At 41.0% G+C, this 57,671-nt stretch carries 62 protein-coding genes, 1 other RNA gene and 1 riboswitch (1 of these 64 only partly in view); of the genes, 5 read left to right on the forward strand and 58 right to left on the reverse strand.

Annotated features, from left to right (window positions below):
- Positions 1-227: 227 nt before the first annotated feature.
- The 26 genes from FC62_RS01880 to FC62_RS02005 all read right to left on the reverse strand — a co-directional run bounded on the left by FC62_RS01880 (position 228) and on the right by FC62_RS02005 (position 25,767).
- Positions 228-608, reverse strand: coding sequence for a DUF956 family protein (locus tag FC62_RS01880; protein WP_056946027.1), 381 nt, complete (start codon positions 606-608; stop codon positions 228-230).
- Between the two features lie 88 nt (positions 609-696).
- A complete protein-coding gene (locus FC62_RS01885) occupies positions 697-1,614 on the reverse strand; it encodes a PTS system mannose/fructose/sorbose family transporter subunit IID (protein WP_056946026.1) in 918 nt (305 codons plus the stop codon).
- A gap of 18 nt (positions 1,615-1,632) precedes the next feature.
- Positions 1,633-2,442 carry a PTS mannose/fructose/sorbose transporter subunit IIC gene (locus FC62_RS01890; protein ID WP_056946025.1) on the reverse strand — a complete coding sequence of 270 codons (810 nt, stop codon included), beginning with the start codon at positions 2,440-2,442 and terminating at the stop codon, positions 1,633-1,635.
- Positions 2,443-2,474: 32 nt separating this feature from the next.
- Positions 2,475-3,446 carry a mannose/fructose/sorbose PTS transporter subunit IIA gene (locus FC62_RS01895; RefSeq protein WP_054746410.1) on the reverse strand — a complete coding sequence of 324 codons (972 nt, stop codon included), beginning with the start codon at positions 3,444-3,446 and terminating at the stop codon, positions 2,475-2,477.
- Positions 3,447-3,791: 345 nt separating this feature from the next.
- Positions 3,792-4,292 carry a DUF4411 family protein gene (locus FC62_RS01900; RefSeq protein ID WP_056946024.1) on the reverse strand — a complete coding sequence of 167 codons (501 nt, stop codon included), beginning with the start codon at positions 4,290-4,292 and terminating at the stop codon, positions 3,792-3,794.
- A gap of 4 nt (positions 4,293-4,296) precedes the next feature.
- Positions 4,297-5,448, reverse strand: a complete 1,152-nt coding sequence (locus FC62_RS01905; RefSeq protein ID WP_054746412.1) for an ImmA/IrrE family metallo-endopeptidase — start codon at positions 5,446-5,448, stop codon at positions 4,297-4,299.
- A 110-nt stretch (positions 5,449-5,558) separates the two neighbouring features.
- Positions 5,559-6,092, reverse strand: a complete 534-nt coding sequence (locus tag FC62_RS01910; protein WP_056946023.1) for a hypothetical protein — start codon at positions 6,090-6,092, stop codon at positions 5,559-5,561.
- Between the two features lie 133 nt (positions 6,093-6,225).
- A complete protein-coding gene (locus tag FC62_RS01915; RefSeq protein WP_141322549.1) occupies positions 6,226-7,842 on the reverse strand; it encodes a hypothetical protein in 1,617 nt (538 codons plus the stop codon).
- A 49-nt stretch (positions 7,843-7,891) separates the two neighbouring features.
- On the reverse strand, positions 7,892-8,731 hold the full coding sequence (rfbD, locus tag FC62_RS01920; RefSeq protein ID WP_054746416.1) for a dTDP-4-dehydrorhamnose reductase: 840 nt from the start codon (positions 8,729-8,731) through the stop codon (positions 7,892-7,894).
- Positions 8,732-8,752: 21 nt separating this feature from the next.
- Positions 8,753-9,781 (reverse strand): dTDP-glucose 4,6-dehydratase, encoded by a 1,029-nt coding sequence (rfbB, locus tag FC62_RS01925; RefSeq protein WP_054746417.1) that lies wholly within the window; start codon positions 9,779-9,781, stop codon positions 8,753-8,755.
- A 9-nt stretch (positions 9,782-9,790) separates the two neighbouring features.
- Entirely contained in the window at positions 9,791-10,363 is a 573-nt protein-coding gene (gene rfbC, locus FC62_RS01930) for a dTDP-4-dehydrorhamnose 3,5-epimerase (RefSeq protein WP_056946021.1), read from the reverse strand.
- A 1-nt stretch (position 10,364) separates the two neighbouring features.
- Complete coding sequence (gene rfbA / locus FC62_RS01935) at positions 10,365-11,240, reverse strand: glucose-1-phosphate thymidylyltransferase RfbA (protein ID WP_056946020.1); 876 nt, start codon at positions 11,238-11,240, stop codon at positions 10,365-10,367.
- A 27-nt stretch (positions 11,241-11,267) separates the two neighbouring features.
- Positions 11,268-12,827, reverse strand: coding sequence for a lipopolysaccharide biosynthesis protein (locus FC62_RS01940; RefSeq protein ID WP_236693756.1), 1,560 nt, complete (start codon positions 12,825-12,827; stop codon positions 11,268-11,270).
- A gap of 63 nt (positions 12,828-12,890) precedes the next feature.
- Complete coding sequence (locus FC62_RS01945; protein ID WP_056946019.1) at positions 12,891-14,177, reverse strand: hypothetical protein; 1,287 nt, start codon at positions 14,175-14,177, stop codon at positions 12,891-12,893.
- A gap of 94 nt (positions 14,178-14,271) precedes the next feature.
- Positions 14,272-15,330: a glycosyltransferase family 4 protein gene (locus FC62_RS01950; RefSeq protein WP_056946018.1), complete on the reverse strand. Its 1,059-nt coding sequence runs from the start codon at positions 15,328-15,330 to the stop codon at positions 14,272-14,274.
- Positions 15,331-15,424: 94 nt separating this feature from the next.
- Positions 15,425-16,513: a glycosyltransferase family 4 protein gene (locus FC62_RS01955; protein ID WP_056946017.1), complete on the reverse strand. Its 1,089-nt coding sequence runs from the start codon at positions 16,511-16,513 to the stop codon at positions 15,425-15,427.
- Complete coding sequence (locus tag FC62_RS01960; RefSeq protein WP_056946016.1) at positions 16,503-17,516, reverse strand: glycosyltransferase; 1,014 nt, start codon at positions 17,514-17,516, stop codon at positions 16,503-16,505. The genes FC62_RS01955 and FC62_RS01960 overlap by 11 nt, the downstream gene beginning before the upstream one ends.
- Positions 17,506-18,387, reverse strand: a complete 882-nt coding sequence (locus FC62_RS01965) for a glycosyltransferase (RefSeq protein ID WP_056946015.1) — start codon at positions 18,385-18,387, stop codon at positions 17,506-17,508. The genes FC62_RS01960 and FC62_RS01965 overlap by 11 nt, the downstream gene beginning before the upstream one ends.
- A 10-nt stretch (positions 18,388-18,397) precedes the next feature.
- Positions 18,398-19,210: a LicD family protein gene (locus FC62_RS01970; protein ID WP_056946014.1), complete on the reverse strand. Its 813-nt coding sequence runs from the start codon at positions 19,208-19,210 to the stop codon at positions 18,398-18,400.
- A gap of 80 nt (positions 19,211-19,290) precedes the next feature.
- Complete coding sequence (locus FC62_RS01975; RefSeq protein ID WP_056946013.1) at positions 19,291-20,223, reverse strand: capsular polysaccharide synthesis protein; 933 nt, start codon at positions 20,221-20,223, stop codon at positions 19,291-19,293.
- A gap of 28 nt (positions 20,224-20,251) precedes the next feature.
- Positions 20,252-21,424 (reverse strand): beta 1-4 rhamnosyltransferase Cps2T, encoded by a 1,173-nt coding sequence (gene cps2T, locus FC62_RS01980; RefSeq protein ID WP_056946012.1) that lies wholly within the window; start codon positions 21,422-21,424, stop codon positions 20,252-20,254.
- Between the two features lie 18 nt (positions 21,425-21,442).
- Entirely contained in the window at positions 21,443-22,168 is a 726-nt protein-coding gene (locus FC62_RS01985) for a sugar transferase (RefSeq protein WP_083477850.1), read from the reverse strand.
- A gap of 244 nt (positions 22,169-22,412) precedes the next feature.
- Positions 22,413-23,150: a tyrosine-protein phosphatase gene (locus tag FC62_RS01990; protein ID WP_236693757.1), complete on the reverse strand. Its 738-nt coding sequence runs from the start codon at positions 23,148-23,150 to the stop codon at positions 22,413-22,415.
- The gene (locus FC62_RS01995; protein ID WP_054746012.1) at positions 23,131-23,859 is read right to left on the reverse strand and encodes a CpsD/CapB family tyrosine-protein kinase; all 729 of its coding nucleotides are present in this window, start codon (positions 23,857-23,859) and stop codon (positions 23,131-23,133) included. Before FC62_RS01995 ends, FC62_RS01990 begins: the two co-directional genes overlap by 20 nt.
- A gap of 9 nt (positions 23,860-23,868) precedes the next feature.
- Positions 23,869-24,651, reverse strand: coding sequence for a YveK family protein (locus FC62_RS02000; protein ID WP_054746011.1), 783 nt, complete (start codon positions 24,649-24,651; stop codon positions 23,869-23,871).
- A 30-nt stretch (positions 24,652-24,681) separates the two neighbouring features.
- Positions 24,682-25,767 carry an LCP family glycopolymer transferase gene (locus FC62_RS02005; RefSeq protein ID WP_054746010.1) on the reverse strand — a complete coding sequence of 362 codons (1,086 nt, stop codon included), beginning with the start codon at positions 25,765-25,767 and terminating at the stop codon, positions 24,682-24,684.
- A 157-nt stretch (positions 25,768-25,924) separates the two neighbouring features.
- Between FC62_RS02005 and FC62_RS02010 the strand changes: the two genes are divergently transcribed.
- Positions 25,925-26,614, forward strand: coding sequence for an SGNH/GDSL hydrolase family protein (locus FC62_RS02010; RefSeq protein ID WP_054746009.1), 690 nt, complete (start codon positions 25,925-25,927; stop codon positions 26,612-26,614).
- A 71-nt stretch (positions 26,615-26,685) separates the two neighbouring features.
- Here the strand turns inward: FC62_RS02010 and FC62_RS02015 are convergent, their stop codons facing one another.
- From FC62_RS02015 to FC62_RS02025, 3 genes are all read right to left on the reverse strand, one after another.
- Entirely contained in the window at positions 26,686-27,465 is a 780-nt protein-coding gene (locus FC62_RS02015) for a DUF1828 domain-containing protein (protein ID WP_056946011.1), read from the reverse strand.
- A gap of 240 nt (positions 27,466-27,705) precedes the next feature.
- On the reverse strand, positions 27,706-28,572 hold the full coding sequence (gene fba / locus FC62_RS02020) for a class II fructose-1,6-bisphosphate aldolase (protein WP_054746008.1): 867 nt from the start codon (positions 28,570-28,572) through the stop codon (positions 27,706-27,708).
- A 62-nt stretch (positions 28,573-28,634) separates the two neighbouring features.
- Positions 28,635-29,252, reverse strand: coding sequence for a VanZ family protein (locus tag FC62_RS02025; RefSeq protein WP_056946010.1), 618 nt, complete (start codon positions 29,250-29,252; stop codon positions 28,635-28,637).
- A gap of 133 nt (positions 29,253-29,385) precedes the next feature.
- On the opposite strand from FC62_RS02025, the gene FC62_RS02030 reads away from it, so the two are divergent.
- Positions 29,386-31,545: an LTA synthase family protein gene (locus FC62_RS02030; protein WP_054746007.1), complete on the forward strand. Its 2,160-nt coding sequence runs from the start codon at positions 29,386-29,388 to the stop codon at positions 31,543-31,545.
- Positions 31,546-31,755: 210 nt separating this feature from the next.
- Here FC62_RS02030 and FC62_RS02035 read toward each other — a convergent pair whose 3' ends face one another.
- From FC62_RS02035 to manA, 3 genes are all read right to left on the reverse strand, one after another.
- On the reverse strand, positions 31,756-33,225 hold the full coding sequence (locus FC62_RS02035; RefSeq protein WP_056946009.1) for a sensor histidine kinase: 1,470 nt from the start codon (positions 33,223-33,225) through the stop codon (positions 31,756-31,758).
- Between the two features lie 3 nt (positions 33,226-33,228).
- The gene (locus FC62_RS02040) at positions 33,229-33,942 is read right to left on the reverse strand and encodes a response regulator transcription factor (RefSeq protein ID WP_054746006.1); all 714 of its coding nucleotides are present in this window, start codon (positions 33,940-33,942) and stop codon (positions 33,229-33,231) included.
- 142 nt (positions 33,943-34,084) lie between these two features.
- Entirely contained in the window at positions 34,085-35,050 is a 966-nt protein-coding gene (manA, locus tag FC62_RS02045) for a mannose-6-phosphate isomerase, class I (RefSeq protein ID WP_056946008.1), read from the reverse strand.
- A gap of 126 nt (positions 35,051-35,176) precedes the next feature.
- On the opposite strand from manA, the gene FC62_RS02050 reads away from it, so the two are divergent.
- Positions 35,177-36,052: a GRP family sugar transporter gene (locus FC62_RS02050; protein WP_056946007.1), complete on the forward strand. Its 876-nt coding sequence runs from the start codon at positions 35,177-35,179 to the stop codon at positions 36,050-36,052.
- Between the two features lie 176 nt (positions 36,053-36,228).
- Here FC62_RS02050 and FC62_RS02055 read toward each other — a convergent pair whose 3' ends face one another.
- The 16 genes from FC62_RS02055 to FC62_RS02125 form a co-directional block, all read right to left on the reverse strand.
- Positions 36,229-36,630 carry a type II toxin-antitoxin system HicB family antitoxin gene (locus FC62_RS02055; RefSeq protein WP_075362850.1) on the reverse strand — a complete coding sequence of 134 codons (402 nt, stop codon included), beginning with the start codon at positions 36,628-36,630 and terminating at the stop codon, positions 36,229-36,231.
- A 46-nt stretch (positions 36,631-36,676) separates the two neighbouring features.
- Positions 36,677-36,868 (reverse strand): type II toxin-antitoxin system HicA family toxin, encoded by a 192-nt coding sequence (locus tag FC62_RS02060; RefSeq protein WP_054746001.1) that lies wholly within the window; start codon positions 36,866-36,868, stop codon positions 36,677-36,679.
- A 194-nt stretch (positions 36,869-37,062) separates the two neighbouring features.
- Positions 37,063-37,428: a transfer-messenger RNA gene (gene ssrA / locus FC62_RS07920) on the reverse strand.
- Between the two features lie 48 nt (positions 37,429-37,476).
- Complete coding sequence (locus FC62_RS02065; protein ID WP_056946006.1) at positions 37,477-37,926, reverse strand: hypothetical protein; 450 nt, start codon at positions 37,924-37,926, stop codon at positions 37,477-37,479.
- A gap of 23 nt (positions 37,927-37,949) precedes the next feature.
- Complete coding sequence (locus tag FC62_RS02070; protein ID WP_056946005.1) at positions 37,950-38,654, reverse strand: hypothetical protein; 705 nt, start codon at positions 38,652-38,654, stop codon at positions 37,950-37,952.
- Positions 38,647-39,351 carry an ATP-binding cassette domain-containing protein gene (locus FC62_RS02075; RefSeq protein WP_056946004.1) on the reverse strand — a complete coding sequence of 235 codons (705 nt, stop codon included), beginning with the start codon at positions 39,349-39,351 and terminating at the stop codon, positions 38,647-38,649. The genes FC62_RS02070 and FC62_RS02075 overlap by 8 nt, the downstream gene beginning before the upstream one ends.
- Positions 39,352-39,491: 140 nt before the next feature.
- Positions 39,492-40,673 carry an acetate/propionate family kinase gene (locus FC62_RS02080; RefSeq protein WP_056946003.1) on the reverse strand — a complete coding sequence of 394 codons (1,182 nt, stop codon included), beginning with the start codon at positions 40,671-40,673 and terminating at the stop codon, positions 39,492-39,494.
- A gap of 13 nt (positions 40,674-40,686) precedes the next feature.
- Positions 40,687-41,688, reverse strand: a complete 1,002-nt coding sequence (locus FC62_RS02085; RefSeq protein ID WP_054745995.1) for a class I SAM-dependent methyltransferase — start codon at positions 41,686-41,688, stop codon at positions 40,687-40,689.
- Between the two features lie 196 nt (positions 41,689-41,884).
- The gene (locus tag FC62_RS02090; RefSeq protein WP_056946002.1) at positions 41,885-42,346 is read right to left on the reverse strand and encodes a prepilin-type N-terminal cleavage/methylation domain-containing protein; all 462 of its coding nucleotides are present in this window, start codon (positions 42,344-42,346) and stop codon (positions 41,885-41,887) included.
- 4 nt (positions 42,347-42,350) lie between these two features.
- The gene (locus tag FC62_RS02095; RefSeq protein ID WP_141322550.1) at positions 42,351-42,602 is read right to left on the reverse strand and encodes a type IV pilus modification PilV family protein; all 252 of its coding nucleotides are present in this window, start codon (positions 42,600-42,602) and stop codon (positions 42,351-42,353) included.
- Complete coding sequence (locus FC62_RS02100) at positions 42,592-43,017, reverse strand: type II secretion system protein (protein ID WP_056946000.1); 426 nt, start codon at positions 43,015-43,017, stop codon at positions 42,592-42,594. Before FC62_RS02100 ends, FC62_RS02095 begins: the two co-directional genes overlap by 11 nt.
- Complete coding sequence (locus FC62_RS02105) at positions 42,995-43,330, reverse strand: competence type IV pilus major pilin ComGC (RefSeq protein WP_056945999.1); 336 nt, start codon at positions 43,328-43,330, stop codon at positions 42,995-42,997. The genes FC62_RS02100 and FC62_RS02105 overlap by 23 nt, the downstream gene beginning before the upstream one ends.
- Before the next feature lie 31 nt (positions 43,331-43,361).
- Positions 43,362-44,369: a type II secretion system F family protein gene (locus tag FC62_RS02110; RefSeq protein ID WP_056945998.1), complete on the reverse strand. Its 1,008-nt coding sequence runs from the start codon at positions 44,367-44,369 to the stop codon at positions 43,362-43,364.
- A complete protein-coding gene (comGA, locus tag FC62_RS02115; RefSeq protein WP_054745988.1) occupies positions 44,335-45,303 on the reverse strand; it encodes a competence type IV pilus ATPase ComGA in 969 nt (322 codons plus the stop codon). The genes FC62_RS02110 and comGA overlap by 35 nt, the downstream gene beginning before the upstream one ends.
- A 129-nt stretch (positions 45,304-45,432) precedes the next feature.
- Positions 45,433-46,164 (reverse strand): YebC/PmpR family DNA-binding transcriptional regulator, encoded by a 732-nt coding sequence (locus FC62_RS02120; RefSeq protein WP_054746019.1) that lies wholly within the window; start codon positions 46,162-46,164, stop codon positions 45,433-45,435.
- 79 nt (positions 46,165-46,243) lie between these two features.
- The gene (locus tag FC62_RS02125; RefSeq protein ID WP_056945997.1) at positions 46,244-46,753 is read right to left on the reverse strand and encodes a VanZ family protein; all 510 of its coding nucleotides are present in this window, start codon (positions 46,751-46,753) and stop codon (positions 46,244-46,246) included.
- 168 nt (positions 46,754-46,921) lie between these two features.
- Between FC62_RS02125 and FC62_RS02130 the strand changes: the two genes are divergently transcribed.
- Positions 46,922-48,139, forward strand: coding sequence for a DUF4097 family beta strand repeat-containing protein (locus FC62_RS02130; RefSeq protein WP_056945996.1), 1,218 nt, complete (start codon positions 46,922-46,924; stop codon positions 48,137-48,139).
- Between the two features lie 18 nt (positions 48,140-48,157).
- Here the strand turns inward: FC62_RS02130 and yidA are convergent, their stop codons facing one another.
- The gene (gene yidA, locus FC62_RS02135) at positions 48,158-48,973 is read right to left on the reverse strand and encodes a sugar-phosphatase (protein ID WP_054745985.1); all 816 of its coding nucleotides are present in this window, start codon (positions 48,971-48,973) and stop codon (positions 48,158-48,160) included.
- 115 nt (positions 48,974-49,088) lie between these two features.
- Positions 49,089-49,133: riboswitch (PreQ1 riboswitch) on the forward strand.
- Between the two features lie 7 nt (positions 49,134-49,140).
- Between yidA and FC62_RS02140 the strand changes: the two genes are divergently transcribed.
- Entirely contained in the window at positions 49,141-49,641 is a 501-nt protein-coding gene (locus FC62_RS02140; RefSeq protein ID WP_056945995.1) for a QueT transporter family protein, read from the forward strand.
- A 64-nt stretch (positions 49,642-49,705) separates the two neighbouring features.
- Here the strand turns inward: FC62_RS02140 and FC62_RS02145 are convergent, their stop codons facing one another.
- The 9 genes from FC62_RS02145 to FC62_RS02185 form a co-directional block, all read right to left on the reverse strand.
- Positions 49,706-50,257: a GNAT family N-acetyltransferase gene (locus tag FC62_RS02145; RefSeq protein ID WP_056945994.1), complete on the reverse strand. Its 552-nt coding sequence runs from the start codon at positions 50,255-50,257 to the stop codon at positions 49,706-49,708.
- Positions 50,250-51,611 carry a phosphoglucosamine mutase gene (gene glmM, locus FC62_RS02150; RefSeq protein ID WP_056945993.1) on the reverse strand — a complete coding sequence of 454 codons (1,362 nt, stop codon included), beginning with the start codon at positions 51,609-51,611 and terminating at the stop codon, positions 50,250-50,252. Before glmM ends, FC62_RS02145 begins: the two co-directional genes overlap by 8 nt.
- 144 nt (positions 51,612-51,755) lie before the next feature.
- Positions 51,756-52,583: a CdaR family protein gene (locus FC62_RS02155; RefSeq protein WP_236693759.1), complete on the reverse strand. Its 828-nt coding sequence runs from the start codon at positions 52,581-52,583 to the stop codon at positions 51,756-51,758.
- Complete coding sequence (gene cdaA / locus FC62_RS02160) at positions 52,580-53,422, reverse strand: diadenylate cyclase CdaA (protein ID WP_056945992.1); 843 nt, start codon at positions 53,420-53,422, stop codon at positions 52,580-52,582. The genes FC62_RS02155 and cdaA overlap by 4 nt, the downstream gene beginning before the upstream one ends.
- A 58-nt stretch (positions 53,423-53,480) precedes the next feature.
- Complete coding sequence (locus FC62_RS02165) at positions 53,481-54,554, reverse strand: ABC transporter substrate-binding protein (RefSeq protein ID WP_054745976.1); 1,074 nt, start codon at positions 54,552-54,554, stop codon at positions 53,481-53,483.
- On the reverse strand, positions 54,551-55,369 hold the full coding sequence (locus FC62_RS02170; RefSeq protein WP_054745974.1) for an ABC transporter permease: 819 nt from the start codon (positions 55,367-55,369) through the stop codon (positions 54,551-54,553). The genes FC62_RS02165 and FC62_RS02170 overlap by 4 nt, the downstream gene beginning before the upstream one ends.
- On the reverse strand, positions 55,369-56,184 hold the full coding sequence (locus FC62_RS02175) for an ABC transporter permease (RefSeq protein WP_056946406.1): 816 nt from the start codon (positions 56,182-56,184) through the stop codon (positions 55,369-55,371). Before FC62_RS02175 ends, FC62_RS02170 begins: the two co-directional genes overlap by 1 nt.
- On the reverse strand, positions 56,177-57,271 hold the full coding sequence (locus tag FC62_RS02180) for an ABC transporter ATP-binding protein (RefSeq protein WP_141322551.1): 1,095 nt from the start codon (positions 57,269-57,271) through the stop codon (positions 56,177-56,179). The genes FC62_RS02175 and FC62_RS02180 overlap by 8 nt, the downstream gene beginning before the upstream one ends.
- Positions 57,272-57,283: 12 nt before the next feature.
- Positions 57,284-57,671 carry the 3' portion of a Na+/H+ antiporter gene (locus FC62_RS02185; protein ID WP_056945991.1) on the reverse strand. 1,730 nt of this gene lie beyond the right edge of the window, so 388 of the gene's 2,118 nt are visible here — the last part of the coding sequence; its start codon lies off the right edge, out of view — the gene reads right to left on this strand; it ends in the stop codon at positions 57,284-57,286.

A 57,671-nucleotide genomic window follows, 5' to 3' on the forward strand; every position in this document is an offset into this window, starting at 1 on the left:
CCACTACTTTCTTAACTGTGTTTCAAAAGATAACTTCCTCCGCCTTACTTGCCACTTCAAGCGTTCCACGCTTTAGTGTCATCGTAAGTGCTCAGAAGCTAACCATCTTTTGTCACTACTTTCTTAACTGTGTTTCAAAAGATAACTTCCTCCGCCTTACTTGCCACTTCAAGCGTTCCACGCTTTAGTGTCATCGTAAGTGCTCAGAAGCTAACCATCTTTTGTCACTACTTTCTTTTTCCCATGAAAATATTCTTCAAACCGCGCTTCAGCACCTGAAAGAAGCTGAGTGAACGAACGATTCGGTCTGCTGGAATGTACTCGCGAATTGCACGCAGCACTTTCTTTGGGTCCTTTGAAGAGAAATTGTATGTACCACTACTCTTCGTCTTCAATGCGTATCTAGGAATGTATTTACCCTTGAACAGAATCGAAGCGATGACTAGATCAACTTCATCCCACGGAATCTGAATGTATTTCTGGACGTTCTTATCGTTGAAGAACTCGAATCCCTTATCACCAATCATAATCTTGCCATATTCAGCAATTGCCGTATGGGATGTCGCCTTTTCAACTAAATCTACTTTGGTGTTTATTGATTGAACCATTGTCTATCCTTTTCAAAAAAAGAAGATTGCCTACGTGCTAATGTTATCGCACCAAAAGGCAATCTTCAAGTTGTTGATTAATCTAGAATTACATTACGTGCAATACGTGAAGAACGATACCGACTACGAATAGTCCAAGAATGATCACGATAGGTGAAACATTCTTCTTCAGTAACCACATGCAGAATAAAGTTAAAAGTAATCCTGCGAAACCTGGAATCAATGAGTTCAAGTTTTCTTGCAAGGTTGTAACTTTATCTGAACCGAGTGAAAGGCCTGCAGCTTGTTGCTCTAAGGCTTGTTTAATACCAGCTGCACCCTTTGGAAGTTTATCCCACTCGATGTAAGCTCCCTTTGCCAAAGGCGAAGTTGAGATAACTGGAGTGAAGTTAACTGAAACCCAACGGTTAACCAGTGAACCAAGGATAAACATACCAAGGATTGAAGCTCCCTTAGTAACGTTTTGGAGTAAGTTACCAGATAAATCTTCTGAGATACGTGAACCGGCTTTGTAGCCAAATTCTTGTGTGTACCACATGAAACCTAAACGAATAACGTTCCAAAGAACGAAGTACAAGATAGGTCCTAAGATGTTACCACTCATAGCCATTGTTGCTGCAAGAGCACCAATGATTGGCTTTACAGTGAACCAGAATACGGGATCACCAATACCAGCAAGAGGTCCCATCATACCAACCTTAACACCTTGGATAGTAACATCATCGATAGGTGCACCATTAGCACGATCTTCTTCAAGGGCAAGTGTAACACCGATGATAGGTGATGCTAAGTATGGGTGAGTATTGAAGAACTCAAGGTGACGCTTCAAAGCAGCGGCACGGTCTTCTTTAGTCTTGTACAGCTTTTTAAGTGCTGGGATCATTGAGTATGCCCAACCACCGTTTTGCATTCTTTCATAGTTCCAAGAACCTTGAATGAAATTCGAACGCAACCAAACTGAAATTCTGTCTTTTTTGGTTAAAGTAATTCTTTTGTTATCAGCCATTGTTATTCTCCTTTCATCCTAGTAATTGTCTATGATATCGCCAACTGGGTCACCTGTGTTAGCAGCTGCGCTGTTGTCTGATGAACCGCCTCTGCCTTGCAATGCCAAGTAAATCAAGGCAAGAGACACACCGATTGCACCAAGAGCGATAAGAGTAAGATCTGTAACTGTTGCTAAAGCGAAACCAATGATAAAGAATGGCCATACTTCACGGTTAGCCATCATGTTGATAACCATTGCGTAACCTACGGCAACAACCATACCACCACCAACGGCAAGACCGTCAGTCAACCATGCAGGCATTGCGTTCAATGCTGAGCTAACAGGGCCAGCACCGATTGCAAGAATCAAACCTGCAGGAATAGCAATACGGATACCTTGCATAGCAATCGCGATTAATTGCCAAATTTCGATTTTCCGGAAACTACCTTCTTCAGCAGCCTTATCCATGATGTGCACAACACCAGTGGTTAAAGTACGGACGATAGTAGTAAGTAATAGTCCAGCAACAGCCAAAGGAATAGCGATACCAATAGCAGTTTGGACACCCTTCTCACCTTGACCACCAAGGACCAAGATAATAGCAGATGCAACTGATGCTAAAGCAGCATCGGGAGCAACGGCAGCACCAATGTTTGCCCAGCCAAGAGCGATCATTTGTAAGCTACCACCCAAGATTAAACAAGGGATTAATTGACCTGTTACTAAGCCGATTAACGTACACGCAATTACTGGTTGGTGGAAGTGGAATTCATCAAGAATACCTTCCATACCAGCAAGAAACGCAACGAGAATGACTAAGATAATTTGAATTGCGTTTAAATCCATAATTATTTATCCTCCAATTGTCTCCTGACAAATTATTTTTGCTTGTCGAGTTCAGCTTGTGCCTTCTTCAAGATATCATCCATATTAGCGGCTGAATCACTTGGCACCTTTCTGACATCAAGCTTGACACCCATCTCTTCCATCTTGCGGAATGTGTCAACGTCTGTTTGGTCAAAAGCAAGCACTGTGTTTGGTTGAACTTTACCAACTGAGTGCGCCATCGAACCAACGTTAACGGACTTCAAGTCCACGCCACCCTCGATTGCAGTCAATGCATCCTCTGGGTTCTCGAACAAGAGCAGAACACGTTCGCCACCGAAGTGTTTGTCATCTTGTGCAAGTTTCAGCATTTGTGCCATAGGCACAACGTGCGCTGTTACACCCATTGGAGCAGCCTGCTTGATCAAGTTCTTTCTTAACTCGTCCTTAGCAACGGCATCTGAAACAACGATAATCCGTGTTGCACCAGTCGTTTTAGTCCAAGTTGTGGCAACTTGTCCATGCAAGAGACGTGAGTCAATTCTGGCAAGTGCATAACTCATCTTACCAGGCTTACCACCGGTAGCGGCCTTCTTGGTAGCAGCAGGTGCTGCAGCCTTAGGCTCGAGGTCTTCAGGCTTAACCTTCACACCGTTTCTACCCTCCACTGTGACGTGAGCAGCAATCTCCTTCGCTGTGTTCATCGTCATTCTCGCTGAATATGTTTCAATCAGCATTGGCAAGTTTAATCCGGTCACGATGGCCATCTTATCCTTGTGTTGTTCAAAGATCCCATTACTTTGGTTGAATGGAGATCCACCCCATAAATCCACGAGAAAAAGTACTTCATCATCCGGTTCAAAGCTAGCAATAGCCGCTTCGAGGTGTGCTTTCAGATCATCAGGGCCTTCATTAGGCATAAAAGTAACGGCTTGTACTTTTTCCTGTTCACCGAAAATCATGGAGCCAGACTGCAAGATGCCTTTGGCAAACTCACCGTGGCTCGCTAAAATGATTCCGACCATTTTTTCTCCTCCTTTTATAAACTGTGTACGCTTTCACTCTGCGTCTACCCCATTATAATTTAGTTTTTTGCGATGTGCAATTAAAAGTGCGGCTTATAAAAGCAAGTATAACTTCGTTTTTTAATAACGTTTAATTGTTATAATAAATAATGATTAATTAACTAGTGATGTAAGCGCTTATCTTCGGTATTGGTCTGGTTAGATAAATAATTAGTATATTAAGTATAATATGGAGTATTATATAAAAATAACGTCCTCATCGCGGACGAGAACGTTAATTATTGGTGGATTATGGGGTGCTCGTGGTTAGTAATTGATGTGGATCAAGGAAAGTGGATGGTTAACCTATGCGGAATAGTGTAATACCTCAAGAAGATCATATATTGCAATTGTCTTCACGTTAAAATGCTGAGCTACTGCAACTATCTTCGGTTCTTTTTTCACCTTCATACCAACTTGTGGCAACAAAGATCTACCTATCCCATCCAAAGTAACTATTGTGAGGTTTTTCGCCATTGCAGTAGCAATTAGCCAAGGATCTGCTTTTTCGACTATCTCCCATTCAGCAATCCCGCTTGTAGCCCAATAGCCACTCTGTTTTATCCAATCCATTACTTTGTTGTATTCATTGACAACTGAAGCATCGGGTATAAGTAATCTTGTTTTAAACGAATTCTTAGTCCAGTTAACTAAATCTTCAGGATACTGAACCTCTTCAAATACAAACTGTCCCATCTTAATACAGTCTTTACTGCCAATAAAATCCCATAGTGAATTAAATACTTGTGGTTGATACCATTTCTCATGAGCATCAAAAAGGGAATTTGAATCTAGTAAATATTCCATCCGATTACTCCAATCCTAAAATTTTATCCGCAGTCAGCTTATACGTTTTTAGTGATGTCCCAATCAACTCTGCTGCCTCACTCAATCCCAATCGTCCACTAGATTCTTCACTGATTACAGCATTTGCAAAGTACGGATCCACTTTGGATGCTACATTATTGTAGAAATTTCCTCTTTTAGGTTTATTTTTGATTACCATATTATTTTCTTGTAGTTCCTTTGCCCAACCAATCAACGAATCTCCATAAATATGAAGTTCTCTTGCTCTAATTGCAGTTGCTAAAAGGCTAGTATTAAATTTTCTAGAAAGTCCTACAAGATTATCCTCGGCAGATTCCTCGTCATTCAGACTTGCCAAAAATTCTTTTCTAGGTAGTAAGATATTTGCAGTCACAGAATTAATCCAACGTTCTTGAGCGATATCAACATCGAGTCCGACATTGAGTACTTCATTTTCTCCCAGTAACACATGCACAAGTTCGTGTATTAGACTAAATATCTTAGCTGTCTTGCTGTCCGCGCCATTTAGGAATATCAATGGTACTGTATCATCAATCAGTGCAAATGCTCTGAATTCCTCAACCTCTAACACTCTGTGGGTATTTAATCCTACTATGCCATTCTGCATTACCATAATATCAAGTTTGCTGATACTATTTCGTAGCAAATTAAAGTATCGCCCAGAATCCAATGAGTATCGTTTCTTACCCTCTGGTAAACCTAAAATCTTGGTTATCTTATCTGCTACCTCTTCTGGATCTGTACCCAGCTTAATAAAATGTAAGTATTTAAAAGACGCAGTGAGCGTTTCACTTTGAAGATAGTCTTTCATCCAAGTTTGTCTAATTTGCATTGCATAGATTGTATCAATGAGTTTACGACTAGGCTTTACAGATGAATTATCAATTGTACGGTATTTGACAAATTCATGTTCCTCGACTGGAACTTTATCTTTAAAAAGGTAGCTAAATGGAGTTCTAGTATCTTTGCTAAATTCCTGCAACTGTTTGAAGGTTGGATAATCACGATCAGACTTCGGCGACATCCAAGAATCTAACCTGAACTTGTTTTTCAACTCCGTGTAGCTCTTCTCACCATTTTCGATTGCCCATTTAACAACATCCCAATTAACTGGGACTCTATATGTCTCTGCCATGATTATTCACCTCCTACCATTCCTAATTAAGGTAAGTATATGCTTCGCAAAGGCTGATTACTATCAATATATTCAGAACACGCGAAATATGCTAATTTTAAAAATTTTGTTTATAAATTATCAATAAATTTCAAAGATTCCAGATATTTATCAAGTTTCTTATTTAGATTTTTTTTTGCACCACACAGTGCAGTTGCCGATTCATCTACGATTTTTTTCGACTCCACAGGATCTTTAATTGACTTAGATCTGTTGACAGAATTAAAGTATTTTTCACAAGAACTCATAAATTTAGAAATATATTGATTTCTAAATTCGAGCCATGATTCCTGTTGGCCTTCGAAGGAAAAATTAGAAATAATTAGTTCATCTGCAAAAGTATTATTGGAAGATTCAATTTCATTGAATTTTGACTGCATATCCTTCACTAATATTCCTATTTTTGGAGCATTAACAATAAAATGAGCCGGACTTAAGTCGGTATCACTCATTACATAAATACTTCTACTTATTTCATTCTTTAATCGTTTTAACTTCTCCTTTTGTTGATTGTTTCTTGATTTCTTCTCTGAAATAGTACCTAAGTAGAACGCAAGTCCCGTTCCTAGTAAGGCTCCCAACAAATTACCTAAAAAGTCCCACATATTACTCACTCTCCTATTCGATATATACTTGACTACTTTTAAAAAAACGTAATAATTAAATTACAATGTAATTATAACGTTATTTATGTAGATGGATATAACTTTTCGAATTATATAGGATAATAGTCTAAGCTTACTTTTTAATCTTTTCAGTAGTCTCAAACGATAAATTGAGTATCTTAAGCCAATCATCCCGTCTCTGTCGGATGAATTCCTTCTCATTTTCATCATCAATCTGCTCAAGATTCAGCTTTTCTAGTAATTGTATTAATTTACTAGTCTTTTCTGGTCTATCTGAAAATAAATTCTGGTCATTAATATATAGATTAATGATTTTAAAGCTTTCCTCTCTTCTCAATATACGATTGTTTATCATATTAGTTTTTAATTGTCTTTCAGAAATCGGCTTCATTACCCCATCATCAAACTGACTGACACCAAAAATTCTACGTTTCATCAACAAATCAAGTATTTCTTTATTAGTACTTACTTCATAGTTATAAACACACATGAATATTTCAAACAAATATCCGAAATAAATGGAATCTATTCCTCTAAAAATTTCAAATGATAAGTAATTTAGACTAGCAAGAACCTGTGATTGATTTTTGTCATCACGAACTAGCGTAATATAAGTCTTTTCAAAAAAATTTTGAAGAAACACTCTTTGTACAAAACCATCTCTAGAATTATTGAGGAGGGTTTCAGATGATATTTTCCAGTTGTTTGGAAAATAAACAAAACCGATATTATCTGAATAATGCCTATACAACAATTTGAATAATATACCAGTTATCTCCTCTAGCCCTTTTTGTTGAGGAGAATTTTTTATTTGATCAACTAATGCTCGAGAATAATCATCTAACAAAAATTGCTTATTTGAAAAATTTCCATATTCTTCCTTCAAAAATTTTAGCCAAATTGAACCACTTTTGTTAATCCCGGTTGAGTTCAAGTCGTAAAGATATATTTGAATAGCCATTGATATGAAGTCGTATTCGAAACGAAATTGCAACTTATTTCTATTCTTATTCCAGAATCCAATGGTGATGTCAGATACCTGGTATCTATCGATCTTTTCATCTTTATAAAGTGAATCAAAATGTTGAAGCCAAACTCTACTCAATTGATTAAGTTCCTTCCTGACGATTTCAAAAAGGTAACTTTGCCAAAGTACAATTCTTTTGGTTGAACTTAATTTTGACATTTCCAATACTTCATCACGCCAAATGGTTCTTATTCCATCGTTTGGATTTTCATCCCAATCATTGTTCCATTTATACGCACGAATTATGATATTTAAAAAGTAGCAGCATCCTACTAAATATAAAGTGAATAAGAACAATCTAGCTATAGTAATCTTCCAAAATATGAATGGTAAACCAATAATCAGTAGACCGGTATAAAGAAATTGTATGTTAAACAGTTTAATACCAATAATTGTACGATTAAATTCATCGTCATTAACCGATTCATAAACTGCTGTAACTACCGGAAACAACATAGCCAATATCAAACCTGCAAATATACCCATACCACTGAAAGAGACGTACTCACTAATAAGCAGATTAAGTATTTTATAAAACCGCACAGTCACAAAACACAATAATAGTATGCAAATACACCATAAGCATTTGGGATTTAGCTTAGCAAAATGATTTGTTTTATTTTTAACTCTGATCAACAATTTTAAAAAATTATTCTTCAAATTTCGATACTTACCAAACCACATATAAACTTTGTTCTTCATAATCCTAACCTTACTAAAAAACACACTATCCTCTAGTGTGTTTTTATCTCTATATCTTCTTTTTAAACTTTTCCAAAGCCTCTTGCCAGCTGATTATCTCAAAACCTGTTGCCTTTGCTTTGCTTAAATCCATGATGGAGTGTCTTGGGCGATAAGCCTTCTGTGGGTACTCCTCTGAGGTAACAGGCGCTATCTCAACGTTGGTATCCTTCAGGATTTCCTTCGCAAATTCATACCAACTACATGAATCATCATTTGAAAGCTGATAAACACCATAGTCTGAATGCTTATCGACAACGTGGGTCATAAACTCAGCCAGAGTTCTTGTCCATGTGGGGCGACCAATTTGATCATTCACAACTGTCAGATAATCATGTGTCTTAGCGAGATTAAGCATGGTGTAAACGAAATTTTTACCATATTCTCCGAACACCCATGATGTTCGAATAATGTAGTATTTTGAGACATACTTTTGTACTGCTAACTCACCTTCATACTTCGTACGACCATATTCATTTCTAGGATTAGGTGTGTCATCCACTGAGTACAATTCTGAGCGAGTACCATCAAAAACATAATCAGTACTGATGTAAACAAGAGTTGCTCCAACAGATTCTGCAGCCTTGGCAATGTTTATTGTGCCATCAACGTTAACCTTCTCGTCGAGTGTTTTACCAGGCTCTTCCTCCGCCGCATCAACAGCAGTGTAAGCAGCACAATGGTAAACAATCTTTGGCTCGTTTGCCGCGAAAAACTCATTAACTGCAGTAGCATCTGTAATATCTAACTCCTTTGAACCCGCAGACGTGTATCCTACATTACGTTCATCGAGTAGATGTCTCAGTTCCGTTCCAAGCTGGCCATTAGCGCCAGTAATCAATATTTCCATTAATAGGCCATCCCTTGTATCTTATTGTCCGTTCTTAGCGTACTTAGCCTCAACTGCAGCTTTCTCGTCCTGCCACCAGTCTTCGTGTTGAGTGTACCAATCGATTGTGTGTTGTAATCCTGTTTCGAAATCGGTAAATTCAGGTTTCCAACCAAGTTCAGTGCGAAGTTTGGTTGAGTCAATTGCATACCGTAAGTCGTGCCCCGGACGATCTTTAACTTGGTCAAAAGCATCTTTAGGTTGACCCATTGCCACAAGAATTGCTTCAAGTACTTCTTTGTTATTCTTCTCGCCATCAGCTCCGATAAGATATGTCTCACCAATCTTACCTTCAGTAAGAATAAGCCAAACAGCACTAGAGTGATCGTTGGTATGAATCCAATCGCGCACGTTTTTACCGTCACCATACAACTTAGGACGAATACCACTTAAAATATTGGTTACTTGGCGTGGAATAAACTTCTCGATATGTTGATAAGGACCATAGTTATTAGAGCAGTTTGAAATAGTCGCTCTAAGTCCGAAAGAACGTCCCCATGCACGTACTAACAAATCAGAGCTAGCTTTAGATGATGAGTATGGGCTGCTTGGGTTATAACGTGATTCAGGAGTAAACTTCTCCCCTTCACCTTCACCGTGACCAGGTAAGTCCTCTCTAAGTGGAAGATCTCCATACACTTCATCAGTTGAAACGTGATGATAACGTACATCGTACTTACGACAAGCTTCAAGTAAGGTATAAGTACCAACGATATTCGTCTGGATAAATGGTGATGGATCAACAAGTGAATTGTCATTGTGGCTTTCTGCGGCATAATGAACAACTGCATCTGCCTTACTTACAAGTTTATCTACCAGGTCGGCATCACAGATATCACCCACAACAAGTTCTACTCTATCTTCTGGAAGACCAGCAAGGTTAGCGCGATTACCTGCGTATGTTAATTTATCTAAAACTGTCACATGAACTTCTGGATGATTGTTTACAACATAGTGAACAAAGTTACTACCAATAAAGCCTGCTCCACCAGTAACAATAATATTCTTCATGAAATCCTCCTAGTAATTGCCGCCATAAACGAAATGAACGTCTGCATCCTTCAGATTAGGATGTTTTTTATCCTTATCTGATAGAACTAAATGTTCGAGAGGCATTGGCCAATCAATTGCTAAATCAGGATCATCGAAGGCAATACCACCATCGGCATTAGGTACATAATAACCGTCGCACTTGTAGGCAACATTACAGTTAGGTGTTAAGGTAACAAATCCGTGGGCAAAACCCTTTGGTACAAGTAATTGACGGTGGTTAAATTCACTTAGGATAAATCCTTCCCATTTACCATAGGTTGGTGATCCTTCACGAATATCCACAATAACATCGTAGATTACACCAGTAATCGCTCTCAATAACTTAGTTTGAGCATGTGGGGCTTGTTGAAAGTGAAGTCCTCTTAAGACACCTGGTTCAACAGATAATGATTGATTGTCTTGAATAAAATCAATATCGATTCCAGCTTCATGGAACTTATCAGCCGTGTATGATTCTGTAAAGAATCCACGGTGATCACCGAAAACATCTGTTTCAATAATCTTTGCGTCTTGTAATGTTGTATCAATAACTTTAACCAATTTATTTACCTTCTCGTTCTGCTAGTTTTAATAAGTACTGACCGTATTCAGTTTTCTTAAGTGGTTGAGCCAACTCAACCATCTTTTCGAGTGTGATGTAGCCCATTCTGTAGGCAATCTCTTCTAGACATGAAATCTGTAGATTCTGACGGTGTTGGATAGCTTCTATAAAGCTTGATGCCGACTGCAAGGATTCATGAGTGCCAGTATCTAACCAAGCAAAACCACGTCCAAGTAATTGAACGTCTAATTGTCCTCGACGTAAATACTCTTGGTTAATATCAGTAATTTCAAGTTCACCACGTGGAGATGGTTGAATATTCTTCGCGATATCAACCACGTCGTTATCATAGAAGTATAAACCAGTAACAGCATAGTTACTTGCAGGATTTTCTGGCTTCTCAACAATTGACTTAGCGTGCATATTTTCATCGAAATCGACCACGCCGAATCTTTCGGGATCATTAACATGATAACCAAATACGGTTGCACCAGTCTCTTTAGCAGCAGAATCTTGCAGCATTTTAGAGAGTCCACCACCGTAAAAAATATTGTCACCAAGAATTAAACAGACTGAATCGTTGCCAATAAAATCAGCACCTAGGACAAAAGCTTCAGCAAGACCGTTTGGCTTTTCTTGCACTTTGTACGAAATATTAAGACCCCAGTCTGAACCGTCATCAAAGAGTTCTTCAAATCTTGGAAGATCCTTAGGCGTTGAGATAATTAGAATATCTTGAATACCTGCCAACATCAATGTTGAAAGTGGATAGTAAATCATTGGTTTATCATAAATTGGAATCAATTGCTTAGAAATTGCTCGTGTAATTGGATAAAGCCGTGTTCCTGAACCACCTGCTAAAATAATACCTTTCACGATTAAAATACCTCCGTTATTATAATCTTAAAAATGTTTAAAAGTGTTACAAAAAATTCGTTTGAAATCAATTTTTTCAATTGCTTTCGGATAGAAAAAAATAGTGACTAATGTATATGCAACAACGGCAAAAATCTCAGCACAAATAGTAACAAGAATACTACGCCATAAGTATGGCCCAGCAAAATAATTAATGATACTCGTTGTTCCCACAATTATTATAGATCCAACAGATATAAAACCAGCATAAAGTCTCAAAAAACGCCCTTCCTCAGTATGAAGTCCATATTTCAAAACAATATGTGATTCCCAAATATAATTTACAATTAAATTACTAGCAATTGTACCAAGTAAAACTCCAGATATACCTAAGTTTGTATTTCTAATCAAATACCATGAAATTATTAAATTAACGCCGGCTTCAAAAAGCGTTTTCCAACGTTCGTACCAGTAAAGTCCGTACGCATTTGTATAATTAATAATACTTTGACGTAACATCTGTAAATAGAAATTCAATGAAATAATAGTAAGCGGCAAAAAAGAATATACCATTTTATCAGAAATCCAAAGTTTGACAAATGCAGATGCAAATCCTGAAAAACCAGTACTAGCTAATAAAGCAATAAGACTGGTTATCATAAAATACTGATAAAAAATTCTCTCTTGGTGCTCCTTACTTGCTCTTGAAACACCTAGGTTTCCAATTGAAGCTGATACCGCTGAAACAAGTTGATTAATTAACATCGTCAAACCATTAATAATCATGACATAGTTCGAGTACATACCCACAGCAATCAATCCTACATAATACGATAACAAAATATTATCTGTACCAGTAACAAGAATGCCACCAAGCTTGGCAGAAAACATTCCAACAATATTTTTTTTCAAATACTGAATTACTTTAGGATCAACCTTTTCAGTTGAATTAAAATCAATTGTTGGATAAAAATGATCAACAACATACGAAATTCGTATATTAGAAGCTAGCATCATTAAGACCTGAATAAAAAGATAGGCATAGAAATTATTCCAAATAAGTAATTGTATAATTTGAATACATTGACCCGCCACATTAAATCCCACAGTGTTAATAGTATTTACATAACTTTTTTGATCAGCAATAAGGAGTGTCCTCTTATATGTAGTAAAATATGATAGTACAGTATTAGATAATGCCAGAAGGAAAGCTTTTGAGATACTGACATTAATTCCATTCGTGCTACCACCAATTAATCGAGGAACAAAAGGTGTGATTACTAACCCAGCTACAAGTACAACAAGTGCAATATAATGGTATATTTTCCTAAACAGATGTAAAACGGCCGATACTTGAACATCATCGTGGTTATTTAATGGACGATACAACGAAAATGTGATTGCGCTACCAATTCCTAATTCAGCAAAGTTCAAATATCCCAGTACATTAAGAAATAAGCCGTTTAAACCTAAATATTTAGAACCTAATGTATAAATAAAAACTGAGCGCGCAATAAATTGAAAAATCAACTGAATTATTTGTGCAATAGTTGCGACTGACGAGTTAACAACCGAGGCCTTCGTCCTTGATAAATTGTTCAATTTCACGCCAATAATACTCCTTCAAGATAATTATTATAGACAAATAATTTTATTTTATAAACGATTATTTTAAGGAAAATCAATAGTTGGTTTCCTAAAATCTTTATTAAATTGAATTTTTTCTCTTTCTATTGAATCTGCATCGTACTTACTACTCATCACTAGCAATACTAATAGTCCAGAAAAGAAAACTAAATGATTATTTGCAAGTCCAAAAAAAGGGAAGATCATGATCATTGAATACATTGCACTATTAATTTTTGTTACTGACGCATGAGCCAATAGTGTATAGAATATATAGTAGACTAAAATTGTACCAAATAATCCTATATCAAGATACAACGCAAGACCTTGGTTATCAACAACATATGCCGTAATCAATTTAAATGAATTATCGAATTGATAACCATTTCCAAACAAAATTCTGATTGTTGAGGAAGGATAAAAATTTTCAAAGAAAAGAATACCATCTAGTCTTGATTTTAGTGTTCCAAAAAAAGAGCTTTGTAGAAAGCTGAATGTGTTGAATGAATTTACATACACTATCGGTAATATCTGTACGAATAGTCCAAATAAAAAAACTAATTTACCATTTTTAATAACAAACTTACTTAGTAACATTAATAAGAACAGAAAATATACATTTCGCGTGAGCGTCGCGACAATCGCGAATACGTATATACACTCTAAAAAAAATTTCAAATGTTTATTAGCCGGTATACCGTCATAGTATAATATACCAAATGCTGTTACTAATAATACTCCTAGAATCATTCCCGAATCTAAAAATCCAAAAGCACGTTGGCCACCATTCCATGCTAAAATTCCTAATATCTGTACGTTATCTAATTGTGAACTAGAGACATTTGAAATACCAGAGTCATTAATAACTGAGATAATACTGCTTCCTGTCAAATATTGTGCAATTCCTAGTAATCCATTGATTAACGCATAGCAAATAATAGTAGTATTCATTACGGTAGGCGAAAAAAAGAATGTTGAGTCCTTGAGTGAAAAGCATAATATTATTAAAGCTATTACGAATAAGAAATAACCTGTTATACGAATCCAAAGTCCTTGACCACTTATTCCTCCAACAATTTGAAAAATTAAGAGAAGTAAAAATAATACGTTAATAAATCGAAGATTTAGATTTTTTTTTTGTTGTTTTCCAAATTTTGACCAAACTGAGAAAAAAAGAATTGTCATCAAACATAAAATTAATAGGTATCTAACACCATTTATAATTAGGGTACTATTATTAATGCCCACTTGAAAACATAAACGCTTAATGGTTCCTGGTACCATTAATAATAAGGTCAAAAATGTTACTAAAAAGCTAAATAATGATTTCAAATTAAGTATTCCTTTACTAATACAGTTTTTCTAATTATATTGAATGATTTTCGGCTAAGAAATGTTTCAAATTCCGTACCTACAATAAAGTTTTTTAAATATATGCTAATATCTTTAGAAATTTATTAGCTGATGTTTCGATTGAAAAATTAGAAGTGATTTGCACAGCGTTGTCTGATAATCTAGATAGCCTTGTGGGATCTTGTAACAAATCTATTATTGTTTTAACGAATGATTGTTCATTATCTTTTTCTACTAAAACTGCATTTATATCGTCTGCCATAAAATCTAGCATCCCCCCATATTTAGATGCTACCGGAACAGCACCACAGGCCATAGCTTCCATACCAGTCAATCCCCATCCTTCAAGTACAGAAGGCATCAAATATATCTTGGAGGATCCATACACATTATTTCTTAAAATATCAATCGACGGCTGATGATAATATGTAACCCAACTAGGAACCTCTTTAGGTGCCATATAAGCTCCAAAAAGCCTAACTTGCAAATCTGGGATTTCTTTTTTTACCTGACTTAAAATTTTTAACCCAAACGCAGTACGCTTCGTTTCCTGTGGATGGTTCAATATAGAAATAATATTTTCTCGCATTTTTGTTTTAGATATATAGAAATCTTTCGCGGAAATAAAGTTAGGAATAAGATAAGGTCGATCACCAGTCGCTTGTTCAACGAAGTCCGCCAACCAGTTTGAAATTACTATTTTTTTCATAGGTAATCGATAGCTAGCATCAACCATTTCATTTGTATATCCACCCCAATTTTCGTAATTTTGAATGAAATAATACTTACTTCCGGCTTTTGCAGGGAGACTACTAACAAATTCTGCTGTTGAGACTGCTGTTGCAATAATAACATCCGCATCCCTAATATGTTCATCTTTATAGACACCAGGAATCAACCTCACATTAGAGTTGAAGAAAAACCAATCAACTTTATGTTCATTCTTTGCAAAGTCAATTTTTCTTTTCAAGGACCTTATAGAATTAGGTATTGGTTTATTAGAATTACTTAATTTGTGGTAAATAACAACATCATGCCCCAAATTGGCAAAAAAATCTGAATATTGATAAACCAATTTATATCCACCAATTGGATATTGTTGTATCTCAGGCAAAACAAAATTAATTTTCAAAGTTTAAATCCCTTCTACAAAAAAATTACAAACACCGTTTTATCGTAACGACCTTCTAATTAAAAACTTCAAAAAAGTATATTAAAAAACTAAGCTAATGACTATGATTAATTTCGTAAAGTACATTTTCAAAAAGTTGAGCACTATCCAAAAAATTCATTGATTTCACCATTTCTAAACCATTGTTAGCTATTTTCACTCTAAAAGAAGAATCATTTAACAAACTAATGATTTTTTTTGATATATCTTTAGTATTGTTTACATCGCACAAAAGTGCACTATAGTTATCAACACCAAAATCTTCTACACCACCATTCTTAGTGGATACAAGTGCACAGCCACAGGACATTGCCTCAGTTGCCGTGAGTCCCCATCCCTCTAATACACTTGGCAATAAATAAACTGATGACTGATTATATACTTTTTCCCTCAATATGCTTTCGTTAGCCATTTGATAATACTCATAATAATCTGGAAGATCGGTAGGTGAAGGCTGCGTACCAAACATAATTACTCTTAACTCCGGTACCTGTTCTTTAACGAGGCTTAAAGCCTCTCGTCCAACCTTCGTTCCTTTATAGGGATTAGGGTGCGAAATCAAACTTACCGTCTTCATTCGTTGTTCAATCGGTTTCGTTAAATAAAATGTATCTAGATCAACATAATTTTTTACTAAAATAACATTACCCGGATCTACTGAATTAACTAGTTTATACAACCATGTGCTTATAACAATTTTTTTCATTGGAAGACGCCAAGCTTGTCTGATGACATTCTTGTCATAATAAACACGTTCGTCATGTTGAATCATGTAAACACAATTTCTAATGTTTGTAAGATGGTCATATATACTAAGTGCAATTCCGTAGTCAAATGCAAAAATAATTTGATTATCGGTATCAGCTATACTACTATCAATAGAGAATCTAGTTTCAATTTTAATTTTTGAATTTAATTTGAACCAATCTATTTGAGATTGACCCTTTTTTCTTTTCAAATAATCTAAATAATACTTAATATAAAGTAAATGATTATATTTTCGAGTTTTAAAAGAGGTATTTGCTACAAAGCATAAACTGATGTTATTTCCTTTATTAACTAAATAATTCATGTATTCATAGACAATCTTTCTCCCCCCCGATGGTGTATTATCATGAAATCTCATTATGAATTTAATGTTCATTTTGTGCTTCCCTTATATTTTCAATCCAAGTAGACTTTCCTAAAATTGATTTTTTCCCGTCTGCCATTGCTCGTCTCAATAGCATAAATTTTTTAACACCAGTTCGGTTTTTGGGCATATAAGATATTAACATCCACAATTGCAGTAGATAATAATTCAAAGATAGTAAAAACTTATTTCTCTTTAAGATGTAATAACTTATATATACTTCGTTTCGATATGTATATAATGGGCGGAATATTTCCGAAGTTATATAAAAAGATTTTCTACTTTTACTATTATCTTCTTCTAAAGTTTGCCAAGCTACGCTTTGGTCATATGCACAAGCATACTGGTATTGAAGAATCAAATGTCCAAATCGTTGTATACGCAACGTAAATTCAATATCATCCGAGTAAAGATAAAAGTTTTTATTTGGTAAATCGATACTTTTCAGTAATTCTTGAGGAAAAAAAAGTCCTGAATATGGAGAAGTAATTAAGCAATTCACATCTTTATATTTTCGCGGTTCATTTCCCTTATTCTTATTAAATAGATGTTCAATTGTAAAACCGTTAATTGTATCAGTCAGCGAATCATACGTTCTTTCTGAGGTTTTATTAAACTGTTTTTTACTTTGTACGTTAGGCCTAAAAAGTGACCAAATATGTGCTGGATAATCGTGGAGTGATTCAGCTTTTTCCAGCTCATTTATTGCTTCTGAGTCAAGAATATTATCATCATCTAAAACTAAGACGTTCATATTCTTAAACTCTACATTAGAAACATATTTGAATCCTAACCAGAATCCACCTGCTGATCCTTGATTGTCAGAATTTTGTATGACAGACACGGAAGAGTATTTATTCAATAAGGATGGTAAATCATACTGAACCCCATTTTGAACGATAATAACTTTACTAATTTTTTCTTGTTGTACAAGCGATTTCACTGTTTTAACTAAATAATTAAAACGGTTATTATAAGTTACAACAACAGCAACTATTTCTCTATTAAAGTCCATCTTTATCCTCCTTTCCGAATAACTCAAGAAATACTTCGGTTGACCTAATCATGTTTTTAACCTGAAACCTTAATTGTTGAGCCTCACTTGAAAAAGACTTCTTTGTTGAAGAACTCTTATGGTGTAAGACCTTGATAGTAGGATCGTACTTTGAAATAAGTTTTTTTTCACGTATTAAACGATCAAGAATTTCAGTTTCAAAATAAAAGAAAGTTCGAGAAGAAAAAGGTACATTGAATTTATCAATAAATTCTCTAGAAAAAATCAAAATTGATCCATGTAAAACCACATTTGTCATTATCGATTTTCTTTGATCATCGTTTTTAATTTTTATCTTTAAATAAATTTTTGTTAAAATTTTTGAATTTTTCAATCTAGCTCGTAACTTGAATAAATAGTCGGGTAAATCCCATATTTTTTGATTTTTATCATGTATATTTTGTACTTCCGCAAGACTATACTCAGTAGTTTTTTTTGGATTTTGATGCTGATGAGTCTCAGGGACAACTACATCAGGTCCAAGAACAGCAAATGGTTGTCTGGCATAAGACTCTTTAACTAGACTAATAAAATTTTCCTGTATAAACTCAATATCATTATTTAACAAAATAATATTTTCCGCATCATATTTCTTTGCACGTTGGTATCCAATATTCATACCCTTTGCAAATCCGAGATTTACTGAACTAATTATAACCTCAATAAAGTCGTTTTTGCGATACTTTTCTTCTAGTACTTCACCAGAACCATTAGGTGATCCGTTATCAACAATGATAATTCTTTTTTCTCCGGAAAGATCGAACATAATATGGTCAATCTCAGAAATTGTATTTTCAAGTGTTAAGTAATGAAGAATAACAAATACAACCAAATTAATACTCCTATATTCTTTTATCTGTGAGGTGTGACTTTTTTACTTCAGGTTCCTCATTTGCGTAATTTTCACCATACATATGTTTTAGATAATTATCGAAATCATAGGGAATTCTAACTTTGATGTTTTCAAATTCTTTAATAACTCCATTTCCAAACATTTTATGTGGAAAAATTTCTTTAGAGAAGGACGAACCAGTAATAGTAGTAATCCATGTAGAGCTGAATGGGTATTTTGTATATACTTTTTCTAGCTTTTTATAAACATCATTTTGTGTAAATAACTTTTGTAAACCAAAATTTTTAATTATTTTTAAGATGCGTTGCCTTCTTGGTTTATGCATGACCACAGTATCCTTGACATCCATTGTCCAAATTGCACCAAGAGCACGTAAAATAGCAACATGTAATATATAAAATCTTCGTCCAATCGCGTTGCTAGGAAGCCCATCAATTGGCAAAACATCAATAATCGAGAAACCTAAATGATTATTTTTTGGTAGATTATTGTCTAATCGATATTCTTCTTTAACAAGAACCCTTGGAAAATAGCAAAAAATATCGTCACCATTTCGGTAACTGGCAAGCCAAAATTTTTCAGACCAATTCTTTGAGAAGATAGAGATAAATTTTTCATAATCACTTCTTGGAAGAGATATATCCATGTCATCATCCCAAGGAATAAAACCGGAATATTTGACAGCACCCATAACCGATCCTCCCCGTAAAAAATAAGTTAAATTGTTTTCTTCTAATATATTTATGATAGTAGTCAACGCTTCTAATTCGATTCTTTGTATTTTTTCAAGATCAGATTTCATTCTTCAACCCTTCAATGTTTAACCGACTCATATGTATTTTTTTAATTCATCTAAAAGTATATATGTTAATCTATAATTTTCTAATCCTCTATAAATCTGTGGTATGCCGCATTTGAGTCATCTGAAAGTTGCTTATATGTTAATTTTTGCATTGGAAAATCATCAAATATTTGTTTAAATTCAGAATCAGATATATCTTTATTCAATAAATACATCATCTGTAGTGGCAATGAATTAGATATCTTAACAACTTTATCCAATTCATCAGGGTGGGCCTGAAAAATTAGATGCCAAAAAATATGAAATAAATAATAATCTTTCAAAACACCGTAATCATTCCAATATTCATACAAAAGTTCCCTTAATCGTATTAAACTTGGTTCATTAGGAACAGACACTATAAACCAACTTGAAAGAAAGATAGCATTTCCCGTAGATCCAGGTCTCATATTCTGAAAAAAGAAAAGCGAACAATTATTTATTTTTTTTTCAAACCACTCACATTTGTTGTTTACATATACTGTAGAATCAATCCAAGTACCGCCATATTTTATTAGTAATTCAGTTCTAATGATATCCGAAAAATGAGTATCTGATATTACATTAGATTTCCATTTTGAGACTATACTATTTGGAATATTCACAAAATCATTAAAGTTTTGTCGAGTAATTACAGTAACATTGTCATAATTTTTTTTAATACTCCTTAACGATGACTTTACAATCGCAGGGGCAGACTCCTCACCCTGAAGCCACATGGTCCAAACTGGCAAAGTATCCAACGGAACTTTTTTAACTTCGATTTCGAGTGGTTTCAAAATTACTTTACGATATTTTTTTTTAAGTTTTCGAGATATTCTATTTATCTCACCCAGCCTAATAAGCTCAAGCGAGGTCTTATCGGTACCATTCAAAAGAGTACTACCAATATCATAAAGGAAATTTCCACTTTTAATTTTTTCACCGAGAACACTTTTTATACCATGCTTTTTTAATGCAGCAATTAATACCATTATGCAACTCCTAATTTAATTTGAATATTTAGTCCAAAAATTCCTTTTCATATTCATTAATAATAAATGACCAGCTATAAGCTTCTTTAATGCGTCTAATCGAACGTTGATCAAACGCAGCTAACTCATCACCGGAAAGTCTATCAGAAGTATCAATTAGCTTTGCCAAATTACCGGCTTTCTTATTCCAATATAACGCACTATCTTCACCAACTTCACGATTAAAGCCGACGTCATAGAGTAGATTCAACTTAGTACTAGCTAAGGCTTCAAGTAGCGATGGGTTAGTTCCCCCTACCGAATGGCCGTGTAGATAACCATATGCCACTTCACGAATCTTGCTTAACAAGTCCTGATCGTAAACCGTACCAACGAACTTGATGCGCTGATCCTGTTCAAAGTGGGTCTTAGCTTTTAACGCATCGTAGAACTGATTATGTTCGACATTAGTAATGATCACCAAGTCCTTTTGTGATTTTGAAGTCATAAATTCCCGAATCATGGTTTCATAATTATTTTCTGGGACAAAGCGACCAACAATCAAATAATACTCGTTAGCGCGAATATTGAATTTATGGAACCAATCAGTAATTTTAGCATCATCGTCGGCTAAAGTTGACCGCTGTATTTCTGCTCCATATGCAATAAATGTTGTTTTTGGCTGGTACTGCGGATATGTATCCTGTATGTACTTTTCAATATTTTTGCTATCACAGATGATTAAGTCTGCGTGTTTTACCATATGTTTCTCTGAATATTTCCAATATGCACGAACTGGCTTACTCCATTTAGCACGCATCCATTCATGTCCATCTGGATTAAGAAAAACTTCGCCACCTATTGAATGAATTTGTTGAACTACTGTACCCATAAATGGGCCAATTCTCGCAGCAAGAATATAAAATATTGGTTTTTTTATTTTATACTTTTTAGCGTACTCAAGTGAATACTTGAGCGCTTTCAAGTCATAATAAATAGCCTGCGCCGGACCAATATTGGGCACATAGACTTTGAAACAATCTGCGCCATTGTGCTCGAAGTGTTCTGGTATCATGCTGTTCTTATCGGTAACTTTACAGGCTACATGATACTTAATACTCTTATCAACTTGTTTATCTGTTAAATATTCGACAAATGTTTCATATCCACCATAATTAGCCGGGATACCCTTTGATCCGACTATAAATACATGTTTTTCCACAAAATCAACTTTCTTTTACTAGTATGCCCCATTTGGGTGAACCATTATTTTCACTGTGTCTAAAATAATCTTTAGATCAGTCTTAACACTACGACTACGAATATACTTAATGTCCAAATCAACCATCTCGTTGAACCCAACATCATTTCGACCACTAACTTGCCATAATCCAGTACAACCCGGTTGAACTAATAGACGTTGTAAATCATAATCAGTATATTCTTCAACCTCACGTGCCAACGGTGGTCTAGGACCCACAAGACTCATATCTCCGTGAAGTACATTCCACAGTTGTGGTAATTCGTCAATACTTGTTTTACGGATAAATTCACCGATCTTTGTAATTCTCGGATCCTCTTTCATCTTAAACATCGGACCATCAACTTCGTTCTTATCCAAAAGCAACTTGAGCTTCTGGTCAGCATCAACAATCATTGAACGAAATTTATACATCCGAAATTTCTGTTGATTCTTACCCAATCGAATTTGAGAATAAAAAACTGGACCTTTTGGATCATCCACTTTAATGATGATGGCAATAATTAAGAATAAGGGCAAGAGTAAAATAAGTGCCAGTAAGCTAGCAATAAAATCAAAGCATCGTTTTACAATTAAATAAATTGACTGCGACTCTAACTTAGCTGTATTCAGCCAATATAAGTTATCATTGTCACGATACACTTGTGAATCTGTATCTTGGCGTTTCAAATATTCATCTGTTGCTAGACCGCCACGTTGTTCCATTACAAATCCTCCAATATTTTGATTTTTATTCAACCTAGAATAATCTACATACTCATATTCTAACTTTATAATTCCTTACGATTATTTACAATATATTAAATAATAGTATTAATGAAGAAAATGCTTACACGACCGTATTTCAAGCCAATAAATTAAATTAATAATATGACCGAGCAAATTGTACACTAGATAAATTTCGATAAGACTAAATTAGGTATTCCATAATTGACTTTTTAGACTACATTTAATTCAGTAATTCTTCACCGTTAACAATCTGCTTCGCATTTTGCTCTAACTGCAGTGCAAGTTCTGAATCCCACTTAGCGACTTCTTCAAACGCTTCACGTAAGACAAACTTACGACCCTTTAAGGAGTGTGCGTCTGATGCGATGATATGCACCAAGCCAGCTTCAAGAAGTTCCCGACTAAATTTCTTGACCTTACGACCGAAATCACCAACAACACTGGTCGCTGTTACTTGGCCCAGTGCCCCATTATTGATGAATCCCTGTAGTAACTCAGGATTTGCCTGAATCCTAGCATTACGCTCGGGGTGTGCAATGACAGGTGTGATGCCCAATAACTTGAGTCTAAAGAAGAGGTTTTCAGTATAATCAGGTACGTCTTCGTGTGGTAACTCAACTAAGAGATACTTACCAGTTGCATCTAAACCAAGTAAATCTGGCACTATCTCGTCCAAATTACCATTAAGATGAATCTCTTGTCCTGCAAAAATTGTCAATTCAAGTCCCCTTTGATCTAGTTCAGCTTGAAAAGTATCTACCGCTTCCTGCACATCACCTGCGTGATTAATATAATGGCGGTCCAAATGATGCGGGGTCGCTACAATGTAGCGTACACCATCATCAATTGCCTCTTGGGCCAGCCTTAATGACGCCTCTAATCCTTTCGAGCCGTCGTCAATACCAGGTAGTATGTGACAGTGCAAGTCAATCAGATTATTACTGTTCATTGTTGTCATAATGCCCTTCACCGTAGTAGCCACTATCGTTGCTACTCTCGACATCGTTGAAGACTACACCAAGAATATTAGCCTTGGCATTCTCCAGTGTCTGCTTAGCTTCCTTTACACCAGCCTTCAAGGTATGGTTCTGCCGTACTACCAGAACAACTCCGTCAACCATGTTAGACATAATTTGTCCATCTGTTACTGGTAACAATGGTGGTGCGTCAACAATGACTAGGTCAAATGACTCCTTGAGCTGGGTGAGTACGTCCTTCATGCCCTGGCTAGCAATCAACTCAGCAGGATTTGGCGGAATCGGACCACTTGGAATCACCGAAAGATTCTCCACCTCAGTCTCGTGAATGACATCTGTCAATTCTTCGAACCTGTGTACCAGATAGCTCGTTAAGCCCTTTGTAGTTCCATGCATACCAAAAGTTCGGTCGACAGTCGAACGTCTCAAATCCGTATCAATCAATAAAGTATTCTTACCAGCATGTGCAAATTCTACCGCCAGGTTAGCAGCAATTGTTGATTTACCTTCACTAGCCACAGTCGAGGTGATCATGATGGTCTGCAAATTCTGAGCCTCTTGCGAGAAGCTAATGTTAGTTCTAATTGTCTTTATTTGTTCCGTAGCCACCGCACTCGGATTGTTTAAGGTGAATAAATTTGCGGCTGCAACAGGTTGAAGACCATTTGATTTCTTCTTAAATATTGCCATCGTATCCTCCTACTTTACCCTCTGAACTGGCTTATTGTCTGAACGTCTCAATTGTCTGGTACTTATATTATTATGCTGTAATACAGGTTGTTTCACTGAATGGCGACTAGTCTTTCTAGTATGACCAACAATTCCTAGCTTCGTCAAACCAAGTTCATCAGTTAAGAAGTCCAAGTCTTTGACCTTCTTGTCGGTAACAGTCCTTAGTAATGCGATTCCTAGACCAATAAATAGTCCAAGCGCTACTCCAATTGCCATGTTAATCTTCTTATTGGGTGAGCTTGGTTCCTTTGGCTGACGTGCCTTAGCAATAATTGAAACATTGTTAATGTCCAGAATTGTCTTTACCTTGCTCTTGAAGACGTTAGCAATTGTATTAACAACGGTCTTTGCCCGAGCAGCATCAGTATCAGTGTATGTAATCGAAAAGACTTGCGAATTCTGTTGGTTGGTCACAGCTGTGTTATCCATCAACTTTGCCACTTTAATTGAGTAACCTAGCTTATCCTTAAGTTCTTTCTGAACGGGTACAAGCGTTACTTCCTTAGTAATGATATCCTTGTAAGTATTAATCATGTTGACATCGGCCTGTTGATCACTTAACTGGTTGGTTATTGCCTTATCTTGTTTCCGGTTAACCAGCACATCCACATTCGCATCATACTTCGGTGTCATCACGAAGTAGCTCACAAATGCTGCCAATAGCAGGCCAATTGCAGTTGTGATTACTATTAATCCAATATTCTTCTTAACAATCTTCCATAAATCCTCAAAGCCAATTACTTGGTTCATTCTCTTCTCCCCGGTGTAAAGTAGTTTATGTTAACGCTCAAAGACCTTAAAGTCCTGTTGATTGCTTGAACTACCAAAGACGAAGCCATTCTTTTCGACGTTCATCTTGTTCTGGTAGGTTGTTTCATTATTTAACGTTGCTTTATCCAGCCCTGACTCAGTGCGTAAATTATCAGAGACCCGCTGGAGTTCTTTCGTGGATGCAATCTGCACCATTGCGTCGCCCCAAAGTGCGCCTGCTCCCTGAACATAATCGTTCTTGATTGTCTTACCATACTGCCGATAATCGGTAAATACAGCAACCATATCGTCAAAGCTCAGGTTCGTCACCATGTTCTTCGAAATAGAACCTAGGATATCCTGGAAGTTAGTTAACGAGCGTGTTGTAACTGCAGATTTGATTACTGCCGCAATAACATCTCTTTGCCTATCTTGTCGACCGTAATCACCACGTGGATCCTCGTAACGCATTCGGGCATACTTCAATGCTTGTTCACCATTCAAGTGCATTGGGCCTTTAACAAATTCCTGTCCGCGACTAGTAAAAGTAAATGGCACATTAACATCAACTCCACCAACGGATTCGACAATCTTCTCCATCCCGCCCATATTGATGGTCACGTAATACTCAAGCGGAACGTTCAATAATTCGGAAATGGATTTCAACGCCATCGGTGCCCCACCGCGCTGATAGGCAGCATTGATACGTTCGAAGTCATAAGTCTTGGTCCCTACGAGTTCAGCCATCGTATCACGAGGGATACTAGTTAATGTGGTTCTCTTCTTTGCAGGATTAACGGTTGCAATGATCATCGTGTCACTTCTACCCTGGTAGTTACGACCGAAGGCACCCGTGTCGACGCCTAGCAGTAAGACATTCAACGGCTTCTTATCGCTGACGATTGAGCGAGCGGCCTGTTTCTCGCCAGCTGACTTGTATGAATCATCCAGCTTATTCTTAGCCGTGTTGAAGACCCAGAAGCCATAGCCACCAACTGCCACAAGTAAGACTAGAAAGATTGTAATCACAGTCCGTCTAATCACCTTATTCCGATGCTTCTTACTATGATGTTTATGGTGCTTATGATGTTCGTGTTTCAGCTGTTCTTGATCCATCAATTATTCCTCCCAAAAATTGGTAACAATCTTTTACTATTCTATCATATTTCGTGGAACTAAGAATTATAATTGTAAAATTTATCGCTGGATATGTTATAATGCTGGTTAGTTTCAAGTTTTACTTTATTTTTGTTACACAATAGAAAGCCCTTTTATGAAAGCACATAAACACATCTCAACCTGGTTCTTCGTCGGCGCCATCATAGTTCTAGTTGGAGTTGGTCTCGGACTCTTCGAATACCAGCAGCAGCTGACGCGGACCCAGGCCCAGTCAACACAAGTAGATAAGCAGAAACAAGCAGAGATTAAATTCAAACAACAGACTGCACTCAACTACACAAACTTCACCCAGTCTGAGCACAAGAAGGCCAAGAAACTTGAAATTTCTATTATCGGTGATTCCATCACGAAGGGTGCCGAGAAAGCCTACCAGCAAATCTTTCCTCAAGCGATTATTAGAGCAAAGGTTAACCGCCAGGTAGCAGCCGCACCCGCAATTATTGATGATCTTAAATCAAGTAACCAGCTTGCCAACACCGTCTTAATTGGCCTGGGCACAAATGGTCCGATCACCGATTCAATGATGGCTGGTATCATGGAGCAGCTTGGAGATAAACGCCAGGTATACTGGGTCAATACCCACGTGCCATCGAAGAACTGGGAAACGAGCGTTAATCAGGAGCTCACGACAGCAGCACAGCAATATCCTAACCTGACGATCATCGATTGGCATAATTATTGTGAGGGCCAAACAAATTGGTTCTACGACGATAACATTCACCCTAACAAGTTAGGGAGATCAAATTTAGTTCAACTGGTTGCCAAGACCATCCTGGCAGAATAAAAGAGTCGCGAAAAATCGCGGCTCTTTCTTTGTACTTAGTCTATATTTTGGGGAATTTGGGCCAAAAAATTCTAAAGAAATTTGCTAGTAACATCACTTCTGATTTCTACTATATTATTTTTTGAAAGTAATTTCATACCAGATTTCTTTGAGATATTTAGGGAATTATCGTCTGGCTTTCTTTCTTCTTCGTTATAAACTATATACCAATAAATTTCTTTTTTACCAATTTCAGGTGACTGACGAATATCCTCAAACTGAATGAGATTTATGGCAACCTTGGAAAAGTCAATTGAATTATAAATATTAATTAATTGTAGTGGCCGCTTACTAGTACCAGGAATTGCATAATTAACCTTATAACTATTACCTGTTTCACCGATTAATGGGTGACCAGCAAAGCCACCATAATCATTACTATCAAAGTAGTTAATAATATCATCAAGAAAAAAAATCTTTAGATTCTCATGTCTTGTGCTGTACAGGTCATCTATTTTAAGTATCGCTTGAAGAATGTTTTGTTTAATTATTGGAAACCTATCTTTTGACACCGTAACTTTAATAACCTCTTCAAACATGTCAACACCATATTGCTGTAAGACAGAATCAATATAATGACTGCGAGTCTTGGTTGTTAAATCCACGCCCAACATAGCCAAGTCGTTAATCGTATTACCATCGTCAGAGATAGTTATTTTTTCTTTATTTTCCTTAATGTAAAGACGAAAGTTATCACCGATTGAATTCGTGAATGGAGTCGTAATTTCCGTAATATCAGATATTTCAGAACGTTTATACTGTGAATATAGCCAATTAGTGTATTCTTTAATCCAATCCGTATTTGAATTCATTTTGACACACCTCCTGACTTACTCTGTCATCCTACACTATAGACTAGTTGTCTCTTAATTAGTATCTATGTTGTTCAAATTAAAAAAGCATCCACAATCGTGGATGCTTCCGTATAATTTAGTGTAATCGTGTTCACTACAACAATGAGATCACCTTGACTTGTCGCTTTCTGTGCTACGCACATCGACGACATCGTTAACTGCTCGTTCATTCCCGGTGTAGTTCACAACTAATAGTTATTAACCGTTGATCTTCTTAGTACCGAACCAGTCGATTCTCTCTTCAACAGTATCTTGGATAGCTTGTGTACCACCAGCAAGCATCTTACGAGGGTCAAAGCCCTTACCTTCAAGATCTTTACCAGCTTCAACGTATGCACGAACAGCCTTTGCCCAAGCAATTTGTTGTTCAGTGTTAACGTTAACCTTAGCAATACCCATGCTGATAGCCTTTTGGATTTGTTCCTTAGGGATACCTGAACCACCGTGCAATACAAGTGGTGTGTCAACAGCTGCAGCGATTTCGCCAAGTCTTTCGAAGTTCAAGCCCTTCCAGCCTTCTGGATATACACCATGGATGTTACCAATACCAACAGCCAAGAAGTCAGGACCAGCAGCGTTCAAAGTCTTAACTTCTTCAACGTCTGCTAATTCACCGGCACCAATGATACCGTCTTCTTCACCACCGATTGAACCAACTTCAGCTTCAACGCTGATGCCGTGTTCATGGGCAAGTGCAACGATTTCCTTAGTCTTCTCTAGGTTCTCTTCAAATGGTAAGTCATGGCCATCGAACATAACTGATGAGTAACCAGCAGCGATAGCTTCCTTAGCAGCTTCGTAGTTACCGTGGTCCAAGTGCATTACAACAGGCACTGTGATGCCCATTGAATCGATTGTATCAGCAACAAGATTGCGTACTAACTTGTAGCCACCCATGTACTTAGCAGCACCCATTGATGTTTGAATCAAGATAGGTGTGTTTGTGTTCTGACCTGCAGCAAGAATTGCGCGAGTCCATTCGAGGTTATTAGTGTTGAACGCACCGACAGCATAACCACCCTTACGAGCAGCTTGAAACATTTCTGTACCGTGTATAAATGACATTTAAATGTCCTCCTATATTAAATAATATACCTCTGGTATTGTAACACATTAAAAAGTCTTTTCTAGCTTAAGTTACTGCGCTTTTTCACTGTAAGCGCAAACAAGACGTATCCTATCAATGTTCCAATTAAATTAAAAAACACGTCGTCTAAATCACTCACACCCGTGTAGAGGACAAGTTGGAGACTCTCAATCAATAGTGAGAATAATCCGCCTGCCAGAATCGTTCGCCACGCCCGGTTGAACCACCTGAATACCTGTGGGAACAAAAAGCCAAATGGTACAAACCAGAAGATGTTCCCAAATAAGTTGTAAATGAAGTCGAGCAGCGAGGCTCCCCTTGTTAGTTTCAGCGTCTCACTCAAGAAGTTAAAGTTAATCTGTGTCAGCGGCCGGTCGAAGTAGAAGCGCAATTGCCACGGGAAATACGTTCCCCGAAAGACGGTGAGCGCAAGGAGCAGCATTATATAGAACACAAATAGCCAAACGGCAAGTTCCGACCAAATCTTTCTGCGTTCCTTAACCGCCAGCAGCCAGATGAGGCGAATCACGGCGAATATCAAGAAGTAGAACAGTGTCTTGTCCACACTAAAGAAGACCAGCTTCACCAACGGGAAATGGTTGATAGAGTTGCTATAGTGTGTCACCACGAATTGGTAAAATGGTTGTAAGAAAATCATCCTGCCGTACTCCCTCTTTTTCTTCTACTAGTGTAAGCTAAATTATCGCAAATGAACACACCTCAGAATCTTAATTATTGGTCAAATTTCACCACAAAATTGCCACGGACCCGAATAACCTTTAAAATGATTCATGATTGAGGAGAAAAACGTGAAACGAAAAATAATTAATTTCATTAATACGCGCCCCGGTTTCCTGACGCTTCTGTTGGCAGCCTACTGGGCCAAGACCATCTTTGTCGGCTACGTCGACTTTAATCTCAAATTTTCAGACCCATACCAACATTTCATCATGTGGCTCAGCCCCATTGGCATGACGCTCATTATCCTGAGCCTCGGGCTTTATTTGGCGCGGCCCATCCTGTCCTACATCATCATCCTGGTACTGGATATTGTGAGCACCATCCTGCTGTATAGCAACGTGATTTACAACCGCCAATTTAGTGACTTCGTGACTTTCAACACGATGCTCAGTTCAAGCAAGGTCTCAAAGGGGCTCGGCATGAGTGCCCTCTCCCTCGTGCACATCACGGACGTCCTAATTTGGCTCGATATCATCGTAATTATCGTCCTACTCTTCATGAAGAAAATTAAGATTGATCAGAAATCGTACGGCATCATGAAACCCTTTGCCATCACGAGTCTTGGCTTTCTCATCCTCGCAGTGAACATCACTCTAGCCGAGACGGCGCGCCCCCGGATTTTCGTCAATACCTATGACAGAACTTACGGCGTGAAGTACCTTGGGGTCAACACCTTTTTGCTCTCAGACGCGGTGAAAACAATGAACACCAACAACGCCAAAACATCGGCCAATTCTAGCGACATCAACGACATTCTTGCTTTCACGAAGAACAACTATGCTAAGCCAAATCCCACCTACTTTGGCGCTGCTAAAGGGAAGAACATCATCGTGATTCACCTCGAGAGTTTCCAACAGTTCTTATTAAACTTCAAGCTAAACGGACGAGAGGTGACGCCGTTCCTCAATTCACTAGTGAAGGATAACAACACCCTCAGTTTCAGCAACTTCTTCCATCAGGTCGGCTTGGGCCGGACAAGCGACGCCGAAACAATGCTTGAAACCGGGGCCTTTGGCCTCTCAGATGGGTCAGTACTCACCACACTCGGGAGCGATAACACGTTCCAAGCTGCTCCAGCCATCCTCCGCCAAAACGGCGGCTATACCTCCGCGGTTTTCCACGGGAATGCGGGTACCTTCTGGAACAGAAACGTCGTCTATAAGAACTTTGGCTACAACTACTTCTTCGACTCCAGCTACTTCTCCGCCGATACGGATAACACCATCGGCTATGGACTGAAGGATAAGTTACTCTTCTCCGAGAGCGTGAAGTACTTGGAACAGATGCAACAACCGTTCTACACCAAGTTCTTGACCGTGACCAACCACACCCCGTATCCCCTAGATGAACAGAATTCAGACTTCCAGACATCTGATACCAAGAGTGAGACGGTCAACAAGTACTTTGTGACCGCCCACTACCTGGACGAGGCACTGCGCGAGTTCTTCGACTACTTGAAGAAGAGTGGCCTGTATGATAACTCATTAGTTCTCCTTTACGGGGACCATTACGGCCTCTCGAACCCGGACAACCTGGTGGTAGCGCCATTGCTTGGCAAGGATCCGACCACGTGGACCGACTTCGATACAGCCCAGATGCAGCGTGTACCCCTAATCATGCATATGCCTGGTTTGAAGGGTGGAACGAACACCACCTACGGCGGTGAAATTGATGTGCTGCCCACTCTGTTGCACCTCGTTGGTGTCGACTCCAAGAAGTTTGCTTTGTTTGGCACGGACCTCTTGTCTACTGCGCATAACGAAACCGTCGCCTTTCGTAACCAGGACTTCGTCACACCGAAATACACCGTGGTCCGTGGCACCGGCGCTAGCGGTGAGGTGTTCGAGAACAGCACCGGCAGCAAGCTGACAAGCTTGACGCAGGAACAAAGAACCGAGATTAACGCCAAACAGAAGTACGTTCAGCAAACACTTGGTTATTCGGATATGCTGAATAACAAGAACTTACTGAAGCTGTATACGCCGGCTGGATTCATCCCGACCGACCCCACAGCTTTCGACTACCGGAATCAATATCAGCAGATGGTCAAGATTCGGAAGGAGTTAGGCAGCCTCTCGACTAGTATTTATTCGAAGAAAAAGGGCTCAACCACGGGCGACTACAAGACCGATGCGCCTGAGTTAAAGGATCATCAGGATTATATCGACACACTGCCAGAGACGGCGACCACGAAGGTCGAGGACAAGTAGAGTGTGACAAAAGACGCATTGAGAACGAGGATTAACAAATACCAGTTACAAATCTTGGTTTTTAGGATTTCAACTGGTAGAAGTTAAACGGAATTCTCAGTCTTTTGGCACACGTTTTTGATTAACTATCTTAACCATATAAAGATAGCCCGGCACAGGACCAAATTGGTTCTTGTACCGGGCTATTTACTTGTCTTTCAGAAATGAGGACTACTTTTGTTGGTTACCCGTCGTTGCGTCAACATATTGTTGAAAGCCGTCGTCGTAGAGGGTGACCGTGAAGGTTGTGCCCTCACCTACTTTGCTCTGGACATCAATCTTACCGCCATGCTGTTGTACGAGCGAGGAAACGATCGACAAGCCAAGGCCAGACTCTCCCGTACCAGCCTTCTTCCTGCTCGGATCCGCCTTATAGAACCGGTCGAAGATAAAGTGCATCTGAGATTTATCCATCCCAATGCCGTTGTCAGCCACGGTGAAAATCGTCGCATGCTGCTCCTCAGCTCGTTTTACACCCACACGTACCTGCCCGTTTTGCGTGAACTGGAGGCCATTTTGAATCAAATTAAACATGATCTGTGTGAAGCGATCTTTGTCAGCGAACACATTAGCTGATTCACTACCCTCATAAACCAATTCATTGCCGGTTTCCTGCGCCTTTTGCCGCAATTGGGTGAGAATATCGTGGGTCACCGGTACACTGTCGAACTCCGTCTTGAACAGCAGAATCTGGTTGTTGCGAATCTTTTCGTAGTCCAGATTCTCATTCACGAGTCGAATCAACCGATTGGTCTCGTTACGCATCAGTTCAATGCTTTTGCCCTTAGATTCCTCGGGAATAGCATCATACTGCAGGCCTTCCAGAATGCCATTCAACGTCGTCAATGGCGTCCGCATCTCGTGGGCAGCATCCGCCATAAACTGGTTGCGCCGCTCCTCCTGGCGTGCAATCTCCTCGTTCGACTTACGCAGCGACTGCACCATTGAGTTAAAGTCCGTCGCCAACTCGTCAATCTCATCGCGATCCTTATGAGCCAACTGGACATCAAAGTCCCCGCTCGCAACCTTCTTCGTTGCCCTACTCAAGCGATTAATCCGGTTGACCGTGAAGTAGGCCAGGAAGTAGCTCAAAATAAGCCCAACAATCATTGTAATCAATAGCGCCGTAGCCAGATTATTCTTCGCCATGTTGACCGGTGCCTCGATGTTCGTTACCTTCGCACCAAGCCAAACGACGCCAATCAACGAGTCACCGTGACGCCAAGGAACCATCACACCAGAATAGGCCTCCTTGTTTGAGACCCGGAGGCTGTGCTCGTTCTGGTGGTCGTTCTTGATGTGGATGCTGCGGCCAGATTGCAGTGTATTCCAGATGTTCTTCGGTAACTGCCAATTCGTTTTTGAGGCCGGATAGATTTGGTTATTATCACCATCGAAGACACGCAGACTAACATCGTCGTTCTTCATCACGATTTGCAGCTCATCTAAGAAGTGCGCATCAAGCTGACCGTCACTCGCTAAAGCGAGCTCACCGAGTGAATCGGCGTAACCCTCGAGTCTGGCAAAAGTCGAATCATACGCCTGCTCACTGGCGAAACTCAGGACCGAATAGCCAATGATCGCCGCACTGGTGATGATAATAAAGAAAAAAGCCAGCATCTGTTGATAGATTAATTTCATCTACTAAACTTCCGTATCGTCAAATTTATAACCGATTCCCCACACCGTCTGAATGACCTGGGGCCCAACCTTCTCGAGCTTCTGCCGGAGCTTCTTAATATGGGCGTCAACCGTGCGCTCCTCGCCAAAGTATTGGTAACCCCAGACTAGCTCTAAGAGCTTATCGCGCGAGAAGACTTGCTTTGGCTTTTGGGACATCGTTAGCAGCAGATCGAACTCCTTTGGCGTCAGTCCTTCAACGACCTGGTCGTCGAACAAGACTTCCCGGAGTCTTTGGCTAATCTTCAGGTGGTTTGTCTGCACATCGTATTCACCACTCGTTTCTTGTTCTTGTGTCTCGGTTTCGGTCAATTCTGCGCGCCGGTGCAAAGCCTTGATGCGGGCAATCAAGGTCATCGGACTGAAGGGCTTTGTGACGTAGTCGTCTGCACCAAGCTCTAGGCCAAGTACCTGATCCGACTCCGAGTCTCTGGCCGTAAGCATGATGATGGGAATGGCCTTAGAGACGGCTCTAATCTCCCGCGCCACCTGCATCCCATCCTTCCCGGGCAAATTGAGGTCGAGCGTAATCATGTCGTATTCGTCCTGCTTCGTCTTGAACATGTCGATTGCCTGTTGGCCATCTGCTGCTACATCTAACTGCCACTGCTCCTTCTGAAAGAACATCTCCATCATTGTGGCCACCGAATTGTCGTCTTCAACCATTAATATTCTCATTACTCGTTCCTATCTAGCTCAAAGCATTAATCGCGCCAACAAAAAAAGTACACTGATGCACTAAAGAATTGTGTTCCGGCATCGCAAGTCGGTCCTTGTTCTCTTTAAATCAGTATACTTGATTAGTAAATTTTTACCAAAATTAATTCTCCACTGGGGCAGAAAGAATGGCGGCCATCTGACCAGTGAGCGTGTAATCGTGCACTTGGTTAGGAATGATGAAGTTCGTTCCCTTCTTGAGCCCAAACTGCTGGCCGTCGACCACTAATTGGCCGGCGCCATCAATAATCGAAACGAGCACATAAGGGTGTTCTCCTCGGCTCAGCTGCAGCTCATCGACCACGTCCAGCTTATCAACATAGAAGAATGGTGAGACGGGGGGCTGCAGATATTCGGTCACCTTAGATTCACCTTGAGTAGTAGTCACGATGTTTAGCTTCGGATCCGTCGCTGGTACAGTCGTTGTATCAATCGATTGCTGTAAGTGCAGTTCCCGCTTCTCACCGGTGACGGCGTCAACCCGGTCATAGTCATATAGCCGATAAGTCGTGTCGCTTGATTGTTGACTCTCGAGCACAACGATTCCCTTAGTTAAGGCGTGAATGGTGCCACTTGGAACGTAGAAAAAGTCACCTTTCTTCACGGGAACTTTTCTTAACAAATGGTCCCAATCACCAGATTCAATCATCTCCTTGAGCTCTGCTTTAGTCTTCGCATGATGGCCGTAGATTAGGTATGAGCCCGGCTCTGCACTCAACACGTACCAGCATTCGGTCTTGCCGAGCTCGCCCTCATGAATTCGGGCATACTCGTTGTCAGGATGTACCTGAACCGATAAGCTGTCGTTCGCGTCTAGAATCTTCGTTAATAGCGGGAATACTGGCTCCTTCGGGTTACCGAAATACTCAGGATTCTCCTTGTAGGCTACATCTAGGGTCTTCCCTTTCAATGCACCATTTAAAATCGTGCTTGGGCCATGGGGATGTGCCGAGATTACCCACGCCTCACCGATATCACCAGCAGGAATATCATAGTTAAATTGGGTTTCAAGCTTGCGCCCACCCCAAATCTTCTTCTGAAAATATGGTGCTAAAAAAATTGGTTCCATCTATTATTCACCTCGTTTTTCATTATATCGGTTTCAGCTTTTAAATGGTACCTCGAAATGATTTTCTTGCGGAGCGTTTTCATTTAGTGTACAATCTTTTCTATCGGAAATTTTTTGAGGTGAAAAATGAATATATTAATTGCTTTTATCCCTGCTATTTTCTGGGGAATCATGCCTATCACAAATGTGAAAGCAGGCGGTAAGCCAATCAACCAAATCCTTGGAACGACAATGGGTGCATTCCTTGTTTCAATTGTGATTTTCTTCATTACGAGCCCAGGCCTATCGAGCCACGCCTTGTTATATGGAATTCTCAGTGGTGCTTCTTGGGCCTTCGCCCAGATGTTACAATTCGAGGCCTTCACGGAAATCGGCGTCTCAGGTGCAATGCCCATCTCGACCGGTCTCCAAATTATCGGTACTTCGTTAGCTGGGATCGTGTTGTTCGGCGAATGGCCAAAGACTCAGACCAAGTTGATCGGCTTCTTAGCAATTCTCATCATCATTGTCGGCGTTTATTTGACGACCATCTCTGATAAGAAGATTGTGCACACTGACAAAAAAGTCGATGTGAAGAAGGTTGTCTTAATCTTTGTATTCCAAATTTTCGGCTACGTGGGCTACTCAGTCTTCCCTACTCTTGGCGATCTAAATGGTAAGGAAGCATTCCTACCACAGACCATCGGGATGGTTGGGGCAGCATTATTATTCAGCCTGTTACCAAGTAATCTAAAGTTAAAACCTCTCTTTGATAAGAACACATATTCAAACGTGCTTAGTGGGATTCTGTTCGGCATTGCCGCCTTTGGTTACCTGCTCTCTGCCAAAGCAAACGGCATCGCCACTGGCTTCACAATTTCACAAATGAATGTTGTGCTTGCAACATTGCTCGGCGTTTACGTTCTGAAGGAAGAAAAGTCGAAGCGAGAGCTTATCTTCACACTGGTGGGACTCGTACTCGTCGTCGCCGGCGGAATTATCACGACCATCATGCCCCAGTAACAACCTAATCTTAAGTTTGAACCAGCTGCCAGTAAATGGTGGCTGGTTTTTTATTATGGTGGCGGCGATTGCAAAAAAATTCCCCACACCAACAATGATGTGGGAAATAGCCAAAAAGTCTTTTCATAGAACTTGTGCAGTCGATGTTAACTATTACTTATTGACCCTGATCAACACTAGATTAACTCTTTTTCCAACGCCTTTCTCACAAGTCCAGAAACGTTTACTTTTCTTTCCCTAGCTAAATTATCTAGATACTCGGGTATTGTGATAGTTCTTTTGACCGTCTTTGTCTTTAACCGTTTTTCTTTTTCTAAGTACCATTGCTTCATATCTACTGAAATATAAACAATCGACTCATTAGATTTAAGTCGCCAAGATGAGGGATCCATCGGTTTAGGATAATCCTCTCCATCAATCATTGTTGCAATTGCATCAACTGCCTCAATGACTGCATCTTCTCTAGTATCGCCTTGTGTAATCATTCCCTCAATATTAGGGCTGGTTACTGTAAAATAGTCTCCATCATCATGAAATTCAGCAAAAATAGTTGGATAAACCAATATTTTATTTTTCATTGTATATTTTATGTCCTTTCTAACAAACATATACCCAAACACGATGTTATTTAAGCCCAATCTGCTTAAATATCTTATCTTGTGTACCTTTCTTAATCTCCCTTGAATGGAAATTTATTTCGGTTGTACGTCCGTCAGGATGCTTATATCTTCTGTGACTTCCTTTCCCCTTCCCCGGAACTAATTTAAAACCTTGTCTTAAGACAATTTTCTCGAGCTTGTCGGGTTTCATCGGCATTAATAAATTTCTCTTTTCTATACCTATAGTATATATATAACATACCAATTTGTAAATACTTTATACTTATTATTGTCGCTGCTAAAACGCTGACAGTAGTGGTAAAACATCGGAAGTAATCTAACAACATGATGCGCGTCTTTCACAAACAAAAAAGAGTGTAGACATTGATTCAACAACATCTACACTCTCGATAATGGAGGTGAGGGGGTTCGAACCCCTGTCCAAACGCATTTTGTCGCTAACTTCTACACTCATAGTTATACTATTTAGAATTTCGCACGAGCAGTCCGCCGTATAACAGGGCTCCCCTGCTCGCACTAACCTGATGATCTCTGTTCGTTCTTGCAGGTGGAAAGAGACGACCGTAGCCCGTATTTTTGAGACCCAATTCTAGCGCCGGGCAAGCCAGATTGGATCACGCTAACTGGTTATTAAGCAGCTAATGCGTATGAATTATCATTGTTTGCAGTTATGATTAACTGAGCGTTTTAACGTAGACGCGACCTACGAAGCGCGATTAGCGCAAATCTACGCCTGTCGAATTCCAAAACACCCCCGGGAGATTTGCTAATAAAGTATAGCATAAACCGCTAGGGATTACTAATTTATCGTTCTGCAGTCGGCTTGATTTTACGGCTAAGAAACCGCGCTACAATCTCCACCTTACCCTTGATTTTGAGGGCGGTAATTAACACATCCCCACGGAAAAGTTGGACCTCCGTTAAACCGGGGCTCAGTTCTTTCAGCTCATACTTCGTGAACGCCTGGTACGACTGAATTTGACGGAGCGAGGTTAAAACTCCCCACTCGCCTAAACCAGGATACCAAAGAAATAGGGTCAATAAGAAGACGGTGATGAAGATTCCTCCAACAATTGTGTCGCTGTTGCGCCCATTGAGGAGAACAACTGCTGCCATGACAAGTGCTAAAGTCAGCCAAATTAGGCGCACTACTAGACTTCTCCTCGCCGGATACTTGATTGTCCTCCTCTGCCAAATCGTAAAGATAACCAGCAGGAGGCTGATTAATAAATAAATATAACTTGGTGCTGACATGATTTCTCCTCTAAATTTCAGATTTACTTTGCCTCAACCCGGCGCAAGAACAGCCACGATAACAGAAGCACGCAGACTGCCAAGCTAGTGAACATGCCCGCTGCTAGAAACGGATTTGGTGCTAGCTGTCCTGTCCTCGAAAAGCCCAGTAATAACAGTCCAAATCTGGCTAATGCCGCATTCAGCCCGGTGAAAGCGTAGTTCAACAGATAAATTGCCGGCCCTAACAATACGGCCACCGTCAACACGATGTACTTCGCCCTTTTGCTCAACCGGTAGACAACGAGTGCGGTAAAGTGCAGCAGTGTGATTAGCACAAACATCGCCGCCACACACCAGATAAACAAACCCAGAATATTCTCGCCGTAAAGCAGAGTGTACAGAATTAGATTGTTGGCAAATTTAATTGAGAGCCAGGTGGTTGCAGCTGTGACGACTCCCAGAATCACACTTAAAATCACAGTAGAGATGATGTTAGCGAGATAATAGGTCTTCCGCGAAATACCGTTGATCAGCGCAAATGAGAACGCCTCACCAAATAGTTCATATCCTACGAAAAGAGCGAAGCCAAACGCCGCAATCTCAATCGAGCCTACCGGATTTTGCACATTTTTGAAGATGAGGCCAAGTGCCAAATTGATCCCCATAATCAGTGCCAGAATTGCCAAAAGGTACTTAGCCGAATTCACATGATAGAGGATGAGATACTTCAACCGTTTCTTATCCATGACGCACCCCTTTCAGAATATTCACATAAGCCTGATTTAAACTCTCGTTTTCAGCGATTTCCTGGAGTGTACCTTGCTTGATAATCCGTCCCCGATCGATAATCACAACCTCCTGAAGAACGGGTTCCACCTCTTCAATCAAGTGCGTCGAAATGATGATCAGGTTTTGGTACTGCCGGTGGTGCGTTAATAGCACTTCGTAAAATAACTCACGGTAGAGTGAATCAATTCCCAGCACGGGCTCATCCAGAATCATAATTTTGGCTTTGCTAGCTAGGGCCACAACCACTTTTAGTATCGTGTAGTAGCCCGTCGAAAGACTGTTCGTCTTCTTATTCAAATCCAGATCGAACTTTTGCGCCAAGTCTTTCGCATAATCCAAGTCAAAATCAGGAAAGAAACGGGATTCCCAGACCAACAGATTTTTTAATTTGATATCCTTCGGGTACTTATCATTCTCTGTCACACAAAAGATATTCTGCTGTACCCGTTCATTCTCCAGCACGGGTTGACCCTGGACCGTCACCGTACCAGCCGTTTGGAACAGTCTGTTCGCGATAATCTTCATCAGCGTTGTCTTACCGGCACCGTTTGAGCCCAGCAAACCGTATATCTTGTTGTCGCTAAAGGTCAAATAAACATTAGCCAGCGCTGCTTTTTCGCCATAATGCTTACTAAGGTTTGTAATTTCTATCATCGTGTCTCCTCTGTTGTGGGGATTATGGCAGTAGATTCCTAATGCTTGACCCAATTATACCAATAAAGTTACTCATACTCCTCAATTGTGCGCTATTAATATAAAAAAGGATCGTTCAACTGAACAATCCTCTCAATAATCTATTTAGTTAGTGCGATCACGTCTCGAACAATCATTAACTCTTCATCCGTTGGCACAACCAGTAGTTTCACGGTTGATTCGGGTGTGTTAATAAACCGTTCGCCCGATGCGATGTTCGCATCCCAGTCCATCCGGGCACCATAGAAGTCTAGTCCCCGTACGATGTGGTCCCGAATGTCGATACTATGTTCTCCAATCCCGGCGGTGAAAATCAAACCGTCGAGACCGCCCATTTCAAAGACATACTGGCCGATATAGCGTACAATCCGGTTGATGAAGATATCGTGTGCTAAACGAGAACGAGGTTGATCAAATGTAGCTTCAACGTCACGCATATCAGGTGAAACACCGGAAATACCCAGGAGACCAGATTTATTGTTGAAAATATCAATCAATTCTTGTGCACTGGATAGATTTAGTTTCTTCATCAGAAACGGAATCAGCGAGGCATCGATGTCGCCAGTTCTGGTGCCCATCGTCACACCCGCTAGCGGTGTGAAACCCATTGATGTATCGAGCGACTTACCACCCTGAACTGCGGTCACCGAGGCACCGGAACCGAGGTGACAAACGATGAGTTTCAACTCACTGATATCTCTTCCCATCAATTCAGCTGCACGATGTGCTACGTAACGTACGCTCGTGCCGTGTGCACCATACTTTCTTGCACCATATTTTTCATAATATTCATATGGTAGGGAATAAAGATAATTAATCATTGGCATCGAGGTATGAAATGACGTGTCGAACACACCAACCTGAGGCACCCCAGGCAACATCTTCATAAATGCCTCAATACCGCGTGCCTCTGCAGGATTATGCAGTGGTGCATATTGGGCTAAGTCGTAAATTTTCTGCAAATTTGTCTCATCGATAATGGTACTCTCTTTGAAGTCCTCACCGCCGGCCACAATCCGGTGCCCCACACCTTTAATTTCAGCAAGATCAGCCACAATCTTCATTTCAGTTAAATGGTGTAATAACAGGTTCACGGCTGCTTCTTGGTCGGGAATGGCTACGTCAAAATGTTGTTTCTGGCCCTGATACTTAATCTCAAAGAATGAACCATCGATTCCCACGCGTTCGGCAATTCCTGATGTGATAACCTCTTCACTAGGTATTTCAAATAACTTGAATTTGAATGAAGAGCTCCCGGAATTAATTGCTAATATTTTTTGCATAATCATGTACCTGCTATCCTAAGTTATTTTTGTACCACTCATTTAGCTCATAATTGAATTCAACCAGAGATTCTGGCTTACGTAAAGAACCTATTTTAGCTAAAAGAATATTCTTTGGCTGGTGTGCGTCATCCCCGTGGTTTTGCAAGACCATAATCGCCCGACGTTTATTCCGTTCCGTAAACAAATCATCTGGTAAATCAATAATTGCTTGAAGATAAACATTTTTGGCTAACCAGCCAATGAAGTTGGTAGCGTTTTCTCCTTTTAATAATAACTCAGGAATTACCAAAAAGGCAAACCCGTTTTGGTTGAGATGCAGGACAATCTGTTCAATTAGTAATTCATGTGCCATAGAGTGGCCGGTTGGCCGCGCATTAACAAATTTCTTCGCCCGTTCATCAAGCGGATAATAGCCCACTGGCAAGTCAGAAATAACAACGTCAGGTGCATCCCCCAGCCACGGTTCAAGCGCATCTTGATGATAGAGATCGATTGGCTGTTTTGCAACCAATGCCCTGACATCCGCCAGGTCAAGTAAATCAGCGTTGTTGTCAATCCCACTAACTCTAAGTTCCTGTCGCTTATTAGCTTTGTATTCATTAAGGACATCTAATAAAAGGGTCCCTGTCCCAACTGCTGGATCCAGAATACTCTTGCCGGTTAAATCGGGCACAAACTTCTCGGCTAACATCGCGATTACCATCGCTAAATATTTCGGTGTAATTTGCTGGTTCTCATCATAACCATCATGGCTAACCGCGGTCAGCGTTAGTAAATAAAGCAGTGTTTCCTTATTCGCTACAGAGAGCGTATCATAATTTAACTTAGCATACGCATCCGTCAGTTGTTTTACACCTTCGACTGACGGCGCTCCCTCGTCAACCTTAACGGTTTGGTGCTCCAGGTTATCAAACGTCTCAACGAGTGCCGTGGTAAAGTCCGAGTTCAACTCGGTCCGTAGCAGTTTCACGGCCTGCTCAAATTCAGGGTAGATTGTTTCAATTGCTTTCATTTAATTACCTCACTATGCTCAATTGTACAAATTAGACATAAGAGACGCAAGAAATGACTTTAATCATTTGTGGAGATTGGTAATTAATAACTGATTTTCATGCAATATAGCAACAAAGTTCTGGTAATACATCTGCCAGAGGACCAGGCTCAAAATAAGCACCAGGACCGCGCTAACCATGACACTTCCCCGAACCTTAAGTTGTCTGTTCAAGTAAACTCGCTTTAAAATATAACTCACTAACTTGTCCATTTCGTTCCCTCAAACTAATTTGAAAACCATCATCGCAAATTCTGAAAGTAGCACTAGAAATTTTAACAATTAACGGCATATGACCACTCGAATTGCCACGAACACGAATCATCGACTGGTAAAATTCCACCACATAAGAAACAGTGATTCCTGGTTCCTTTTGTCGGCTCTTTTGAATAACCATTTTCTTACTGGTCGAATTCTCGGTATCGATCGAGAATCCACCATCTTTTTGGAGAAAATTATCAAGTTTAACATAAGCATACGCCACATCGTTACTCTGCGGGAGGAACTCGTTTGCGTGCTTAATAAGCTGTAGGTTACTAGCGAGCAGTAGCACGACCAGGGTCAGGCAGAAAAGGGCAATCACACTCTCAATCAGCGTAAATCCACGTAATTTCTTCATCAGCTTACTCACTACTTTTCGTTAGAATCGCTTGTACGTCCCATTCAGTGTATTCTCGGTCGTGCACCGTGACTGACTCAAGCCTACCTAGCCTCATCATTCTAGCCGCCAGATAAACATCTACCCGTTGATTCTGTGCCAGCAAAATTTGTTTCGTTTGGGCAATATTTAACTCTAAAAAACCGATTCCAATGGTTAGGACGACTAGGGCGGTCATCGTCTCAACCAGAATCATTCCCTCTAATCTACGCCACAATCAGCTCACCCCACATCATCTGAATCGTGATTTTTCTACTCCAGGAGCCATCTGTAAAGGTAATGGTGGTTGGTGCGACGTAACCATCATTGCCAATATTCAGTGCGCTCGTTAGGCCAAAGACCTGCATTTGATCTGGTATTCTCACCAGCAGCTTCGTTGTGCCAGCTTGAGCAACCACTATTTTCCGACTAGTTGGGTAGTAGCGAATTAATGCGCTGCTATTGCTTATTTCAGCAATCTTCTTCGCCTGTTCAAATTGGGTCACAAATGTCGTTACGGTCTGCTGGCGTTCTACACTTCTCTTCATCCCGGTGAGCTCCACGGCTGGTACCAGTATTAAAAGAGTCACGATAAAAAGAGTGACCATGCTTTCAATCAGTGTAAAACCCTTAGCTGTCTCCTTTTTTAGCAACTGTTCCATCCGCATTTAGTACGTACCCATCCTGCAATTTGTTATATTGCTCATTTGTGATATGTTTATTCTCTTTCAATGCTGCAAAAGAAATTCTTTCGGATTCCGTATCTACAATGTCAATCTGTGATTGAATTGTCTGAATAAAAGCGGTATCCGTTTTCTGTTCGGCGATTCCTTTTTGCTTCGCGGCATTTGGGAGAATCAATACCGTTAACATCGCGATGATCAGGACCACGATCACCATTTCGATGAGCGTAAAGCCGCCAACTCGTTTACTCTTACCTAAATTGTTCCACTCTATTTTTCTCACTTAGATACTCCTCTTTCGTTAACTGATTTAATTAAAATCCCTGCATCATACTATAGACCGGCATCAACAACTTTAAATACATTGTTAAGATACCGATGCCAATCACGATGAAACTTAGTGGTTGAATCTTCAAGCTGAGTCTTTGAAGACCAGCAGATAGCTCTTCATAGGCAATTACTTCAAGTATTTTTATCTGTCGCGCCACCACTATTCGCTCACTCCCGGTATTGACGACAAATAATAGCTCATCGCTCAGAAATGGTTCCGCAGTGATAATCTCCTGTAGTGTACGCCCCGCAACCAGCTTTTGCTTGACGTTTAATCCCAATTGATACTGCAAGGAGCCCGCGGGCTGTTTCAGGGCGAAACCACAGATATCCTGCAACGAAAAACCATTGCTGAGGAGAATATTTAAATTAAACAAGATGAGGTATTGGGCGTACCTTAAGACCATCTTGCCAATAACAGGCCAACTTCTAAGCACTAGCAATTGGGCATAGCTCTGTTCGTTAATCGACTTTATTGCGTAGTAGACACAATAGATAATCACTAAAATACCCACACCCAGTAATAGCCACAGAATTTTTTGCCAATCAGCTGTGGGACTCTTCGGGAGGTAGTTCCCCATAAAAACGCGCATAAAGATCATTAAAAAACTCATCATCACAATAATCACAACAGGATAAGCCATCTCTTGCTTAATCTTCTTCATCTGCTCTCGTCTCAGAACCAGCACGCCCGTTAGTTGACGGAGACACTGTCTCAATGTACCTTCCTCAAGTGCCATTCCAATCTGGGTCGTCGTGGTCAAAGAGAAACCAATTTCGGCAAGAATCAGCGCAAAATGCCTGTTTTGGCGCATCAATTCGTTTATTCGGAACAATTCATGCTCACGCTGATGCCAAATTCCCGGCAAGGCCTGCAAGCCCTCATTTAAGGAGAACCCGTTGTCTAGGAGCAGAGTGATATTCTCTAATAGCTTGATGCGGTCAGTAGTGTTCCATTTACCCAAACTCAAAGCTTGCGGCGTTTTGTTCACTTAATTTCCCTTCTTCCATCAGTTGGGTTAATCTCGCAGACCAAGTAAAGAATCCCTGCTCTGGTTGCTCAATCACCTGCATTAGGTCCGGTCCACTACCCACATCAATGAGACAATTAAGTTCGTCATCCGTTGACTTAATTAAACGCTGATACGTGAGACCACGAAGCGCATTAATTAACTCCAACTCACTGACGCCTAGTTCCAAAAGACGCATTACCGTGCCCTTCGTACTCATTGCATGAATGGTAGCCAATACTAAATGGCCACTTAAACTTGCTCGCACAGCTAATTGAGCCGTTACACTATCGCGAATCTCACCAATAATCAGAATATCTGGTCGGTGACGCAATGCCGCCTTTAAAAGCTCGGGATATGTAATTCCTGCGCCCAAGTTAATCTGCGTTTGGAAAAAGCTGGGCTCCTCTATCTCAACAGGATCCTCCATACACATCACCATTTTGTCCTGCCCGACCTCTCTCGCCAACTGGTACATCAGCGTTGTTTTGCCCGATCCTGTTGGTCCGCTGGTCAGTACCAAACCACGTCCCTGACAGACTTCTACCAGACGCGTAAAATCTGTTGGAAAGAAATATTTTGAAGCTCGCATCCGATAGATTATCCGGACGACCAAAGACTCACGGCCGTGAAAGTCACCAACGGAAGACAACCGTAAGTAACAGGACTTCTCTGGCAATTGAAACGACCCGACCTGCGGGCGCCTGTGCTCCGTAATATCCATGCGGGCGTGATATTTCAGGTAATTAATCAACTCACCACCTAAATCTAACTGCATGCGGCGGTATGTGCTTAAGCCAGCAATCTCTTTAAATTTCACGACGTATTCTTCACCATCGACGAGAAAGTAGATATCGCTGACCTCCTGGGCCTGTGCTGCACTAACCAGCTGTTTGAATAATTCTTGTACCTTCATTTGTCCCTCCTTTTTTCTAGTCACATTAATAAATACGCAGAAAAATGCGTAAAACTTTTGCCAGCGCAAAAAAAGATCAGATGATTACTCATCTGATCTAATTCTGTGTCTAAATGTAATATGTAATTCTTATTCCTCTAAGTTTGATGCTGAAGTATAAACATCTTGCACATCATCACTATCTTCGAGCGCGTCAACAAGGTGTTGTAGCTTCTCAAGCTCGTCTGCTGGTACTTCCAAGCTGTTCTGTGGAATCATTGTTAGTTCTGAGACGGCAAGCTGATAGCCGGCTTGCTCGAGTGCATCACGGACAGCCGTGAAATCTTTGGCATCGGTATATATTTCAAATGCTTCATCACTTGTCTGCAAATCATCCGCACCAGCATCCATGATGTCCATCAAGACGGTGTCCTCATCTGCATCCGTTGTTGTCCGATCAATCACGATGTAACCCTTGCGGTCAAACATGTAAGAGACGGAACCGGTTGCGCCGAGACTACCACCGTTTCTAGTGAAAGCAACCCGCACGTCTGAGGCGGTTCTGTTCTTATTATCTGTCAACGCCTGGACAAAGATTGCAACACCTGCTGGGCCATATCCTTCGTACGTAATCTCGTCGTAGTGAGTGGCATCGCCACCCTCTGCCTTCTTGATTGCCCGTTGGATATTGTCCTTTGGCATGTTCGCTGAACGGGCCTTATCTAATACTAAACGAAGAGAAGGATTACCTGAAGGGTCAGGACCACCACTCTTTGCAGCCATGTAAATTTCACGAGATAATTTCTGGAAAATTTTACCTCTTTTTGCGTCTTGAGCATTTTTGCGGCCCTGTATATTGTGCCATTTTGAATGTCCTGACATTTGGTCTCCTTCTTTCATTTCAATTTTTTGTTAACCTTAATAATAATAGCAAAACAGATTCGTACATTCAATGACTCTGCTAGTTTTCAGCCAGTTTTTTTCGTTCGTGATGACGCCACACCACGAAAATAATTAGGCCAACAAGCAGAATGCCTACTACTGCACCGAAACTGTCAAGCATCACGTCGTGGACGCTCGGAGTTCTACCACCGGTAATCGCCTGGTGGTATTCATCAAATGCGGCTAAGCCGGTCATCGCGAGCCAGATGATGAGTGCCGGGAAGAAATTGTGTTTAATGAGGCGTCGTAACCCATAGTAGAAGAAGGCACCCATCAGAAAATATGAGGCGAAGTGGGCCAATTTACGCAAGATAAACTCCAGATATCCGGCATAGCCATCGAGAGCAAGCGAATGTTTCTCACCTGCATAGACAAAGCTGAATGAGTTGAGGAACCGGGTGAATGGTGGCCAGAATGGTTGCAAGTCACTTTGGATATTTTGCTGTTGGTATGTCATAGATGAACTGATGAAGATTAACACCAGTACCACTAATCCGAGGGATAATGCGATCTTTTCTTTCTTACTCAAATGAATCTACCTCACCGATCTAATTTTCTGCCGTTCACGTGCATTTGACGCAATAATAACGTAATTTCACGCATTTTTTCAGCCATCTTACGTCATTTCACTAGTAAAAAAATAAATTTACAGTATTCTAGGTATAAGAGATTTAGTGGAATTTTGCAAGGAGATAATATGAATATTAATGATTTTTTAGATAACAAATTCGGGCAATACCCGAAAACTGATGAATTGGCTGACCTGCGTGAATCGATTGAGGAAGATATGAATAACTTCGTGCAGCAGAAGGTGGCTTCAGGCCACACCGAGGAAGAGGCAGTGGCGATTGCCATCGAGAACGCGAGTGATCTTGACCAATTACTCAAGTTTATTGGTGAGCAAGAGGTCGACTACTCGAAGAGCTTCAACCTCTATTCACAGATCAATCGGCGCTTGAACAGCCTAGAACTAGTTAATTCCTATAGCGTCGAGCTCCAGAATATTTCGGAGCTGCACCTGAATTTCCACCTCGGGAACATCCTAATTTTACCAACTACCGATAATAAGTTGACGGTCCGGGAATTCATGTCGCGAGAAATCAAGGGATTGTTCTCAACTCCGAGCAAGGTTGGTAATGTACTCCAAATCGAGCAGGGGCCACGTAAAATCGTGGGCATCCTGCGGAACAGAATTGAAATTTCACTTCCCCAGAGTTTTGCCGGCTTCTTCTCACTAACCTCAAGTACGGGTAACGTGATCGTCACCAAGTTACACTCCGATATACTATTCGATCTCACGATTAATTCGGGCAACATCAGACTAACCGACCTGGATGTGAAACGAATTCAGGTCGATGCGAAGAGCGGTAATTTAAAAGCACAGCACATTAAGACGACGGATTTCCACATTAACGGCAAGAGTGGCAACGTGCGCTTACAAGACGTGCACGTTCAAGGAACGGCCAATCAATTCGTCATCACCATGAAGAGCGGTAATCTGAAACTGACAGACATCATAGCCGAAACCTTGGTCACCAACTGCACCAGCGGCAACATTCGTCTAGAGGATGTCACGGCAAAGTTCTTCGACCTGAAAACCCAGAGTGGTTATATTCGTGCCTTAAATATCGCAGGAGCAGGGAAGATTTTGTGCCGTTCCGGAAACGTACGGCTAGATTTCAATCAGCTTACTGGTGATTTGCGGGTTGAAGAAAAAAGCGGCCAGATTAAGGTCGCTTTCCCAACAGAAACTGCTTATCAATTCGACGTAACCTCGAAGACGGGGCGCGTGCTTCTACCCAAAAATGCCAAGATCACGGACTACAACAAAGGTCAGACGCTTGGCCAAGTCGGACAATTACCGGCTAACAACGTCACTCTGAGTACAGTTAACGGTAACATCAAGCTGCAGTAATGCTGCTTTTTTTAGTGGTTATTCGCCCAGCGCAAATTTACGCACAGCTTTAGCAAACCCATCATCCTCGTTCGTCGCCGTCACATATGTCGCATGCTCCTTGATCATTGGAATGGCGTTACCCATGGCTACCTTTAAGAAGTCGGGTTGTTTAAACATCGAGAGGTCGTTTCCTTGATCGCCAAGAATCATCACCTCATCTGGGGCAATTCCTAGTTTTTGAGCTAATTCTAGTACGCCGGTTCCCTTTGATGCGTCCTTGCTGTTTATCTCAAAGAAGAAATCCTCGCTCTGTGTAAGTTGATAATCCTCATACATGCTAGCTGGAACCTGCTTAATGAATTGCGTGAGCTTACTAGGCTCATCTGTGATCATGATCTTACTAATCTCAATGCCAGTGGGAATCTGTTCCGGGCGCCGATATCTAATTGGCATGTGAGTCAGGAAACTTTCCATCGAAATGTAGAGGTTCATGTCGGCATTTGGCGTGTAGAAGTGGTTGAGCGTCTCGAAGTGTAGGTATGTCTGATTCTGCACCGCTAGTTCATTCCAACGACTGAAGTCCTGATAGCCCAGCGGATGCTCGATTACGGGATTACCCGCGAGGTTCTGGACGAACGCGCCGTTGTAAGTCAAGACGTATTCATCCTCACCGCTCAATCCTAATTGCTGTACATAGCGCGCTACACCAGGTAATGGCCGACCAGTCGCGAGCACTACCTTAACACCCTTTGCGCGTGCGGCGGCGATTGCCGCGAGTGCTGCAGGTGAAATTTCCTTTTGGTCTGTCAGTAGTGTGCCATCCATATCTGTGGCGATTAATTTAATTGTCATTATTAACTCCTATCAATTCAATTAGTACTAGTATAACGGAAAAAGCGGTTTCTTGTAGGATGATTCTGTGAGAACTTGCAGTTTTGTTAAATTTCTGTAAAATAGGTCAAGTTATCACACTGTGGTTCGTAACCACCCCACAATAAAAAACTAAGGAGAATTTTGTGATGAAAGAAAAAACGTTAGAACTAACCAAGATGGGTCTGGTCGCAGCCCTCTATGTTGCCCTCGGACTCTTATTCCTGCCCCTGAGCTTTGGACCGCTCCAATTCCGCTTCGCCGAGATGACCAACGCAATTGCCGTCTTCAACAAGCGTTATGTTTGGTCTGTGACCATCGGCTGCTTCATCGTCAACATGTTCAGCAGCCTCGCCGCGGTTGACCTGATTGTCGGTACAGCAAATACACTAGTTATCACGGGCGGTAGCTACTTAATTAGCCGCCTGATCAAGAATTACTGGGCCCGCTTAGCTGTCGTGCCAGTCGTTGGCGCCCTCAGCATGTTCATGATTGCGCTCGAGCTGAAGTACATTGCCGGCGCACCATTTTGGATTACGTATGCCGGACTGATGCTCACCGAGTTTGTGATGTGTGCAGCTGGTGCCATCATCTTCGGCTTAATCGAACGAAGCAAGAGTATTCCTACGAAATATAAATTTAGTAACTAAACTAAATATTGCTAGCACCAAAAAAAGTTTCTCATTCTCTGATTAGAGAGTCGAGAAACTTTTTTTATGCGAAAATACTGTAATAATTGACGTCATGATAACCTGACTTAAGGAGAATTTGCTCCCTCAGTGTCGCCTCGAGCGTCATACCGACCCGCTTAGCCACGGCATTGCTGGGCTGGTTTTCAACTGCAGCCACTAACGTAATTTTATGGAGCTTGAGTTGGCCAAAGCCAAACTTAATCAACTTGGCTACACTCTTGGTCATAATTCCCCGTCCCTTTAGGTCCGCACTCAGCCAATATCCAATATCGGCCTGGTGATTGAGGTGTGATATCTCGTTGAAACTTAGGCTGCCAGCCACTTGTCCCTTGTAGAAAATTAAAGTCTCGTAAGCCTCACCTTTCATGGTGGCATTGTAAAATTGCCTGAGCGATAATTCCTGCGCAGCGGGCGAAGTGACGTGCTCGACCCAGGGCAACCATTCCAGTAAGTAGTCTCTTTGCACCTGAATTAGTGTAAAGAGCTCCAGCGCAAATTCCGGTTTTTTTACTCTAAGAATAATATCGTCATCAACAACCAGTTCGAGTGGTAACTCCTCTTGTAAGTTATTCATTAATACCAATCTCGGCCCGGACGACGTCACAAATTCGGTTTACATATTGCTCAACCAACTCTTTGGTTGCTGCCTCGGCCATCACACGCAGCAAAGACTCGGTTCCTGAAGGACGAACTAACACGCGACCTTCACCGTTCATTTCCTTTTCCACCGTGTCAATCACGGCTTGAATCGCCTCATTATTCTCCCAAGCATTCTTATCTGTCACCTTAATGTTGACCAATTTCTGTGGGTAGGTCTTCACGGGTGCAGCTAACTCACTGAGTTTCTTACCAGTTTCTTTCATCACGTAGAGCAGATGTAAACCAGTTAGCATGCCATCACCAGTATTGTGATAATCGAATAAGACGATATGACCGGATTGCTCACCACCGATGTTGTAGCCATCTTTTCTCATCTCTTCGACAACGTAGCGGTCTCCGACCTGTGTCTGGACTGAGTTAAGACCAGCCGCGTCAATAGCCTTATACAGGCCCAGATTACTCATGACGGTTGTCACAATCGTATCTTGTTTCAAACGCCCCTTCTCGCTCATGAACTTACCGAGAATATACATGATTTTGTCACCATCGACAATCGCACCATTCTCATCCACAGCGATACACCGGTCACCGTCACCATCGAAGGCCAACCCAATCTGTACCCCCTTCTCCACCACGGCAGCCTGTAACTGCTCAGGATGGGTTGAGCCCACCTGGTTGTTGATGTTCAAGCCGTTCGGGTGATCAGCAATGGTCTCGAAGTCCGCATCAACGTCCGCAAAGAGCCGGCTCACTAATGAACTAGTAGCACCATTTGCGGCATCAACGACCACTTTAATATCCGCGACGTCATCTGGAATGGTCTGTTCGATAAATTGGAGATATTTCGATGCACCCTCCGGATACTCCTCGACACTACCTAGCCCGTCAGCAGACGGACGCGGCAAAACGTCTTCAGGTGTATCTAATAACGCCTCAATCTTCTCTTCGGTAGCATCTGATAGTTTGTAACCATCTCCACCAAAGAACTTGATTCCATTGTCCTCAACAGGGTTGTGTGAGGCCGAAATCATGATACCAGCATCCGCATCCTGTGCCTTCACCAAGTACGCCACAGCTGGGGTAGAGATCACACCGAGGTTCAAGACCTCAATCCCCACAGAGAGCAATCCCGCAATCAGGGAGTACTCAAGCATCTCACCAGAAATACGTGTATCCCGGGCAACTAATACTTTTGGTCTCCTTGACTGATCTTCTTTTTGCTGCGTGAGGACGTATCCGCCGTCACGCCCAAGTTTAAATGCTAATTCTGGCGTCAGTCCCTCATTTGCGACTCCGCGAACTCCATCAGTACCAAAATATTTTGTCATCGTTAGTTACCTTCCCTAATCGTTTCCTTTTATCTTTACGTTTACTTTTATTTTTGCCGGGTCAATTTTAACCACACCAGTTGGTTTCTTGAGCGTGAACGTGTCTTCATAATCGACACTTTGGTTCGTCAAATCGACTGGTACCTAAATCTCCTCGATCTCTTTTAGATCAGCAGTATGACCGTAAATGCGTACCCGGGCAGTGTCAGTCGTCAACGCGTAGACCTTATCGGACTCGCCATTCTTCTGCGTGAGCTTTACCTTCACAGTCTTTGACGGTAAGACAATTGGGACCGTGACGTGCGTCGTTGCCGGGGTCAAAATAGTATTGAGCTGTCTGCCATCCTGATCAACTGCGACCAGCATCACCTCCTGGTCAATGGTCTGCGTGGCACCCTTAGGTACGCTAATCTTCGCCTCGATATGATCTACTTGTTCGATCTCACTCTTCGGGCCCGTTACAGCGACAACGCTAGGCGCAGCCTTCGCCGTTCCCACTTCGTAGCCGTCTGGCACGCCATCCTTGCTGTAAACAATCTGAATGGGGAAGTTCTTCGACTTCTTGGTCTGAATGGTCGCATCTACCCGCGCCGGTTTAACCGAATATGTAATTTGGTTATTCAGTCCAGAGATTTCGATCGGCACATTGTACTTGCCCGTCTTGAATTTCGATAAATCAATGAAGGCCCGAAAGTTCATTGTATTCACCGTCGACGTGACCAGCGCGCTCGGACCCTCCAACTTGACGGTCACCTTCTCCGGATAACCTGTCACAAAGTATTTCTCAGTATTAGCGCTAACTTGGAGTGTCACTTTGACAGACTGCGTCTTCGTGGCCATTTTGGTAGTTTGTTCCTGGTTCTGTGGCGTCGTCGAAGTTAACTGCGATTGATTGATGTAGATGAAAAGTAATATCGTAAAAATAAGTGCAACAATCCGGTAAATCCAGGGATTATCAAACAGTTTCTTCATTGTTTCGACCCCCATTTCCATAATCGATCAAGAAATGACCGATACCAAGGTTCTTTACCATCTGCCGCCGGGACTAACTGGGCGCGCAAGTACTTCAGGTAATCCTCACGCGAAAGATCAACCATAAATTGACTGTTCTTCGTAATGGTTACCCCACCGGTCTCCTCGGACACCACAATAGTGATGGCGTCCGTCACTTCGGAAATACCGACAGCCGCCCGGTGCCTAGTGCCCAAATTCTTTGGAATCATATTACTATCAGACAATGGTAGGTAAGCCGCAGCAACGGCGATTCGGCCGTCACGAATAATCACGGCACCATCATGGAGCGGTGTGTTCGGAATGAAAATGTTAATCAACAATTCACCGGTAGTCTCCGCATCGATTGTAATACCCGTCTCGATATAATCCTCGAGGCCAGTCTTCTGTTGAATACTGATTAAAGCACCAATCCGGCGTTTCGACATGTACTGGATTGACTTATCGAGCTGCTCCACAAATTGTTCGCTTTGTTCCTTCTCAGAGAAGCTTGCTCCACCAAAAATCGGGGCACGACCAAGCTGTTCAAGGCCGCGGCGAATTTCTGGTTGAAAGATGACAATTACACCAATCACACTCCAGGCCAATATCTGATCGACCAGGTAGGCAAGTGTGTGTAACTGCAAATAACCGCTTGCCAGTCGAATAACGATAATGATGCCGATTCCCTTAACTAACTGTACCGCTTTCGTGCCGCGCACCAACATGATTAAACGATAAATAATATACCAGACAATCAAGATATCTAGCAAATTCATTAAGTTCTGTAGCGTTAAAAGATGAGCCCAATCTTGTAACATATGTATCTCTCCTGTCTATGTAAAATATTATAGCACGTCAAATCATGTCTTCTAGTAACTATCTGACATACATTTTGAATTCAAGGAACAAATCGTTGTAGTCCTGAACTATTTTCGTCCCCAAGTCACGGTAAACTTCAAGTTTTTCCATTGTTTTCTCACTAGGATAGAACTGCTGATCGGAGCTAATGCTCTTTGGTAGGATCTCCTTTGCCCGCTTGACCGGCGTCGCGTAACCCACATATTCCGCATTTTGGGCGGCATTCTTTGGCTCAAGCATAAAGTTGATAAAAGCGTATGCACCAGCCTTATTCTTCACCGTCTTTGGAATCACCATGTTGTCAAACCAAAGGTTACTTCCCTCTGAAGGTACTACGTAGTGCAGGTGCTTGTTTGCAGCGAGCATTTCACTGGCCTCACCTGACCAAGTAACGCCGACCGCGGCTTCGTTTTGAATCATGTACATTTTCAGCTCGTCGGCAACGATGGCCTTCACATTATAACTCAGCTCATTCAATTTGGTTTGAGCCAGTTTCAACTGTACGTGGTTCGTCGAATTCATTGAGTAACCCAAAGAAACGAGCGAGAAGCCCATGATATCTCGCGCGCTATCCACGAGTAGGATCTTGTTTCTTAGTTGACTGTGCCAGAGATCATCCCAATGCTCAATCGTGCCCGGTTTAACCATCTGATCGTTATAGATAATTCCCAGTGTCCCCCAAAAATAAGGAACGGAATAATTATTCTGCGGATCGAAGGAACGATGGAGGAATAAAGGATCGATTTCCTTGAAATTTTTAATTTTACTCTTGTCAATTCCTTCGAGCAGATGAGCTTTTTGAAGTTTCTCAATCATGTATTCGGACGGCACAGCCAAGTCATAACTAGTACCGCCCTGTTTAATCTTCGTGTACATTGCCTCGTTGCTATCAAAGGTCTCATAGGTGACACGATAGCCAGTCTGCCGCTCAAACTTCTTGATTAGCGCAGGATCGAGGTAGTCACCCCAATTGTAGATTGTGACAGACTTAGCGCCACCACCACTCTGCTGCGGATTCAACGCTTTTGTCCAGAAGAACAATCCTAGGCAGACGAGGAGGATGGCTAGTGTAGCAGTCATTAACTTTTTCATCGTACCACCCCAGAAACCGTCGCCCGTTTCTTATCTTTCTTCGACCTATTATGAGTGCTAATTAGGTAATAACCAATTACGAGAATCAAGGCAAAAACGAACATCAAAGCACTGAGTGCGTTGATTTCTAAATTGATTCCCTGACGTGCTCTTGAATAGATTTCAACCGACAGGGTGGAGAACCCGTTACCTGTAACAAAGAATGTTACGGCAAAGTCATCCAGTGAGTACGTGAATGCCATGAAGAAGCCGGATAAAATTCCCGGAGTAATGAATGGCAACAGCACACGACTCAAAACCTGCATGTCACTTGCCCCAAGGTCCTTAGCAACATCAATTAATGCAGAATCCATTTCTTTTAACCGGGGAAGAACCATTAAAACAACAATTGGAATCGAGAATGCGATGTGACTAAACAAGACCGAGCCGAAGCCCAAACCAATCCCGAGTGCGGTGAAGAAGATGAGAAAACTTGCACCGATGATGACATCGGGCGAGACCAAGAGAATGTTATTGAGGGTCAACAGGACATTCTTTTGGCGGCGCGAAACGGTCTGGTTGATGGCAATGGCACCTAGAGTGCCAATGATTGTGGCGATCAGGCTCGATAGCAATGCGATAATCATCGTATTGATGACAATCGTGATCAGCCGGCTATCCGCGAACAGATCCGCATAGTGGCTGAACGTGAATCCTTGATAGTTGCTCATTCGCTCACCAGTAGAGAATGAATAGAAAATCAGGTAGAAAATTGGGAGGTAAAGGACCACCAAGACAACAAATAAGTAGATGCGACCCCACTTGATATTTTTCATTAGAAGTTCACCCTCCTATTTCTCTTTTTCCTGTCGGTAGTGAAGACCATCGTGATAATCATGATAGCAATCAGAATCACGCCGATGGTGGAGCCCATGCCCCAATTCATCGTCGTCAAGAAGTATTCCTCAATTGCGGTACCGAGTGTAATCACCTTGTTACCACCAATCAGCCTAGTTAACATGAAGAGTGAGAGTGACGGGATGAAGACTGCCTGAACCCCTGCTTGGATACCCGGCAGCGTCAGTGGCAACACAACTTTTTTGAAAGTCTGGAACTTCGACGCACCTAAATCCTGACTCGCCCGTAGCAGCGCCGGATCAAGCTCGATGACGGAATTATAGATTGGTAGAATCATGAATGGAATCTCGATGTAAGTCGCCACAAATAAGAAGGCAAAACTTGTGAAGAGCATCCCTTGAGGCGCCACCCCGAAGAAACCCAGGAAACTGTTGACCATGCCATCCCGACCCAGGATACCGATGAATGCGTAAGCCTTCAGCAGAAGATTAATCCACGTTGGGAGAATGATCAGCAGTAACCAGAGTTGCGCGCGTTTTAGTGTGCTTAAGATATACGCAGCAGGATAGCTAATGAGCAGTGCAAATAGTGTAATCAGGAAGGCATACCAGAACGAACTGAGGGTCATCTTTAAGAAGGTCCCGTTAGTGAAGAATGTGACATAATTAGACAACGTCAACTTACCAGCAATGTCGGTAAAGGATTGGTAGGTAATTAGGATAATCGGGAGCACGACAAAAAAGGTGATCCATAAAACGTATGGTGCAAGGAAAAAATATTTTCTCTTATTCATCATCTTCTTCGTACCCCTCCAGTCTCGCATCGAAGTCCTCCTCCGATTCGCCGAAGCGCATGACATGAATATCCTCGGGTTCGAAGAAAAGGCCCACCTCTTTGCCTTCTTCTGTTGGATTAGTAGAGTGAATCAGCCATTCGTTATCGTCTACGTCAACTCCCAGAATTTCGTAGTGATCCCCCAGAAACAGCTGTGTCTCCACCTTCACCACAATCTTACCCTGCTCCACGGTCGTAATGTCTAAATCCTCTGGTCTGAGCACTACTTCAACCCGCTCGTTTGGCCGCATCCCGGCATCGGCACATTCAAAAAGTCGATTAACAAATTCAACCTGGTAATCCGCAATCATCTTACCGGGAACAATGTTCGAGTCTCCGATAAATTCGGCTACGAAGTGGTTGATTGGTTCATCATAGATGTCGACCGGCGTACCACTTTGTAACACCTGACCATCATTTAAAACGAAGATTTCGTCACTCATGGCGAGCGCTTCTTCTTGATCATGGGTCACGAATATAAAGGTAATCCCTAAGCGCTTTTGCAGTTCCCGTAATTCGTATTGCATGTCTTTTCTGAGACGCTTGTCTAAAGCAGATAAGGGCTCGTCCAACAGCAACACTTTAGGCTTCGTGACGATTGCGCGCGCGATTGCCACACGTTGTCTCTGACCGCCACTCAATTCTGCCGGGTCTCGGTCTGAAAAACCCTCAAGGCGAACCATCTTCAGCGCGTCCTTCACGGCAGCGTCGATTTCCGCTTTTGGTAGCTTTCGGACGACCAGCCCGAATGCAATGTTATCGTAGACATCGAGGTGTGGGAAAATACCGTAGTTTTGGAATACCGTGTTAATCTGGCGCTTACTTGCGTCAACGCTCCTGATATCCTTGCCCTCGAACAAGACGGAGCCTGTTGTTGGTTTAGAGAAGCCGCCAATGATCTGCAAAATCGTCGTCTTTCCCGAACCAGACGGACCCAGCAGTGAGTAAATTTTGCCACTCTCTATCTCTAGGTTCACATCTTTTAGTGCCACGAACCCGTCCTCGTACTCTTTGCCAATATTTCTTAATTCAATAATTGGTTCCACAATCATCGTCCTCTATTCAGTAGTATCAACAGTAAGTTGTAGTGCGCTCTCCGCAAAATTAACTTCCTGTCGTAATTTATCTGCTAGCGTCGGCGCCAGCTTACGAGCATCAACCAAGTTGCTGATAGCAGCTCGTTGCGCAGCAAAGGCCACTATTCTCAACTGATAAACTTGGGCATCATAGTTGCTGTTCTGCTCGTGTTCATTCGCCTTCAGTTGGGCGATTTTACGGCGGTAGGCCACCACAAGTCGGTAAACAACCCTTTGATTATACTGATGTTCTTTTTGTTTGTCATCACTTAAAAAATCAGAGAGAAACTTCAATGCATTCTTAGCCATTTCCTTCGATGCAAAGGCCTTCTCCGGATTTTGTTTAGCGCGCAATTTAAACATGCTTTGG

Origin of the sequence: Amylolactobacillus amylotrophicus DSM 20534 (genome assembly GCF_001434555.1) — a bacterium.
GTDB lineage: Bacteria > Bacillota > Bacilli > Lactobacillales > Lactobacillaceae > Amylolactobacillus > Amylolactobacillus amylophilus.

What these genes read in the sequence shown, in the direction of transcription:
- FC62_RS01955 (WP_056946017.1), bottom strand. Translation starts at nt 16,513, where the DNA reads ATGAACATTAAATTCATAATGAGATTTCATGATAATACACCATCGGGG.
- FC62_RS02120 (WP_054746019.1), bottom strand. Translation starts at nt 46,164, where the DNA reads ATGTCAGGACATTCAAAATGGCACAATATACAGGGCCGCAAAAATGCT.
- FC62_RS02050 (WP_056946007.1), top strand. Translation starts at nt 35,177, where the DNA reads ATGAATATATTAATTGCTTTTATCCCTGCTATTTTCTGGGGAATCATG.
- comGA (WP_054745988.1), bottom strand. Translation starts at nt 45,303, where the DNA reads ATGAAGGTACAAGAATTATTCAAACAGCTGGTTAGTGCAGCACAGGCC.
- FC62_RS01910 (WP_056946023.1), bottom strand. Translation starts at nt 6,092, where the DNA reads ATGTGGGACTTTTTAGGTAATTTGTTGGGAGCCTTACTAGGAACGGGA.
- FC62_RS01895 (WP_054746410.1), bottom strand. Translation starts at nt 3,446, where the DNA reads ATGGTCGGAATCATTTTAGCGAGCCACGGTGAGTTTGCCAAAGGCATC.
- FC62_RS02155 (WP_236693759.1), bottom strand. Translation starts at nt 52,583, where the DNA reads ATGAAGAAACTGTTTGATAATCCCTGGATTTACCGGATTGTTGCACTT.
- FC62_RS02030 (WP_054746007.1), top strand. Translation starts at nt 29,386, where the DNA reads ATGATTGAGGAGAAAAACGTGAAACGAAAAATAATTAATTTCATTAAT.
- FC62_RS01900 (WP_056946024.1), bottom strand. Translation starts at nt 4,292, where the DNA reads ATGGAATATTTACTAGATTCAAATTCCCTTTTTGATGCTCATGAGAAA.
- glmM (WP_056945993.1), bottom strand. Translation starts at nt 51,611, where the DNA reads ATGACAAAATATTTTGGTACTGATGGAGTTCGCGGAGTCGCAAATGAG.
- rfbB (WP_054746417.1), bottom strand. Translation starts at nt 9,781, where the DNA reads ATGAAGAATATTATTGTTACTGGTGGAGCAGGCTTTATTGGTAGTAAC.
- FC62_RS02165 (WP_054745976.1), bottom strand. Translation starts at nt 54,554, where the DNA reads ATGAAAAAGTTAATGACTGCTACACTAGCCATCCTCCTCGTCTGCCTA.
- FC62_RS02000 (WP_054746011.1), bottom strand. Translation starts at nt 24,651, where the DNA reads ATGAACCAAGTAATTGGCTTTGAGGATTTATGGAAGATTGTTAAGAAG.
- FC62_RS02055 (WP_075362850.1), bottom strand. Translation starts at nt 36,630, where the DNA reads ATGAAAAATAAAATATTGGTTTATCCAACTATTTTTGCTGAATTTCAT.
- cdaA (WP_056945992.1), bottom strand. Translation starts at nt 53,422, where the DNA reads ATGTTACAAGATTGGGCTCATCTTTTAACGCTACAGAACTTAATGAAT.
- FC62_RS02040 (WP_054746006.1), bottom strand. Translation starts at nt 33,942, where the DNA reads ATGAGAATATTAATGGTTGAAGACGACAATTCGGTGGCCACAATGATG.
- FC62_RS02010 (WP_054746009.1), top strand. Translation starts at nt 25,925, where the DNA reads ATGAAAGCACATAAACACATCTCAACCTGGTTCTTCGTCGGCGCCATC.
- FC62_RS02070 (WP_056946005.1), bottom strand. Translation starts at nt 38,654, where the DNA reads ATGGATAAGAAACGGTTGAAGTATCTCATCCTCTATCATGTGAATTCG.
- FC62_RS01975 (WP_056946013.1), bottom strand. Translation starts at nt 20,223, where the DNA reads ATGGTATTAATTGCTGCATTAAAAAAGCATGGTATAAAAAGTGTTCTC.
- FC62_RS02080 (WP_056946003.1), bottom strand. Translation starts at nt 40,673, where the DNA reads ATGCAAAAAATATTAGCAATTAATTCCGGGAGCTCTTCATTCAAATTC.
- rfbD (WP_054746416.1), bottom strand. Translation starts at nt 8,731, where the DNA reads ATGGAAATATTGATTACTGGCGCTAATGGCCAGCTTGGAACGGAACTG.
- FC62_RS02005 (WP_054746010.1), bottom strand. Translation starts at nt 25,767, where the DNA reads ATGGATCAAGAACAGCTGAAACACGAACATCATAAGCACCATAAACAT.
- FC62_RS01915 (WP_141322549.1), bottom strand. Translation starts at nt 7,842, where the DNA reads ATGAAGAACAAAGTTTATATGTGGTTTGGTAAGTATCGAAATTTGAAG.
- FC62_RS01990 (WP_236693757.1), bottom strand. Translation starts at nt 23,150, where the DNA reads ATGACAACAATGAACAGTAATAATCTGATTGACTTGCACTGTCACATA.
- FC62_RS02130 (WP_056945996.1), top strand. Translation starts at nt 46,922, where the DNA reads ATGAATATTAATGATTTTTTAGATAACAAATTCGGGCAATACCCGAAA.
- FC62_RS01970 (WP_056946014.1), bottom strand. Translation starts at nt 19,210, where the DNA reads ATGAAATCTGATCTTGAAAAAATACAAAGAATCGAATTAGAAGCGTTG.
- FC62_RS02015 (WP_056946011.1), bottom strand. Translation starts at nt 27,465, where the DNA reads ATGAATTCAAATACGGATTGGATTAAAGAATACACTAATTGGCTATAT.
- FC62_RS02060 (WP_054746001.1), bottom strand. Translation starts at nt 36,868, where the DNA reads ATGCCGATGAAACCCGACAAGCTCGAGAAAATTGTCTTAAGACAAGGT.
- FC62_RS01880 (WP_056946027.1), bottom strand. Translation starts at nt 608, where the DNA reads ATGGTTCAATCAATAAACACCAAAGTAGATTTAGTTGAAAAGGCGACA.
- FC62_RS02025 (WP_056946010.1), bottom strand. Translation starts at nt 29,252, where the DNA reads ATGATTTTCTTACAACCATTTTACCAATTCGTGGTGACACACTATAGC.
- FC62_RS02145 (WP_056945994.1), bottom strand. Translation starts at nt 50,257, where the DNA reads ATGAATAACTTACAAGAGGAGTTACCACTCGAACTGGTTGTTGATGAC.
- FC62_RS02170 (WP_054745974.1), bottom strand. Translation starts at nt 55,369, where the DNA reads ATGAAAAATATCAAGTGGGGTCGCATCTACTTATTTGTTGTCTTGGTG.
- FC62_RS01960 (WP_056946016.1), bottom strand. Translation starts at nt 17,516, where the DNA reads ATGGACTTTAATAGAGAAATAGTTGCTGTTGTTGTAACTTATAATAAC.
- FC62_RS02085 (WP_054745995.1), bottom strand. Translation starts at nt 41,688, where the DNA reads ATGAAAGCAATTGAAACAATCTACCCTGAATTTGAGCAGGCCGTGAAA.
- FC62_RS01995 (WP_054746012.1), bottom strand. Translation starts at nt 23,859, where the DNA reads ATGGCAATATTTAAGAAGAAATCAAATGGTCTTCAACCTGTTGCAGCC.
- FC62_RS02075 (WP_056946004.1), bottom strand. Translation starts at nt 39,351, where the DNA reads ATGATAGAAATTACAAACCTTAGTAAGCATTATGGCGAAAAAGCAGCG.
- manA (WP_056946008.1), bottom strand. Translation starts at nt 35,050, where the DNA reads ATGGAACCAATTTTTTTAGCACCATATTTTCAGAAGAAGATTTGGGGT.
- FC62_RS01905 (WP_054746412.1), bottom strand. Translation starts at nt 5,448, where the DNA reads ATGGCAGAGACATATAGAGTCCCAGTTAATTGGGATGTTGTTAAATGG.
- FC62_RS01985 (WP_083477850.1), bottom strand. Translation starts at nt 22,168, where the DNA reads ATGGAACAACGTGGCGGTCTAGCAACAGATGAATATTTGAAACGCCAA.
- FC62_RS02175 (WP_056946406.1), bottom strand. Translation starts at nt 56,184, where the DNA reads ATGAATAAGAGAAAATATTTTTTCCTTGCACCATACGTTTTATGGATC.
- FC62_RS02035 (WP_056946009.1), bottom strand. Translation starts at nt 33,225, where the DNA reads ATGAAATTAATCTATCAACAGATGCTGGCTTTTTTCTTTATTATCATC.
- FC62_RS02065 (WP_056946006.1), bottom strand. Translation starts at nt 37,926, where the DNA reads ATGTCAGCACCAAGTTATATTTATTTATTAATCAGCCTCCTGCTGGTT.
- FC62_RS02140 (WP_056945995.1), top strand. Translation starts at nt 49,141, where the DNA reads ATGAAAGAAAAAACGTTAGAACTAACCAAGATGGGTCTGGTCGCAGCC.
- yidA (WP_054745985.1), bottom strand. Translation starts at nt 48,973, where the DNA reads ATGACAATTAAATTAATCGCCACAGATATGGATGGCACACTACTGACA.
- FC62_RS01890 (WP_056946025.1), bottom strand. Translation starts at nt 2,442, where the DNA reads ATGGATTTAAACGCAATTCAAATTATCTTAGTCATTCTCGTTGCGTTT.
- FC62_RS01885 (WP_056946026.1), bottom strand. Translation starts at nt 1,614, where the DNA reads ATGGCTGATAACAAAAGAATTACTTTAACCAAAAAAGACAGAATTTCA.
- FC62_RS02090 (WP_056946002.1), bottom strand. Translation starts at nt 42,346, where the DNA reads ATGAAGAAATTACGTGGATTTACGCTGATTGAGAGTGTGATTGCCCTT.
- fba (WP_054746008.1), bottom strand. Translation starts at nt 28,572, where the DNA reads ATGTCATTTATACACGGTACAGAAATGTTTCAAGCTGCTCGTAAGGGT.